The 57,577-nt window shown below is 46.3% G+C and carries 37 protein-coding genes and 1 tRNA gene; 21 read left to right on the forward strand and 17 right to left on the reverse strand.

The window, feature by feature from the left end; genetic code table 11:
- Positions 1 to 75 precede the first annotated feature (75 nt).
- Positions 76 to 462: a fluoride efflux transporter CrcB gene (crcB, locus tag ACKI3C_RS02055; protein ID WP_407401544.1), complete on the reverse strand. Its 387-nt coding sequence runs from the start codon at positions 460 to 462 to the stop codon at positions 76 to 78.
- 295 nt (positions 463 to 757) lie between these two features.
- Here crcB and dxs point away from each other — a divergent pair, with 295 nt between their 5' ends.
- Genes dxs through trxB form a run of 6 tightly spaced genes read left to right on the forward strand, consistent with a single transcriptional unit; the run spans position 758 to position 9,592 of the window.
- Positions 758 to 2,659, forward strand: a complete 1,902-nt coding sequence (gene dxs, locus ACKI3C_RS02060) for a 1-deoxy-D-xylulose-5-phosphate synthase (RefSeq protein ID WP_407401612.1) — start codon at positions 758 to 760, stop codon at positions 2,657 to 2,659.
- A gap of 13 nt (positions 2,660 to 2,672) precedes the next feature.
- On the forward strand, positions 2,673 to 4,004 hold the full coding sequence (gene trkA, locus ACKI3C_RS02065; RefSeq protein WP_407401546.1) for a Trk system potassium transporter TrkA: 1,332 nt from the start codon (positions 2,673 to 2,675) through the stop codon (positions 4,002 to 4,004).
- A 35-nt stretch (positions 4,005 to 4,039) separates the two neighbouring features.
- A complete protein-coding gene (locus ACKI3C_RS02070) occupies positions 4,040 to 5,497 on the forward strand; it encodes a TrkH family potassium uptake protein (protein ID WP_407401614.1) in 1,458 nt (485 codons plus the stop codon).
- Between the two features lie 35 nt (positions 5,498 to 5,532).
- Positions 5,533 to 8,022 carry a DNA translocase FtsK 4TM domain-containing protein gene (locus ACKI3C_RS02075; protein ID WP_407401548.1) on the forward strand — a complete coding sequence of 830 codons (2,490 nt, stop codon included), beginning with the start codon at positions 5,533 to 5,535 and terminating at the stop codon, positions 8,020 to 8,022.
- A 30-nt stretch (positions 8,023 to 8,052) separates the two neighbouring features.
- The gene (locus tag ACKI3C_RS02080; protein ID WP_407401550.1) at positions 8,053 to 8,652 is read left to right on the forward strand and encodes a LolA family protein; all 600 of its coding nucleotides are present in this window, start codon (positions 8,053 to 8,055) and stop codon (positions 8,650 to 8,652) included.
- 10 nt (positions 8,653 to 8,662) lie between these two features.
- Positions 8,663 to 9,592 carry a thioredoxin-disulfide reductase gene (gene trxB, locus ACKI3C_RS02085; protein WP_407401552.1) on the forward strand — a complete coding sequence of 310 codons (930 nt, stop codon included), beginning with the start codon at positions 8,663 to 8,665 and terminating at the stop codon, positions 9,590 to 9,592.
- 68 nt (positions 9,593 to 9,660) lie between these two features.
- On the opposite strand, the gene lpdA is transcribed toward trxB, so the two are convergent.
- The 11 genes from lpdA to uvrB all read right to left on the reverse strand — a co-directional run bounded on the left by lpdA (position 9,661) and on the right by uvrB (position 27,866).
- On the reverse strand, positions 9,661 to 11,004 hold the full coding sequence (gene lpdA / locus ACKI3C_RS02090) for a dihydrolipoyl dehydrogenase (protein ID WP_407401554.1): 1,344 nt from the start codon (positions 11,002 to 11,004) through the stop codon (positions 9,661 to 9,663).
- A gap of 61 nt (positions 11,005 to 11,065) precedes the next feature.
- Positions 11,066 to 12,544 carry an aminomethyl-transferring glycine dehydrogenase subunit GcvPB gene (gene gcvPB, locus ACKI3C_RS02095; protein ID WP_407401556.1) on the reverse strand — a complete coding sequence of 493 codons (1,479 nt, stop codon included), beginning with the start codon at positions 12,542 to 12,544 and terminating at the stop codon, positions 11,066 to 11,068.
- 19 nt (positions 12,545 to 12,563) lie between these two features.
- Entirely contained in the window at positions 12,564 to 13,907 is a 1,344-nt protein-coding gene (gene gcvPA, locus ACKI3C_RS02100; protein ID WP_407401558.1) for an aminomethyl-transferring glycine dehydrogenase subunit GcvPA, read from the reverse strand.
- Positions 13,908 to 13,942: 35 nt separating this feature from the next.
- Positions 13,943 to 14,323: a glycine cleavage system protein GcvH gene (gene gcvH, locus ACKI3C_RS02105; protein ID WP_407401560.1), complete on the reverse strand. Its 381-nt coding sequence runs from the start codon at positions 14,321 to 14,323 to the stop codon at positions 13,943 to 13,945.
- Positions 14,324 to 14,366: 43 nt separating this feature from the next.
- Entirely contained in the window at positions 14,367 to 15,458 is a 1,092-nt protein-coding gene (gene gcvT, locus ACKI3C_RS02110; protein ID WP_407401562.1) for a glycine cleavage system aminomethyltransferase GcvT, read from the reverse strand.
- A gap of 7 nt (positions 15,459 to 15,465) precedes the next feature.
- Positions 15,466 to 16,440, reverse strand: coding sequence for a lipoate--protein ligase (locus ACKI3C_RS02115; protein ID WP_407401564.1), 975 nt, complete (start codon positions 16,438 to 16,440; stop codon positions 15,466 to 15,468).
- Between the two features lie 127 nt (positions 16,441 to 16,567).
- Positions 16,568 to 18,574: a glycerophosphodiester phosphodiesterase family protein gene (locus ACKI3C_RS02120; RefSeq protein ID WP_407401566.1), complete on the reverse strand. Its 2,007-nt coding sequence runs from the start codon at positions 18,572 to 18,574 to the stop codon at positions 16,568 to 16,570.
- 78 nt (positions 18,575 to 18,652) lie between these two features.
- Complete coding sequence (locus ACKI3C_RS02125) at positions 18,653 to 20,797, reverse strand: S9 family peptidase (protein ID WP_407401568.1); 2,145 nt, start codon at positions 20,795 to 20,797, stop codon at positions 18,653 to 18,655.
- Positions 20,798 to 20,897: 100 nt separating this feature from the next.
- Positions 20,898 to 23,888 carry a WYL domain-containing protein gene (locus tag ACKI3C_RS02130; protein ID WP_407401570.1) on the reverse strand — a complete coding sequence of 997 codons (2,991 nt, stop codon included), beginning with the start codon at positions 23,886 to 23,888 and terminating at the stop codon, positions 20,898 to 20,900.
- 36 nt (positions 23,889 to 23,924) lie between these two features.
- Positions 23,925 to 25,784: a YgiQ family radical SAM protein gene (locus tag ACKI3C_RS02135; protein WP_407401572.1), complete on the reverse strand. Its 1,860-nt coding sequence runs from the start codon at positions 25,782 to 25,784 to the stop codon at positions 23,925 to 23,927.
- Between the two features lie 3 nt (positions 25,785 to 25,787).
- Positions 25,788 to 27,866 (reverse strand): excinuclease ABC subunit UvrB, encoded by a 2,079-nt coding sequence (uvrB, locus tag ACKI3C_RS02140; RefSeq protein ID WP_407401574.1) that lies wholly within the window; start codon positions 27,864 to 27,866, stop codon positions 25,788 to 25,790.
- A gap of 442 nt (positions 27,867 to 28,308) precedes the next feature.
- Between uvrB and spt the strand changes: the two genes are divergently transcribed.
- The 11 genes from spt (at position 28,309) to ACKI3C_RS02195 (ending at position 47,081) form a co-directional block, all read left to right on the forward strand.
- Positions 28,309 to 29,496, forward strand: a complete 1,188-nt coding sequence (spt, locus tag ACKI3C_RS02145; RefSeq protein WP_407401576.1) for a serine palmitoyltransferase — start codon at positions 28,309 to 28,311, stop codon at positions 29,494 to 29,496.
- Between the two features lie 257 nt (positions 29,497 to 29,753).
- Positions 29,754 to 30,296 (forward strand): IS1096 element passenger TnpR family protein, encoded by a 543-nt coding sequence (locus ACKI3C_RS02150; RefSeq protein ID WP_407401578.1) that lies wholly within the window; start codon positions 29,754 to 29,756, stop codon positions 30,294 to 30,296.
- A gap of 251 nt (positions 30,297 to 30,547) precedes the next feature.
- Entirely contained in the window at positions 30,548 to 32,287 is a 1,740-nt protein-coding gene (locus tag ACKI3C_RS02155) for a hypothetical protein (protein ID WP_407401580.1), read from the forward strand.
- Between the two features lie 272 nt (positions 32,288 to 32,559).
- Positions 32,560 to 33,312, forward strand: coding sequence for an AraC family transcriptional regulator (locus ACKI3C_RS02160; protein ID WP_407401582.1), 753 nt, complete (start codon positions 32,560 to 32,562; stop codon positions 33,310 to 33,312).
- 271 nt (positions 33,313 to 33,583) lie between these two features.
- Positions 33,584 to 34,963 carry a SusD/RagB family nutrient-binding outer membrane lipoprotein gene (locus tag ACKI3C_RS02165; protein ID WP_407401616.1) on the forward strand — a complete coding sequence of 460 codons (1,380 nt, stop codon included), beginning with the start codon at positions 33,584 to 33,586 and terminating at the stop codon, positions 34,961 to 34,963.
- A 32-nt stretch (positions 34,964 to 34,995) separates the two neighbouring features.
- Positions 34,996 to 36,339 carry an IPT/TIG domain-containing protein gene (locus ACKI3C_RS02170; RefSeq protein ID WP_407401584.1) on the forward strand — a complete coding sequence of 448 codons (1,344 nt, stop codon included), beginning with the start codon at positions 34,996 to 34,998 and terminating at the stop codon, positions 36,337 to 36,339.
- Positions 36,340 to 36,417: 78 nt separating this feature from the next.
- A complete protein-coding gene (locus ACKI3C_RS02175; RefSeq protein WP_407401586.1) occupies positions 36,418 to 37,761 on the forward strand; it encodes an MFS transporter in 1,344 nt (447 codons plus the stop codon).
- Positions 37,762 to 37,839: 78 nt separating this feature from the next.
- Entirely contained in the window at positions 37,840 to 40,122 is a 2,283-nt protein-coding gene (locus tag ACKI3C_RS02180; RefSeq protein WP_407401588.1) for a beta-glucosidase family protein, read from the forward strand.
- A 67-nt stretch (positions 40,123 to 40,189) separates the two neighbouring features.
- Positions 40,190 to 42,502 (forward strand): glycoside hydrolase family 3 N-terminal domain-containing protein, encoded by a 2,313-nt coding sequence (locus tag ACKI3C_RS02185; protein ID WP_407401590.1) that lies wholly within the window; start codon positions 40,190 to 40,192, stop codon positions 42,500 to 42,502.
- Positions 42,503 to 42,585: 83 nt separating this feature from the next.
- The gene (locus tag ACKI3C_RS02190; RefSeq protein ID WP_407401592.1) at positions 42,586 to 44,571 is read left to right on the forward strand and encodes an alpha-L-arabinofuranosidase C-terminal domain-containing protein; all 1,986 of its coding nucleotides are present in this window, start codon (positions 42,586 to 42,588) and stop codon (positions 44,569 to 44,571) included.
- A 50-nt stretch (positions 44,572 to 44,621) separates the two neighbouring features.
- Positions 44,622 to 47,081 (forward strand): glycoside hydrolase family 3 N-terminal domain-containing protein, encoded by a 2,460-nt coding sequence (locus ACKI3C_RS02195; RefSeq protein WP_407401594.1) that lies wholly within the window; start codon positions 44,622 to 44,624, stop codon positions 47,079 to 47,081.
- Positions 47,082 to 47,291: 210 nt separating this feature from the next.
- On the opposite strand, the gene ACKI3C_RS02200 is transcribed toward ACKI3C_RS02195, so the two are convergent.
- The 5 genes from ACKI3C_RS02200 to ACKI3C_RS02220 all read right to left on the reverse strand — a co-directional run bounded on the left by ACKI3C_RS02200 (position 47,292) and on the right by ACKI3C_RS02220 (position 52,786).
- Positions 47,292 to 47,363 (reverse strand) — tRNA-Cys (locus ACKI3C_RS02200).
- A gap of 72 nt (positions 47,364 to 47,435) precedes the next feature.
- The gene (locus ACKI3C_RS02205; RefSeq protein WP_407401596.1) at positions 47,436 to 47,984 is read right to left on the reverse strand and encodes an NUDIX hydrolase; all 549 of its coding nucleotides are present in this window, start codon (positions 47,982 to 47,984) and stop codon (positions 47,436 to 47,438) included.
- Between the two features lie 5 nt (positions 47,985 to 47,989).
- Positions 47,990 to 50,041 (reverse strand): DNA topoisomerase 3, encoded by a 2,052-nt coding sequence (locus ACKI3C_RS02210; RefSeq protein WP_407401598.1) that lies wholly within the window; start codon positions 50,039 to 50,041, stop codon positions 47,990 to 47,992.
- Positions 50,038 to 50,838 (reverse strand): nucleoside triphosphate pyrophosphohydrolase, encoded by an 801-nt coding sequence (gene mazG / locus ACKI3C_RS02215; RefSeq protein WP_407401600.1) that lies wholly within the window; start codon positions 50,836 to 50,838, stop codon positions 50,038 to 50,040. The genes ACKI3C_RS02210 and mazG overlap by 4 nt, the downstream gene beginning before the upstream one ends.
- Entirely contained in the window at positions 50,828 to 52,786 is a 1,959-nt protein-coding gene (locus tag ACKI3C_RS02220) for a cytochrome c biogenesis protein CcdA (protein WP_407401602.1), read from the reverse strand. The genes mazG and ACKI3C_RS02220 overlap by 11 nt, the downstream gene beginning before the upstream one ends.
- Positions 52,787 to 52,978: 192 nt before the next feature.
- Between ACKI3C_RS02220 and ACKI3C_RS02225 the strand changes: the two genes are divergently transcribed.
- The 4 genes from ACKI3C_RS02225 (at position 52,979) to ACKI3C_RS02240 (ending at position 57,416) form a co-directional block, all read left to right on the forward strand.
- Positions 52,979 to 53,998, forward strand: a complete 1,020-nt coding sequence (locus ACKI3C_RS02225) for a DHH family phosphoesterase (RefSeq protein ID WP_407401604.1) — start codon at positions 52,979 to 52,981, stop codon at positions 53,996 to 53,998.
- A gap of 3 nt (positions 53,999 to 54,001) precedes the next feature.
- Positions 54,002 to 54,589 (forward strand): DUF4827 family protein, encoded by a 588-nt coding sequence (locus tag ACKI3C_RS02230; protein ID WP_407401606.1) that lies wholly within the window; start codon positions 54,002 to 54,004, stop codon positions 54,587 to 54,589.
- A gap of 55 nt (positions 54,590 to 54,644) precedes the next feature.
- Complete coding sequence (gene glmM, locus ACKI3C_RS02235) at positions 54,645 to 56,030, forward strand: phosphoglucosamine mutase (RefSeq protein WP_407401608.1); 1,386 nt, start codon at positions 54,645 to 54,647, stop codon at positions 56,028 to 56,030.
- Between the two features lie 126 nt (positions 56,031 to 56,156).
- Positions 56,157 to 57,416 (forward strand): BPL-N domain-containing protein, encoded by a 1,260-nt coding sequence (locus tag ACKI3C_RS02240; RefSeq protein ID WP_407401610.1) that lies wholly within the window; start codon positions 56,157 to 56,159, stop codon positions 57,414 to 57,416.
- Positions 57,417 to 57,577: the final 161 nt, after the last annotated feature.

Genomic DNA, 57,577 nt, shown 5'->3' on the forward strand with positions numbered 1-57,577 from the left:
GGTACTTGGTAGCAAGAAACTTTTCGTATTCGCGTTTCTCGACAAACCGTTCGTTAAATTCTAAAATCTGGTCAATCATAATGATAAGTGTTTGCCTATGTATTGTCCTAGAACAAGAGCTAGAAAGCCAATAGTCACGCTAAATACAATATAACCAGCGGCCCATAAGAAGCCGTCGTTTTTCAATAGCATTCCGCTCTCGTTGATAAACGTGGAAAAAGTGGTGAAACCTCCGCAGAAGCCTGTGATGGCTAGGAGTTTGGTGCTGTCGTTCATGATTCCGTGCGTCCACTGCATGCTTGACAATATCCCTATGAGCAAGCATCCCACGATGTTGACCGTGAATGTGCCGTAGGGAAAAATTAACGAGGAAATGCATGACGCGGCAAGTTTAGAGACAAGGAACCGTAGCCCTCCTCCCATGAAACTTCCTGCACCGACTATTAAAAATTCCTTAAACATGAAAATAACTTTTTTGCAAAGTTACAAAAAAGAGCGAATGGTTAATAACTTTAATGAATAAATAGGCAAATAATTGCAAAAAAAATCGTAAATTTGCATATTATAGGGCACAAAAAGTCCGAGCGGTTTGAGACTGCATTGATTGGTGTTTTTAGCCTTTGCGTGATAGAAGCATTGTTTCATGTTGTCTTAATGGATAGGCGAGTTTAATAATCTGGTGAAATTCAGTTTGTTGCTTGCTTTTTGTTACCCTGTGTTTAAAAGTAAATGTAATAGTATGACCGAAAAGGATTATATAAAAAATAATTTCCCTTTGTTGTCGGGCATAGACAGCCCGGCCGACTTGAAGAAACTTCGTGTGGAACAGCTTCCTGCTGTGTGCAATGAGTTGCGCAATTTCATGATCCATGAGTTGTCGACCAACCCAGGCCACTTTGCTTCGAGTATGGGGGCTGTTGAGATTGTCGTTGCGCTGCATTATGTGCTTGACACGCCTAATGACCGCATTGTGTGGGACGTGGGACATCAGGCTTATGCTCACAAGATCATTACCGGACGGCGTGACATGTTTAGCCAAAACCGCACTATGGGCGGGCTGAGCGGGTTCCCCAATCCCAACGAAAGCGAATATGACACTTTCATTGCTGGACATGCATCTAATTCTATATCGGCAGGTTTGGGTATGTCTATTGCGAGCGAACTTTGCAAGGATGTTGACCGAAAAGTTGTGGCTGTGATAGGCGATGCTTCTATAAGCGGCGGTCTTGCTTTTGAGGGCCTAAACAATGCCGCGATGCAGGAGAATAACTTGCTTATTATCCTTAACGACAATGACATGTCCATTGATCGCCCTGTGGGTGCATTGAGCAACTACATCACCAACTTATCGACATCGAAGCGTTATAATAACCTGCGATATAAGATATATACATTCATGCGTCGTCATGGCATGATTGGGGATAGCGGCAAGGGGATAATGCTGAGGTTTAACAATGCAATGAAATCTATGCTCACAGGCCAACAAAATATTTTTGAGGGCTTGAATATTAGATACTTTGGTCCTTTTGACGGTCACGATGTGGTGAGAATGGTGAAGACATTGAAGGATGTCATAGAAATGAAAGGTCCTAAAATCCTTCACCTCCACACTATTAAAGGAAAGGGGTATAAAGCTGCTGAAAAAGACCCCACTACATGGCATGCCCCAGGTAAATTTGACAAACTTACGGGTGAACGTGTGAAATCATCGGGCGAAGGCAAACCATTGAAGTATCAAGATGTTTTCGGTCACACTCTTGTTGAACTGGCAAAAAAGAATGATAACATCGTGGGCATTACAGCCGCTATGCCTGGAGGAACGTCAATGTCAATGTTGCAAAAGGTTTACCCTAAACGCACCTTTGACGTGGGTATCAGCGAAGGACATGCTGTGACATTTGCTGGCGGACTGGCCAAGGAAGGGAAACGCCCGTTTGTAGCCATTTATAGTTCGTTCTTGCAACGAGGATATGATGAAATCATCCATGACGTGGCTATTGCAGGACTACCTGTCACGTTCTGCATTGACCGTGGAGGACTTGTGGGTGAGGACGGAGTGACTCACCATGGCATGTTTGACTTGGCTTATCTGCGTTGTATTCCTGGCATAGTGGTGTCGGCTCCTATAAACGAACATGACTTGCGCAACCTCATGTACACATCACAGCTCGACGGTAAGGGACCATTTGCTATCAGGTATCCGCGTGGTAATGGCGTGATGGTTGATTGGTGTAGCCCCATGAAAGAAATGACTGTGGGTAAAGGTAAGGTGCTGCGTCGCGGTGAGAAGGTAGCTGTTTTGAGTCTGGGGCATATAGGCAATAATGTGATTAAAGCTCTTGACCGATTGGAAACAGAGAAAAATGTTAAGGTGAGCCATTGCGACATGGTTTACCTTAAACCGCTTGACGTAGAACTCGTTAAAGAGATGATTGCGACACATCACCATATCATTACAGTGGAAGATGGCACTGTGATGGGTGGTTTGGGCAGTGCTGTTGCCGAGGTAATGGCACAAGGTAAAAACGACTGTGAGCTCACACGCCTCGGAATTAAAGATGAGTTCATAGATCAAGGCACAGTACCACAGCAACAGAAGATTTGTGGCATTGATGTCGAATCGATTTATAACTATATATTAACAATTTTAGAAAAATAGATATTAGCGACTGATGAAAATTGTTATTGCAGGAGCAGGTGAGGTGGGAACACACTTGGCTAAAATGTTAAGTGATGAGAACCAGGATATTATCATCATGGATAATGACGAACGCCGTCTTAATTCCTTGCTGGAATATAACCTCATGACTTACTACGGTAGTGCGACTTCGTTTGAAGATTTGAATAATGTGGGTGTTTCAAGGGCCGACCTGTTTATTGCTGTAACCCCCTATGAGGCTCGCAACATTCTTGCATGCTCTCTTGCCAAGAACGCGGGAGCAAAGAAGACCGTTGCAAGAATTGACAATTCAAGTTATCTTAATAAAGAAAACAAAGCATTTTTCGTGTCTCGTGGCATCGATCACTTGATTTACCCGGAATATCTTGCAGCACAGGAGATGACTAGTGCCTTGAAACGCACATGGGTGCGCAACTGGTTTGAACTGTTTGATGGCGAATTGATTGTCGTTGGTGTAAAGATTAGGGCAAATTCGTCGTTGGTGGGCAATCAACTCAAAGATTTGAGTGATGTGTCTCACATCATGCACATCTCTGCTATAAAGCGAAATCGCGAGACGATTATACCTAGTGGATCTGACTATATCAGGGAAAACGATATCGCTTACATTGCTACTACACATGAGCACATCATCGATGTGATGGAAGTGTGCGGAAAAACGCCAGTCGATGTCGATCGCATATTGGTGATGGGAGGCGGTGAGATAACAGAACAGCTAGTGAGCCAGGCTCCGTCGCGTTACAGGTTTAAGATACTTGAACCAGATGCAGAACGTTGTCAGCAACTTGCCGACCGCTATCCTAACTGCTCGATTGTGAATGGCGACCCCAGAGATTCTGATTTCCTTGAAGAAGAAGGTATTGCAAGTTATGATGTGTTTATTGCTCTCACCGAAACGTCGGAGGCAAACATCCTGGGTTGCATGATGGCCAAGGAACATGGAATCAAGAAAACAATAGCCCAGGTTGAGAATTTGAGATATTTCAATGAAGCTGAAGCTCTGAATATCGGATTGATTATCAACAAGAAATTGCTTGCGTCAAGTCGTATTTTCCAAATTATGCTGGATAGCGATGTGGATAATGCAAAGAGTCTTGCCCTTGCCGATGCAGAGGTTGCCGAACTAGTGGTGAAACCTGGATCAAAGGTCACTCGTGCCCAAGTGAAGGACTTGAAACTGGCACAGGGTATCACCATAGCCGGCCTGGTGCGTAATGGTGAGGGTTATCTTGTCACAGGTGACACGCAGTTTGAAGCCGGCGACCATGTGGTTGTGTTCTGTTTGCTTGGTGGTATTCATAAAATAGAAAAGATATTTGGATGAAAAAGAGCGGGATTGCATATAGCATAAACTACTTAATGATACTGAGGGTGCTGGGATGGCTTCTTCTGATAGAAAGCGTTTTCATAGCACTGCCTGCAATAGTGTCATTTATTTATAGTGAGACTGATGTTGCGCTCGCATTCTTGAAAACAGCAGCTTTGACACTTGTTTCCGGTCTTGCATTGACTTATGGTTTGCGTCGTAGCACTAGAAACATGGCCATGCGTAAGCGAGAGGGCATCCTTCTCACTTCAATGGTGTGGGTGGTATTCTCGTTTTTCGGTATGTTGCCGTTGCTTATAGCATCTACGCACACAACAATAACTGATGCGTTCTTTGAAACCATGTCGGGTTTTACAACAACCGGAGCATCGGTGGTGAAAGATATAGAAGCATTGCCAAAGGGCATATTGTTCTGGCGTTCGCTCAGTCAGTGGATAGGCGGTATGGGAATCATTCTCTTCACGCTTGCTGTGCTGCCCATGCTGAATTATCGTGGTGGTGTTACTTTGTTCAGCAGTGAGGTGACAGGCATAACCCATGAGCGTATCCGCCCTCGTGTGAACCAAACGGCCATGAGTTTATGGGTGATTTATATAGTTATGACATTAGTGATGTTTTTATTACTATTGTTTGGACCCATGGATTGGTTTGACTCATTGTGTCACACGTTGAGCACAGTTTCGACTGGCGGATTCTCTACAAAGAATGCCGGGTTGTTTTACTGGCATGACTATTATTCCGATATTGTCATCATTGTGTTTATGCTCTTGTGCGGCGTGAATTTCTCGATACTTTATGGCTTGTTTGTGGATCATACTTTCAAACCGATGTTGAGGAGTGTGATATTCAGGTGGTATATAGGTGTCATCTGCGTGGGTGCTATTGCTATCTTTGCGCGTGTGGAATATATGCACTTTTGCGACACCGGGTCCGACCGGGTTTTATATTCAGTGTTTGACACGATTTCGGCCATTACTTCTACCGGTTTTTCAACTATTGATTACGAGGAACATGGTCAGTTTATCTTTTTCTTGTTGCTCATATTGATGTTCTTCGGCGGCATGGCTGGTTCGACATCAGGCGGAGCAAAACTTGACCGTTTTGTAGTGTTGTTTAAGAACGTGCTTAATGAACTATATAAGGTAATTAATCCCAATGCAGTGACTTCGGTACGCATTGACAAAAAAGCGGTTCCTCGCAGTGTTGCCGACAAAGTGTTGGCATTCCTGGCATTATATGTGCTTATCATTGTGGCGGTTGCATTATTGCTGACTGTGCTGGGTATGCCTGCGTTTGACGCATTCTTTAATTCAATGTCGGCTATCAGCAACATTGGATTTGGATACGGTGAACTCACTGGTGGTGAAGATAAGTTTGCATGCTTGCCCGATCTTGCTAAATGGGTTCTGGCCTTTGAGATGATGATTGGACGCCTCGAGCTGTTCACTGTGCTTGTGGTGTTCTCTCGTAGTTTCTGGGTGAAAGACTAGAATAATAATTTGAATTTTATAAAATAATAACCAATATGAATAACGAAACCTACAATCCTAACATTACCAATGCAAAGAAAGGTAAAGGTGCGCCTAGTGGAAGTGGAAAGAACGACCAGGAAGGCAAATTGACTTTTATCAATCGCATCTCGGTTTTCTTTAGCAGTGCACGCACACGCATAGTACTTGGCATTATTCTAGCCTTGTTTGCTATTTACCTGTTGATTTCATTTGTGTCGTTCTTTGCCGGAGCAGGCATAGCCGACCAGAACATGGTGTCAAATTATGATATCGTAGAAAATGCCCAGCAACCCGACCAGATCAGCAATCTGGGTGCTGCTGTCGGAGCATGGGCAAGCGACCACATCATTGCTAATGGCGTGGGAGTGGCTGCTGTGATTCTTGTGATTTGGAGCATCGTGATAGCAGCAAGATTATTTCGCAATGAAAAAGTGCATTTTTTCTCATATACTCTGATGAGTATATTTAGCACCATCACATTCTCAATATTAATAGGAGCCTTGACCTATGGCATTGATTATTCATTCTTCCACCTGGGCGGTGCATTTGGATATTATACCAACAAGTGGCTCATTGGCGCTATCGGCTATATCGGTATGATCGCTGTTAATATTATTCTTTTAGTGATATGGGGAATGCTTTGTTACAAGACGATAATGCTGATATACACTAAAACCAAGGAAGTGATCAATCGCAAGAAATTTGACGGAGATGATGTGGACGAAAATGCAGCAGAGCAAAACGTTGAATCGCTTGATGAGGTTATTGGTCGTCGTCAATATGCCGTAGAATCACAACCTGAAAAAACTTCGAAACAGGAGGACGAAGAAAAAACTTCGTTCCCTTTTATGGGCAAGAAACCTGAAAAGAAAAAGGTTGAGAAGAAAAAACAAGAGCAACCACAAGTGCAGGCTTCATCGGAGCCTGCTGTCATGGCTGGTATTGAGTCGGGCGAGGTGAGTAACCCTAACGACCCAACGGGTGAGTATATACATTATAAATTCCCGTCACTCGACCTTCTTGAGAATCGCACGATGAGCGTTGACCGTGTCGATGTTGAGGAGCAAGAAAGCAATAAGAACCGCATTATTGAGACCCTGGGGCACTATGGTATCCAGATCAAGCATATTGATGTTCATGTGGGACCAACTGTCACACTATTCGAGATTATTCCTGAAGACGGTGTGAAGGTTTCTAAAATCAGGAACCTTGAGGACGACATTGCATTGAGTCTTGCCGCTCTGGGCATTCGCATTATTGCTCCCATGCCCGGACGTGGAACTATCGGCATCGAGGTTCCTAACCGTGATCCCCAGGTGGTGCCCATGCGTCAAGTTCTTGCCTCTAAAAAGTTCCAGGAAACTAAATGCAAACTGCCCATGTGCCTCGGTTGCACAGTGACCAACGAGGTGTTTGTTGCCGACTTGACAAAGATGCCGCACTTGCTCGTCGCAGGTGCCACTGGTAAGGGAAAGTCTGTGGGTTTGAATGCTATTATCACATCGCTTCTTTATAGTAAGGGACCCTCGGAGTTGAAGTTTGTTCTTGTTGACCCCAAGCGAGTCGAGTTCAGTGTATATGCTGATCTTGAAAAATACTTCTTCGCAAAACCCGAAGACGAGGACCGTGCTATCGTCACTCAAACTGATAAGGTGGTGAAAGTGCTTAACTGCCTTGTTCAAGAAATGGAAAATCGTTATGAGGTGTTAGAAGAAGTCAAGGTTCGCACCGTTGAAGACTACAATGCAAAGTGGCGCCAAGGATTGCGCAACGAGAGAGACGGACATGGCGATAAGAAATATCCTTACATGCCCTACATTGTTGCAATCATCGATGAGTTCAGCGACATGATGATGACTGCTGGCAAGGAGGTTGAGACTCCTATCATTCGCATTGCCCAGAAGGCTCGTGCAGTGGGTATTCACATGATTATTGCTACACAACGTCCGTCGGTGCAGGTTGTAACTGGTTTGATTAGGGCTAACTTCCCTGGCCGCGTTGCTTTTGCAGTTTCTAGCTCTACTGATAGCCGTATCATTCTTGATGCTCCTGGTGCACATCGTTTGATAGGACGTGGTGACATGCTGTTCTCGGTTAACGGTGAAACAACCCGTCTGCAATGCCCGTTCATTGACACAAAGGAAATCGTTGACATTTGCGATTTCATACGTGAACAAGAGGAAAACGACCGCAACATTGAGCATGAACACCCGTTCTACTTGCCCGAATATGTGGGTGAGACCGAGAACAACGGAGGTGGAGGCGATGCTTCTAGCTTGAAAGACCGTGATCCGCTCTTCGAGGAAGCTGTGAGATATATTGTGCAGGGTGATGTGGCATCTACCTCGTCACTGCAACGCCGTTATGAGATAGGTTACAACCGTGCCGGACGTATCATGGATCAGATGGAGGCCGCTGGTATTGTGGGACCTGCAACTGGCGGAAAACCACGCAAGGTGTTGATCTCGCCTGCTGATGCCGAGGGGTTGCTTTCTACTCTTTAAACTTTATCGCAATTATTTAGTCATAATGATATGAAGAAGATTTTATTTATATTGTTAGCATTTGTGTCAATGAGTGTATCGGCTCAAACTCCTCAACAGATGCTTGATAAGGCAGTGAACGCTTTAAAAGGCACTGTCACTGCTGATTATATGCTGAAATCGGATCAGGGTGCCATGAAAGGGACTGTCGTTGTGAATGGCAAAAAATTTAGAATGCTTTCAAAGGACGTGAAGACATGGTATGACGGCAATACCCAATGGATCTACTCGGTAGCAACTCATGAAGTGAATATTACCACGCCCACTCCACAAGAACTTCAAATGACTAATCCTGTTGCTGCTGCTCAAGGGTTCAAAAAGGGGTATAACATGTGGAAGGCGGCTGGTCAGGTTTCTGACAAGTATGCGATTATGCTTCAACCCAAGTCGAAAAGTGACATTAAGAAAGTTTACCTGTATATAAGCAATGGGTCAAACTTACTTCATTCTGCCAATTTTCAGATGAATGACGGTACATCGTTTACAATCACGATGAGTAACTATAAGACAAAAGTCAGTGTGCCGGAGTCAACATTCCAGTATGATGCATCGATGGTGCCTGCCGGAACGCAAGTTGTAGATTTAAGATAATTATGTGGTTATGAAAGTTAAGTGTTTGATAATAGGTTCAGGTCCTGCCGGATATACAGCTGCAATCTATGTGTCTCGTGCAGGTATCTCTAATCTGCTTGTCGAGGGACATCAACCCGGTGGACAGCTCACTACCACTACAATGATTGAAAATTTCCCGGGATTCCCTTCGGGAATTGACGGATTTGAGTTGATGCAAAACATGCGTCAGCAGGCAATTAATGTGGGTGCTGATGTTAAATCGGCATCAGTGAAGACAATAGATTTGGCAAAGCGTCCATTTGTCGCATTGCTAGACGACGAAACCAGTGTTGAGGCCGATAGCGTTATCATCGCAACTGGTGCATCGGCTAGATATTTGGGACTACCTGATGAGAATAAGTATGCAGGCCAGGGTGTCTCGGCATGTGCTACATGCGACGGTTTTTTCTATCGCAAGCGTGATGTTGCCGTAGTGGGCGGTGGCGACACTGCATGTGAAGAGGCTACATATTTGAGCAACTTGTGCCGTAAGGTATATATGATTGTGCGTAAAGACCACCTTCGCGCACAGTCGGCAATGCAGAAACGTGTAGCCGAGCGTGAGAACATTGAATTGATTTTCAATGCCAATACAACAGGACTATTTGGTGAGGACGGACTTGATGGCGCTCATCTCATTATTAATAAAGGAACTGAAAATGAGCAAGTGCGTGATATTGCTATCAATGGTTTCTTTCTTGCGATAGGCCATAAGCCCAATACTTCATTTCTTGCGGGACAATTAGAACTTGATGAGCAAGGATATATTGTCACTGATAAAGATTCAACTGCCACAAGTGTTAATGGCGTATTTGCCGCCGGTGATGTTGCCAATCCTCGTTATCGCCAGGCAATAGCTGCTGCTGGTACTGGATGCCGTGCCGCGCTTGATGTGGAGCACTTCTTGAATAATCAGTAACAGTTAGATTTGTAGGATAGAATAATCCCTTACATCCAATCAAAAGGAATGTAAGGGATTACTTTTTACTAGAATTGCTTTGCCGTTGCCATGATCACTTCGCTAAGGGTGGGGTGGCCGTGGATAGCGGTAGCAAGTGTGTCAACTGTCGCCTCACATTGCATTGCCGTGACGACTTCCTGAATCAAATCGGCAGCGTGTGGACCGCAAATGTGGCAGCCAACAACCTTGCGTGAGTCGGCTTCAACTATCATTTTCACTAAACCGTCGGTTTCTCCCATTGATACAGCTTTGCCATTGCTACGGAAAAATGATTTTTTTACCACTACATTCATTTCACGCTCGGTGCATTGGTCCTCGGTGAGTCCCACCATAGATAGTTCAGGAGTAGTGAATACGGCACTAGGCACTATATCAAGATTGATGTTTTCTTGCTTGCCCGTCATGTGATGCAATGCCTTAAATCCTTGTGCGGTTGCAGCATGAGCCAGCATGCACAGTCCATTGACATCGCCTATGGCATAGATGCCATTAACTGATGTCATCATGTGTGAATCGACTTCGATGCCACGGCGACCCACTTTTATGCCTGCCTCTTCTGCTCCGTTGGGAATTACGGGCTTGCGTCCAACCGACATCAGAACTTGCTCGGCAATGACTGATTTGGATTTTCCTTTCTGCTCAAATGTTATTTCGAGCAATCCTTCGTCGTTTTTGTGAATGCCATTAACTGCTGCCTGAGTCATGATGTTTATGCCACGTTTGGAGAGCACTGTCTTCAGTCGTTTTGCAATGTCTTTGTCAAATGGAGGAAGAATTTCTTTGCAGAATTCAATGACAGATACTTCAACACCAAAACTATTGAATATTGCAGCAAACTCCATGCCGATGACACCTCCGCCCACGATGCAAAGGCTCTTGGGTAATTCGCTCATTTCCAGCACATCGTCGCTTGTTATAGATAATTCGGCGCCTTCGATGGGCAAACCTCGTGGAGCTGAACCGGTTGCAATCACTATGTTATCGGCAATATACTTCTCGCCATTTGCTTCGACCGTGTGTGCATCAATGATAGTTGCTTCTCCGGTCACATAATTGATACCCGGTTGTTTCATGAGCATAGCTACGCCTTCGCGCAGCTGTGTGACTACTGTATCTTTCCTGGCGTGGGCGATGCTATAGTCAAGTGAAAGGTTGTCAACCTTTACTCCCCACTGTTCCGCTTCTTTGAGCAGGTTTACAACCTCGGCATTGCGGCATAATGCTTTGGTGGGAATGCAACCACGGTTAAGACATGTTCCGCCAGGGTGATTTTTTTCAATAATAGTGACCTGTAGTCCCTGTTGGGCTGCATCGGCGGCCATTTCATAACCGCCAGGTCCTGCACCTATGATGATAATATCACTTTTCATTTTCTAAAAAAAATTATGGGGCGAAACAATGATTTCCGCCCCAAGTAAATTTTATGCCATATTATTGGTTATCGGCAACCAATTCTGTATAAGTCACAACGGGATGTAGAGCTGCCAGAGTGTCGTCGAGACGGCGCACGGGAGTGTTGTGGGGTGCTGTCTTGACTAATTCGGGAGTTTCGCTTGCTTCACGAGCTATTGTTCTCATGACTTCAATGAACCCGTCGAGTGTTTCCTTGCTCTCATTCTCGGTGGGCTCAATCATGAGGGCCTGATGGAAAAGAAGCGGGAAATAAATTGTGGGTGCATGATAGCCATAGTCGAGCAGGCGTTTGGCTACGTCGAGTGTAGTGACTTCTGTGGATTTATCCTTCAGTCCGTCAAATACAAACTCGTGCTTGCACACGCCTTCTATGGGAAGTTCGTAGCAATCTTTGAGACATTCCTTGATATAATTAGCATTGAGTGTTGCGAGCGGTCCAACCATACGTAGGTTTTCTTTGCCAAGGGTAAGGATGTAAGCATAAGCACGCATGATTACTCCGAAGTTGCCAAGGAAACCTGAAACCGAACCAAGAGACTCGTCGTTGCTCACGACCTTGAACGACATTGTTTCTTCGTCGGCAACGACACGAGGATTGGGCAAGAATTGTTCAAGACCTTCACGCACGCCTACGGGACCTGAACCAGGGCCGCCTCCGCCATGGGGAGTAGAGAACGTCTTGTGGAGGTTGATGTGCATAATGTCAAATCCCAAATCACCGGGGCGACACATACCCAGCATGGGGTTGAGGTTTGCTCCGTCGTAGTACATTAGACCGCCTGCTTCGTGCACGAGTTGTGCAATTTCAGCGATGTTGTGCTCGAAAATACCAAGTGTGTTGGGATTAGTCATCATCATGCCGGCAATAGTGTCGTCAAGCAGAGGACGCAAGTCTTCCACATCGACTGTGCCGTCGGGACGGCTCTTAACGACAACAACATTAAACCCACACACGGCTGCGCTCGCGGGATTTGTGCCGTGGGCGCTGTCGGGGATAATAACCTTGGTGCGCTTTTCATCGCCACGGCTCAAGTGATAACTCTTCATCACCATGAGACCTGTGAGCTCGCCGTGAGCACCTGCGAACGGGGTGAGGGTGAATTCGCTCAATCCAGAGATTTCAGCAAGAGAGTATTGCAGGTTAGAGTAAACTTCAAGTGCACCTTGGACAGTGCTAGGATCTTGAAGAGGGTGCAGGCCAGTAAAAGCATGATGGTTGCACATCTCCTCGTTGATCTTGGGGTTGTACTTCATTGTGCAAGATCCCAAGGGGTAGAAACCTGTGTCAACGCCAAAGTTGTTGTTGCTCATGTTGGTGTAATGACGCACTACAGTGAGTTCGTCAACCTGGGGCAAGGCTGGTGCCTCGTCACGCATGAGATGTGCAGGCATATCCTCGAGTTTGTATTGACCCAATTCGTTTTTAGGAAGAGAATATCCACATCGTCCTTCCTTTGACAACTCAAATATGAGTTTTCCGTAATACACGTTGTTCATAGTCTATTATCCTCCTAAATTATTTGTCAATATTTTGAAATCCTTCACAAATGCATACTGCATCGTCGATGTCATCCTTGCTTAAAGTCTCTGTTGCGCAGAGAAGCAGAGTGTGGTCATCGATCTTGAGACCAAACTGGATGCCAGCATCAAGCATGGTGTCAAGTAACTCGTTGATGTTTTCGCCCTTGTATTTCACTGCAAATTCATGCAAGAACGGCTTGCCTGGATATGCAAGTTCGAAATCGTCGAGTTTACACAGCTCGTCGGCAAGATAGTGAGCGTTGCTATAACTCAAGGCATTTACTTCTTTAAGTCCTTGTTTGCCCATGAGAGCCATGTAGATGGTTACATAAAGTGCCATGAGACTCTGATTAGAGCAGATATTGCTAGTTGCTTTCTCACGACGTATGTGCTGCTCGCGGGCTTGCAATGTGAGCACGAAAGTGCGTTTGCCGTCCATATCCTTGGTAGCACCTACGATGCGACCTGGCATCTTGCGTATGAGTTTCTTGCTAGTGCACAGATAACCCACATAAGGACCGCCAAAGTTCATGGGGATGCCAAGGCTCTGGCCATCGCCCACTGCCACGTCAGCGCCCCATTCGCCCGGAGTCTTGATCACTCCCAGGGCACTGGCATTGCAGTTCATGATGAACAAAGCTTTGTTGTCGTGGCAAGTATCGGCCCAACCAGTGTAGTCTTCCACGATGCCGTAGAAATTGGGTGCAGCTACAATAACGCCAGCGACATCACCTTGTGAAACCTTGTTTTCAAAGTCCTCGCGAGAGGTGACACCATCGACAGCGGCAATGTGCTCTACGACGATGCCGTGGAATTTGGCATAGGTCTCGACAACGCGAGTGACGATGGGGTTCATCGTGTCGCTGATGAGCACCTTGTTGCGTTTCTTTGCATTGGCGACTGCCATCATCATGGCTTCGGCGGTAGCAGTAGTGCCGTCATACATTGACGCATTGCTCACTTCCATACCTGTAAGTGCTGCCATCATGCTCTGGTACTCAAAGATGTACTGGAGTGTACCTTGTGAGATTTCAGCCTGATAGGGGGTGTAAGAAGTGAGGAACTCGCTTCGGCTTAATATAGCGTTGATTACAGCAGGGCTGTAATGGTTGTAAACGCCAGCGCCGATGAAGCAGTTAAGCGTTTGGTTGTATTCGCCCAGTTCGTCAAACATCTTACGCACCTCAACTTCACTCATCTCCTCGGGCAACTCATAGTCGCGGTGCAGCACAAGTTCGCCAGGTATATCTTCATAGAGATCCTCAAGGCTCTTGAGACCACACTTGTCGAGCATTGATTTAATGTCCTCGTCGGTGTGCGGGAAATATTTGTAATTCATACTTAATTCAAGTTAAGCAATGTACAGGAATTAATTTATTCGCCGATGAATGCTTTGTAAGCCTCGGCAGTCATGAGGTTGTCAAGTTCGCCAAGGTCGCTGATCTCAACTTTGATAATCCAGTTTTCGAAAGCATCCTTGTTAACAAGGCCGGGCTCGTCCTCGAGTGCCTCGTTGACTTCGATAACAGTACCGCTCACGGGCGACATGAGGTCGCTTGCTGCCTTCACGCTTTCCACTGCTCCGAATTCCTCACCTGCAGTTACTTCGTCGTCAACTTCAGGAACATCTACATAGACAACGTTACCAAGTTCGTGCTGAGCATAGTCGGTGATGCCGATGAAACCAATGTTACCTTCAACTTTTACATACTCGTGTGACTCGCTGTAGTAGAGTCCTTCAAGAATCTTACTCATAATACTTATTTTTGTTTTGATGTTATTAATTCGTTATCTGTTATTATTTCTTATAACTTTTTTTGTAGAAACGTTTCTTTACGACCTCTGCGGGGAAAACTTTCTTGCGAATCTTCACATTGAGTTCGTTGCCCAGAGTGCCTGCCTCACGGTCAACCAGTGCAAAAGCAAGACTCTTTTCTACAGAGATGCCGCGATAACCTGTGGTGATATAGCCCACTACCTTGTCGCCTTGCATCACCTCATATCCATGGCGAGCGATAGCTTTGTCTTTAAGTTCAAGGCCTACAAGTTTCTTGGCACTGCCTTCTTCCTTCTGTTTAGCACAAGCCTCTTTGCCAATAAAGTCTTCCTTGTCGAGTTTCACAAAGATGCTCAAAGTAGCCATTATGGGAGAGATCTCGGCAGTGAGTTCGTCGCCATAAAGGGGCAGACCCACCTCAAAACGTAAAGTGTCGCGACAACCCAGTCCGCATGGCTGCACACCAGCTTCGACTAAAAGATCCCACATCTTGTTGATAGCAGTGTGGCTTGCATAAATTTCAAAGCCATCCTCGCCGGTGTAACCTGTGCGGCTTACGATGATTGTTTCACCGTCGTATTCCAACTTTTTGAAAGTATAAAACACGAGGTCGGTAGCATCAATCCTGAGAATGTCGAGAAGAGCCTTTTCACTCTCGGGACCTTGAACTGCGAGCTGTCCGTAGTAGTCGCTCTGGTGGTCAACTTTCACGTCAAACTGTGCTGCATGTTCATTGATCCATGCCACATCCTTGTCGATGTTACCAGCATTGATAACAAGGAAAAAGTCGTTTTCGGCAACCTTATAAACCAGCAAGTCATCCACAGTGCCTCCGTCGGGGTAAAGCATCATGCCATAGTAGATCTTGCCCAGAGGAGCATCCTTGATATCGTTTGTGAAAATATAGTTGACAAACTTCTCGGCCTCGGGACCGGTGATCTCAACTTCGCCCATGTGTGAAACGTCGAACACACCCACCTGGTTGCGAACAGCATTATGCTCTTCAACTATGCCTTTGTATTGAATGGGCATGTTAAATCCGGCGAAGGGACTCATTAATGCACCCAGAGCCACGTGCTTGTCATATAGACATGTTTTTTTCTCGTCTGCCATAAATCTTTTAGTTGTATAAAAGGTTAATAAATTGTTTATTAGTCAAGTTCATGATGATTTGCGACATGTCGATGTGCTTGATTGCATTCTCAATGGCTTGCCGTGTATAAGGAGTGCCATTGAGCCGGTCAACTACAAGGTGGTCGATGTCGCCAAGCAGGAAAAAGTCTCCTGTTATGTTCATGTTGTTGATGATGTTGTGAACAAGTTGAAATCTCACTTCAATTTCACCCACGCCACCGATGTGCTGCTTGCGGGTGGTGTTGCATCGCGGATTGTTACCTAAAATAAACTCTGGTGTGAGATAGCCTTGCATGATGTTGTCAATTTGTTGCACATCATTGTCGCTTATTTCAATCTCTCCATCACACATGGTGCTGCGCACATGCTTCTTGAAATCCTCTATGTTGAGGCCTATGTGTTGGGATAGGGTGGTGATGCGGCTTTCCACGCTTTTCACTCCTTTTGATTCCAATTTCTGTTTGGAAGGGGTAATGGCATTTGCCATGTGCTGGCGGTCGGTGTCGTAAAGCATGGTCCCGTGCACTATGCTGAATCCGGGCATGTGGTAGAATGCGTTGCCGCTTACCTTGCATCCGTCAATCATAATGTCGTTGCGAGAATTGTCACTGGCATTAAGTCCTAGTAGTTTGAGCATCTCAACGACCGCCGTAGTATAGCGGGAGAATGTCAGTGTGACATTATCGCTTCGAGTTATGTAACTGAACATGATGTTGTTCATGTCGGCAAACACGCAACCTCCTCCGCTCTTGCGGCGATAATATTCTATGCCGTTGGCATCGCAATAGTCAAGATTGACTTCGTTTTGTATTACCTGGTTTCTCCCGAAGATTACAGTGGGGTTGACTTGCCACATGAAGAAGAGATCGTCCTCACCTATAATGCAAGTCGCATATTCCTCCATTGCAAGATAGAATGGAAGAATATGCGACTGGTTATCGGGCAATCTCAAATATTTCATCAAGTTATTCTTTCAGTTTGTTAGTTTTGCGTATGACCTACAAAATTCAGGTCTCCTACACAATGCAAATTTACTGAAAATATCTTGAATTGAGAAATTTAATTGCTCCAAATTTTGAGAGTAATGATTATTTTATAATCACTTTGCGGCTAGCACCGTCAACATTGACAATGTAAATGCCATTAGCAAGATTACTGCTGTTGATAGTAACGTCGTTGTTTCCTGTTGCATTAGTTGTTGAAACCAGTTTGCCTGCAAGGTCAAAAACGTTAACCGTGTTGATACCCTTATCAGCTTTAATATTGATAGAGCCTACTGTTGTATTGACGTCAATGCTTGAAACTGTTGAGTTGAGGTCTTTCACTGCTGTGAAGTTCTCGGTGTGAATGCGGTAGCAAGCATATCCGTTACCCATTGTGTAGTCGTAAACGAGCACAGAACTATTGCCTTCGGGTACTACGCGGAAGAATGACCCGCAAGAAGGATTAGCGCTGTAACCACCAGAACCCAGCGGAGCGACATTAGCAATGGGTTCCGCATTAGCGCTCATGTCGCGCACAGAGAAACCGCCGTTGTAGTTTGTGCCGCTGGTGTAAAGGAACATTTCGTGGCCTTCGAGAGTAAAGTAAGCTCCACCTACCGAAGAGTTGCTGTTGGGCTGTGTTGTATTTAGAGAACCGGGGACATACTTGCCCTTGTCCTCGCCATTGAACAGGTTGTAGCCCTGGTTACGCACTTGGTAGATAAACTTGCTGGGTGTTCCGTCAATAGGGAATATCATGCCGGCAGTAGAACTTGCAAAAGACACTCCGCTAGTCTTTGTGACGTCAACTACTTTGCCCTCTGCGATATAGATTACAGTAACATAGGTGAGTGCATTCTGGAACAAATACACATAACCGCCCTCTGTTGACATGATGTCACCGCTTGCAGTGATGAAGTTGGTCTGTCCTTGCTCGGGAGTTGTGAATTTGATTTCGATAGGGGTAGAAGTGAGGTCACAACCAGGATATACAAGAAGAGTGCCGGGATTCTTTGTCACACCGTCGTTGCGCTGGATTAGGTTCTCGGCGTCGTCAAAGCAGATGCCGTGGCTTGTGGTGCCGGGGAGTTCTGCAATAGTGCCTTCGGGAGTGATAAGTATGAGTTGGCTAGTAGTGTAATTGTTGGCATAGCAAAGTCCGTCAGAGGTGATTGCTGCCTGTTGCGCCGATGCGTATTTTGAAGCACCAGCAACGCCTGACGGGAAATTAGCGGGAAGGTTGTTGTTTGCCATTGTGTATTCGAAAATAGGCTCAACTGTAACCTTGAGGGCATCGAGCGGTTCAACGATTGATTCCCAATCAATGTCTTTGAGGTCGGGCATATCGTTGGGGACTAGAGAATTGCATGTCATCATGTAAACACCCATTTCGCCGTAAGCTTGGTAGTTGGCTTTAGAATCAACGGTCCACATGGCAACAGGAAGTCCGGCGTCGTGGAATTTCTTTACTGTGTATTTGTCAAAACATCCAGCTTCAATGCTGGGGATGAGTTTCCACTTTACAATCCAGTCGAAGTTGCTTGCCCAGTTGGCATTACACAAGAATTGGCATTGCAATTTGGGGTAGTTGGTGCGCACATACTCAAGTGAGTTTTTCATTGAAGTGAGAATCACTGCTTTATCGGTGAGTCCTTTTTCCTCAATAAGTGCTGCAAGACCGGGGAATTTGCTCATGTCGTTATTGTTGATGCCAGTGGTCCATTTGAGTTCGATAACGGGGAATACGCCCTTTTCGTTGCACACGTCGAGATACTCGGCGATGGTGCACATTGTGCCAGAATATGTTACACCGCTGCGTGTTTGCGAGTAAGTCTCTGCTTTGAGTTGTTCCAATGTCGCATTTGCAACAGTGAGGTTTCCGCCCACACGGTTAGTTGTCTCGTCATGGCTGATCACATACTGGCCGTCGATAGTGACACGCACGTCACATTCAAGACCAGCATAATGGTAAACATCTACACCGTTGCGATAGGCTTCTACTGTGTTCTCTACACCCTTGTTGCAACCGCGGTGTCCCACAAAGATTGGTTTCCATGCACTTGCTTGGAAAGCAATGACTGCACTGAGCAGTAGTAAAGTAATCTTTTTCATTTTGTAGTAGTTAATTGGTTTATGAAAGGTTTATTGAAAAGAGTAGGGGATAGACGGTCTATCCCCTACAACTATTAGTTATTTTTCGGTTTTGTCTTCTTTAGTTTCCTTGTTTTCCTTCTTGTCAGGCATTAGCCATTTGTCCATCCACTTGAAGAACTCACGCTGCCATACGATTGAGTTTTGGGGTTTTGTAACCCAGTGGCATTCGTCGGGATAGAGCACCATGTGGGTGGGAACTCCCATGAGTTTTGCTGCATTGAATGCTTGCATGGTCTGCGTGTAAGCGATGCGGAAGTCGTTCTCGCCTGTTGTGACCATGATGGGGGTGTCCCAGTTCTGCACATAGTTCTTGGGGTCTGCTTGGCTGAATGATTTTTGAGCCACAGCATTATCTTTCTCCCAAGGCGCGCCGCCGAGGTCCCAGTTGACGAACCACATCTCTTCGGTTTCGAGATATTGTGCTCGCAAGTCGAAAATACCTGCGTGCGAAAGGAAGCAAGCATAGCGTTTGTTGTGATTGCCAGCAAGCCAGTAAACTGAATAGCCGCCGAAGCTTGCGCCGACGCAACCCATGTGGTCGCCGTCGATGTAGGGTTGCTCCTTCATATAGTCGGTAACGCTGAGGTAGTCCTTCATGCATTGTCCTGCGTAGTCGCCCGAAATCTGTGCATTCCACTCTGTGCCGAAACCGGGAAGACCGCGACGGTTGGGAGCAATGACTACATAACCGTGGTTTGCCATGATGCGGAGGTTCCAGCGATAACTCCAGAATTGGCTCACAGGTGACTGGGGACCGCCTTCGCAGAAGAAAATAGACGGATATTTCTTGTTCTTGTCAAATCCAGGAGGCAGGAGCACCCAAGTGGTGATGTCCTTGCCGTCGGTAGCCTTGACGATGACTTTCTCGCACTTAACCTCGTCGAGCGAAGCAAGCAGTTGGGTGTTGACATTGGTCAGCTGCTTGGGTTCTTGTCCCACCTGGAAAGCAAACACTTCGTTGGGAGCAAGGAACGAGTGACGCATGGTCACAAGCGTGTTGTTGTCGGCAAAGTTGATGCCGTCGTAGTCATATTGACCTGCTGCGATGGTGTCAACCTTCTGTGTTGCAACATCCATGCGGAAGATGGGGCATGTGCCCTGGAACGGACAGATGAAGTAGATGAATTTCTCGTCGGGCGACCAAGCGATTGCGTCAACAGAGTAATCCCAGTTAGCCGTGAGATCAACCTTTTCGCCTCCCAGTTTATCCATCATGAAAATGCGGTTCTTGTCGGCCTCATAACCATCATGTTCCATTGACAGCCAAGCAATCTTTCCGCTCTTGGAAACGACGGGATTGTTGTCGTAGCCCATCATTCCCTCGGTGAGGTTGTCGGTTGTCTTATTTGCCTCGGTATCATATACATAGAGGTCGCTATTAGTTGACAGTGCATATTCCTTGCCCACTTTCTTGCGGCACACATATATGAGTTTCTTGCTGTCGGGGGTCCAGGCAAGTTGTTCAACTCCGCCCCAGGGACGCATGGGTGACTCGAATTGTGTTCCTTCAAGTACATCCTTTACATCGCTTACTTTGGAACCGTCGAAAGTGCCGACGAAGGGGTGAGGAATCTCGGCTGTCCACTCATTCCAGTGACGATACATCAGGTCGTCAATGATGCGTGCATTGCTCTTGTCCATGTCGGGATGATGATCGGTGATGTCTTTACCATACTTAACGGTTGAAACAATCACAATCTTCTTTTCGTCAGGAGAGAAAGTGAAACCTTCAACATCTTTTTCCATTGACGAAACGCACTTGCGTCCGCTGCCGTCGGCATTCATCACCCACACTTGTGTCACTGCGCCTTCCTTGTCTTCGCAGTAAGTGAATGCGATTTTATTGCCTCCGTCAATCCACACTGCGTTACCCTCGCTGCGGGGAGTTTCGGTGATTTGCTTGGCGTTCTGGCCATCAATGTCCATCACCCACAGGTCGTTGTTTCCTTTGTTGGCTTCAATGTCAATTTGGTTTACGGCGAAGAGAACCTTCTTTCCGTCGGGCGATACTTGCGCACCGCTTACTCTGCCGAATTGATTGAGTACTTCGGGCGTAAACTCTTGTTTTTGAACATTCTCGCCGCTAGCTTGATTGCCAGCGTCGTTGTTTTCGTTACATCCTGCCGATGACAGCAATGCTACTACTGATGCCATAACAGTTGCTTTAATTAATGAATTCATATTCTATTATTATTTTATTACTTTACAAAATTAATTCTTTTACTTGAATTACAAAAGAAATTTATAATATAATTGAGGTGCAGGGAATAAACCTGTGTTTTTAGATGTCGGTAAGATTAGAGTTCACGTAATCTTTTATATATTCTTTCAGTTTGTCACCTTTGACAATTCTGATATGTTCGGCAAGGCCAATGAAGAATTGCGCCGGACCTGCAAGGTTGAACACTGTGACGCTCAATGTGCACGGAAAATCGGTTGCATTTTTATCCCTTTTTATGCATTCATATTGTTCCATTGTGAGATATTTCTCTTTCAACAGGTTAGCGGCATAGTCCGTCATTTTCATTTCAATATCAAAAGTCTTGTCGCTGGTGTTGGCATCGGCCAAGAATCCGAATATGTCTATTTCAAGATTATGTTTGTGCTTCTTAACATTAGTCCACTTGTTATTTTGGACAATTATTTCGCTGCATCGCGAGATCAAAAATTCCTTTACCTTTGCCTTTTTGGCTTCGGTTACATCAACACATATCACAGCATTCCTGTTAAGTCTCAATTCATAAGGCTCAACCCTGCGGTCTCGTGTTCCTCTCGACGAGCTATATTGTTTCAGAATCACGGTTTTACTCTCCTTGATTGCCTGTTGGAGTCGGATAATTTTTTCGTTCTCGGTGCCATTGGGGGTGTTCACCTTTTTCTCAAAAATCTCACGCTTTATTTCGTCGGACATTTTGATCGTTGATCCGCTTTTTCTCACATAACTGCGAGCGACAAACTGTGGTCGGTCTATAAACTTGACTGTACCGTATTCATAGGGCTTTACTTGAACACGCAAGATGCTTATGCCATCATCATTGTTCTCTATCAGATAATTGATGCGAGTAGCAGTGATGTCATTTCCTTTGATAGAACCAGTGTCATCGCAGAATGCTTTGTCAAGTTTATACATCAGGTAGAGGCGAAGTTTGTCCATCGTCTTTTCGCTGATAAGATGTTGTGAGAAAAGATAATCAAGGTCGTCATTTAATGATTTTGGATATCCGTCATCGGTCACTCCTATGAGCAGTTCGCCACCAGAGGTTGAGTTCAGGAAACCGCAAATGGGCTTCAATATCTCCCATATTTGCACATCGTGAGGTTGGAAACCCTCGGGTATTGCTATGTTCTTTGGCGGGAACACTATTGATGACTTGAACTCGAGAGTGTCGCTCTCTTCACCGTAATAAGTGTGCTTGTCGTTGGGTGTGACAAACATGTCATCTACCTTGAGTTTAGTAGCAATCGTTTTCTTAATGCGATTCAGTTCATGTATGCTTATATTCTTGGACTGCAAGGTATTGGACGCGTCAACCAAATCAGATACCACATCTAGGTCATTTTCAAATGACATTGCGAGCATAGTCTCGGGTGTTGATTGCTTGTATTGGGTGAGTTTATCGATAATTGATTCTTTTTGTGTCACAAATCCAAGTCCGTCCAACTCGGCGGGATGTGTGAGCGAGAGGAATCCGTTGTCTTCGTTTTGAGCGAATTTTATTAAGTTTTCTAAATACGACGCTTCATGCTCAATAACTAATTTGTCAAAAGTATTGTTTGCCATAGTGGCAAGCATTTGCGCTGCAGTGATATGTGCATATCGTTCTAGCGTTGTAGTTGCATGAGCTGACGAATAATATATAGCATGCGACAGCATTGTGATATATTGCGCGTCAATAGCCATGTCTTTTTTTATGTCAGATTGTTTTACCTCAATGGTTTCTGTTTGATTCACGAAATCCCTTATCAGGCTTTTATGGGCTTTCTCGACAAAATTGGGGTCAAATTGTTTCACTTCGCTATCATATTCTTGCAGGAAATGCCCGTTAGTGACAAATTTGTCGTTAGACATGCGTGATTCTGCCACTTCAATTTTTAAGGGCAGATGATTGTCGATTGCGTTTTGCGCATCATCGGTTATAGGATCCTTGATGCTCACTATGATTCCTTTTTCAGTAATCCATCGAGTGCCCACAAAGCCGTTGCCCACGGCATAATTGCTATCATACACAGCATAAGTGCGGGTTTGCAGGCTGTCTTCGGCTAAGTCTTGGTAGTTTTGGGCAAAGCTGCCATCAAGATCAAAAGGATCTTCCTGATTACCTGTATATAAAACAGTTATCTGCTCTCCTTTTTCAAAAGCATTGAAAAAGAAATCTCTGGTAAATTTGTATTGCTGATGGTCAAAACCAATGGTGCATCTTATCTTTTCATATTCGGGTTGAATGGTTTCTAACGTCATGTTGAATGATGTTTTGTCAACAATCTGTACGGTTATCCAACTATCGGGCTGATATTCTTTGATAACAGTCTTGGGCGACGGAGAGAAATTAGAGCATGCGCTTGCCAGGAACTTTCGAGATTCGATGGCGTCTTTGATATTATCATAGTCAGCGGATATATGCTTCTTGTCGCCAGTTATCTGTATCGTCGGGCAAACGGACCATTTGTTTTGCTGGTTTTGTTTCTGGTATTGTGATTTGTTGATGTGTGAGAGATTGAGTTTGTTGCAGTCATAAATTACTAGTCCGTTTTTCTCATAGAAATAAATATTATTATCAGCATCATTTTCAAATGTGGTTCCACATAGCATTTGTACAAATTGTTGTCTATACCACGTCTCTGGCTCCAGATTAGTCCATGTAAAATTATAGTCGCCAATTCGTTTGTTAACCATGCAGTTGACAATAATTTCTTGAAGTCTTACTACAACCTTGTCATTGTGTTCTATTAGTATCAAAACATGAGCCAATCTCGCTAATGTATTAGTGTCATTAATGCCTCTTTTGTGCGATGTGAGAAGGTGTGCCGCGATCATGCGTATCACTTTATCGGGGTCTTCCCACATTTGTAGCACATCGACACAGATGTTTCCCTTGTCGATGAGGCTTAAATATTTGTCGGCTACATTATGCAGCGCTTCACTTGAAGTCTTAAAGCTCAAATCGTCAGGGCTTAAATTCAAGTTGAAGTAATGCAGATAATGTAGTAGTTGTTCAAAATTCTCTTCTACATATTCATTTTTTACTTGAAGCCAGAAATCGGGTTGTACCATAATGTAATCTCGGTTAATTGTTTTGATTAATAATGTTTATCCTTTGGGATAAAGTCGCTTGATGAGGTCTTGGCGGCGCATGCGGCGTAGTGCTTGCAGTATTTCACGCTTGTATTTGCTATCATACCAGAAGAAGTAACGGCGTTGCGCCAGTTTCTCTTCTTTATTACGGGCTGAAAAAATGGGTTGAAGCGTGTAAGGGTGCAGGCCGGTGTAGAACGCTTCGGTTGAGACTGTCATGGGAGTGGGGGTGAAGTCTTGAACTTGCTCTAAATGGAAATCAAGTTCGCGCGTGAGCACGGCAAGTTCGGCCATGTCGCATTCTTGGCATCCGGGATGTGACGAGATGAAATAGGGTATAAGCTGTTGTTTCAGCCCGTACTTGCCGTTCACCTTGTCAAATATCGCTTTGAACCTGCGGAACAGTTCAAATGAAGGCTTACGCATCACATTCAGCACTTCGTCGCTGGTGTGCTCTGGGGCAACTTTGAGTCGTCCTGACACATGGAAGCGTATTAGCTCTTCGTTGTATTGTGCATTGATCTTATCTACCTCGGGGTTTCCGCTCTTGTGCATAGACAAGTCATACCTAACGCCACTGCCTATGAATGACTTCTTCACTTGCGGCAAGGCGTCAACGCTGTGATAGATGTCGAGCAACTTGCTGTGGTCGTTATTGAGGTTACTGCAAGGCTTGGGGTGGAGGCATGACGGACGTGTGCATTTAGAGCACCGTTCCAAATCATGCCCATGCATGCCGTACATGTTAGCGCTAGGGCCTCCCAAGTCGCTTATATACCCCTTGAAGTCTTCCATTTGCGTCACCTTCTTGACTTCGGCCATGATTGATTTCTTGCTGCGTGAGGCAATGAACTTGCCTTGGTGCGCGCTGATGGTGCAGAATGCACATCCGCCGAAGCAACCGCGGTGCAAGTTCACCGAGTGCCTAATCATTTCATAGGCAGGTATTCGCTTGCCTTTGTAACGAGGGTGTGGCAGGCGTGTGTAAGGAAGGTCAAACGAGGCGTCAATCTGCTCGCTTGTCATGGGTGGATTCATGGGGTTGACTTTTATTGCCATGTTTCCTGTTTTTTGCCACATGGTGCGTCCGTGCCACTTGTTGCTTTCGATTTCAATGTTTTTGAAGTTTTCGGCGTGATCGCGTTTCGAGGCAAGGCAATCTTCGAATGAATGCATCACGACATTATTGTCATCGGTCTTGCCTGGTATTTCCTTCACTGGCCTGCGAACAACTGTTTGTGGCACATCGGTCAAACTCTCGATGCTTGCTCCGTCACGCAAGGCATCAGCAATAGTGATGGTTGCCAGTTCGCCCATGCCATAAGTGATGATATCGACAGGCGCGTCGGCCATGATAGAAGGGCGCAGTGCATCTTGCCAGTAGTCGTAGTGGGCAAGGCGCCTCAATGAAGCTTCGATGCCGCCAGCCACAATGGGAACACCGGACCATATCTCTTTGAGTATTTTGCTATATACAATAGTAGGGTAGTCGGGACGTGCACCGGCTCGCGCGTCGGGGGTGTAGGCATCGTCGCTGCGCCTGCGACGGTTGGCTGTGTAGTGATTTACCATTGAATCCATTGCGCCGGCGCTCACACCGAAGAACAAGCGAGGCTTGCCTAGTTTCTTGAAATCACGCAGGTCGTCGCGCCAGTTGGGCTGTGGCACGATGGCCACGTTGTAGCCATGCGCTTCGAGCGTGCGTCCTATCACTGCCGCACCCATAGAGGGATGGTCGATATAAGCATCGCCTGTAAACAGAATCACATCAATGTGGTCCCATCCCAGGTGCTCTATTTCTTTTTTTGTCGTAGGAAGCCATTGTCCCTCGACGCGGTTGCTTCGTTTAGGTGGTTGCTTGTCTTGTTTGGCCATATGTCAAGATTCTATTTTCTCGGTTAGTTTTATGATTTCATCACGATATTGTGCTGCTTCGAGGAAGTCCATGCGCTTGGCTGCATCCACCATTTTCTGTTTGAGCACTTCAATGGTTTTCTCGATGTCGCCTTTATTCATGTAGGCGACGACGGGATCAGCCACAATTCCGCTCGTTGTGTCAAACTCGGCAGCCATGTGTTGCTGCAATAATGATGAGTCGATGACGTTGTTTTCATACTTGCGAGCATGCTGCTTGCCGTCTTTCTCGGGCGCGACCATATCGGTATCTACCCCGATGATTGCATTGCGCGCCTTGATGATCGCTTGTGGAGTAATGCCGTTTTCCTCGTTATATTTCAACTGCAACATGCGGCGGCGCTCGGTCTCGTCGATTGTTTGCTGCATAGATTGGGTTATGTTGTCGGCATACATGATGACAAGTCCGTTGAGATTGCGGGCAGCACGTCCAGCTGTCTGTGTGAGCGAGCGTCGGCTACGCAGGAAACCCTCTTTGTCGGCATCCAGTATTGCAACTAGCGACACTTCCGGCAGGTCAAGTCCCTCTCTCAACAAGTTCACGCCCACTAGCACGTCGATTGCGCCAGCACGCAGGTCATCGAGAATCTGAATGCGGTCCATCGTTTCAACATCGCTGTGCATATAGGCGCAACGGATATCGTAGGAAGCTAGGTAATCAGTGAGTTCCTCGGCCATTCGCTTGGTCAGAGTCGTCACGAGGGTGCGTTCGCCATGTTCTACGCGCACTTGTATCTCTTCGAGCAGGTCATCAATTTGGCCTTGCGAGGGACGCACTATGATTTTCGGGTCGAGCAAACCGGTGGGACGTATAATTTGTTCGGTGACAACACCTTCGCACTGCGTCAGCTCGTAGTCGGCTGGTGTGGCGCTGACGTATATGGTTTGCTTGGTCATTGCCTCAAATTCCTCAAACCTCAATGGACGGTTGTCGAGAGCTGCCTCAAGACGGAAGCCATAGTGCACGAGGTTAGTTTTACGTGCTTGGTCGCCGCCATACATTGCCCTGATTTGCGGTATGGTCACATGACTTTCGTCTATAATTGTGAGGAAATCATCGGGGAAGCAATCAAGCAAGCAGAAAGGCCTCATGCCAGGCTTGCGTCCGTCAAAGTATCTGGAATAATTCTCGATTCCAGAGCAGTATCCCACCTCCCTTATCATTTCCAGGTCATAGGTCACGCGTTCATAAAGGCGTTTTGCCTCAACATGTCGTTCCTCTCGCCTGAATGCTTCAACCTGGGTGCCCAGGTCCACATCGATGGCGCCGAGAGCACCCGCAAGACGTTCTTTGGTCGTGGCAAATAGGGTAGCGGGGAAGATGCGGAACGACTGCACGGTTTCCTTGACGAGCATCGATAGCGGGTCAAGGATTTCAAGGCTTTCAACCTCGTTGCCCCAGAATATCACACGTAGCATGAAATCTTCATTGCTCAAATAGATATCAACCGTGTCGCCCTTGACGCGGAAATTACCCATTTTCATGTCGATATCGTTGCGGGAATACAATGCGTTGACAAGGTTTCGCAGCAATTCGTCACGTCCCAGGTTGTCGCCCACCGATATTGTCATCGCATTGGCATTAAGATCCTCTGGGTTGCCCATACCGTAGAGGCATGAAACGCTGGATACAACCACAATGTCGCGTCGCCCCGAGAGCAGTGATGTCACGGTAGCAAGTCGCAAGCGCTCTATCTCATCGTTGATTGCCAGGTCTTTCTCTATATATTTGTCGGTCGAGGGGATATATGCCTCGGGCTGATAATAGTCATAATAAGAAACAAAGTAATGCACCGAGTTTTCAGGAAAGAAAGACTTGAACTCGGCATAGAGTTGTGCTGCCAGCGTCTTGTTGTGCGACAAGATGAGTGTGGGCCGCCCGGTGCGTGCAATGACATTGGCCATAGTAAAGGTCTTGCCCGATCCTGTTACACCAAGCAAGGTTTGGAACTGGGTGCCGTCGTTCACTCCGTCGCTCAATTCGGCGATAGCCTGCGGCTGGTCACCTGTGGGGGAATATGGGGAATGTAATTTGAATTCCATTTGTTTTTTGTTTAATTTACAAAATTACAAAATTTAAATGACTTTGTGCCCAAATAAATCCAATTTGTTTTCACTTAATATTATATAATCCGTTTGGTGATATAATAATACATTGGGCAACAAAGGGTTGCCGTGACGTATAGCATAAGAAATTGATAAATTAAGTAAAATTTATTTTACCTTTGCGAGATTCGCGGGAAGTTATATTGCCGAATAGCTACTACAAGCATTATGTTTTCTTAATAAATCTTAACAAGGCACATTTTGGCATTGTTAAGGCAAAAAAAGTAACTAAAAGCATAAATATCATCGAAAATGGTATCATTTTAATCCTAAAATTATTCTTTATTGAAATTAATTTATTAAATTTGCAGTCTATAATGAAGGGCAATGATGCCTAATTCAAGATATAGATAGTTTAAAACTATTGTTAAAATTAAAAATGAAACCATTACAAGAAAAATTATCTAGGTATTTAGAGCCTCAAAAAGCAAAAGAGGCAGGTATATATCCTTATTTCCGTGCTATTGCCAGCGAGCAGGACACCGAAGTTATGATCAACGGCAAGAAGGTGCTGATGTTTGGTTCTAACTGTTACACTGGATTAGTAAATCATCCCAAGATAAAGCAAGCTGCTATCGATGCAGTGAAGAAATATGGTACTGGTTGTGCTGGTTCACCTTTCTTGAACGGTACACTTGACATCCACAAGCAGCTGGAGCGTCGTCTTGCTGACTATATCGGTAAAGAGGACGCTATGGTTTATTCAACCGGTTTCGGTGTGAACTTGGGTGTCGTGTCATCGCTCACAGGCCGTGAAGATTATATCCTGTGGGACGAGCAAGACCATGCTTCGATTATCGAGGGTCGTCGCTTGTCGTTCTCTAATTCGTTGAAGTACAAGCACAACGACATGGCTTCGCTCGAAGCACAGCTCAAGAAGTGCGAGCCTGACCGCGTTAAACTCATCGTGACCGACGGTGTGTTCTCGATGGAAGGCGACGTGTGTAAATTGCCCGATATCGTGGATCTTGCTCACAAGTACAATGCAAGCATCATGGTGGATGAGGCTCATGGCATAGGCGTATTCGGAAATGGCGGACGCGGCGTGTGTGACCACTTCGGCCTTACCGACGAGGTTGACCTCATCATGGGCACATTCAGCAAGTCGTTTGCATCACTGGGCGGATTTATCGCAACCGATGAAGTGATAACTAACTTCTTGCGTCATCACTCTCGTTCTTACATCTTCACAGCTAGCATCACACCCGCATCGACAGCGGCAGTAAATGCAGCGCTTGACATCATGGTTGAGGAACCTGAACGTCAGCAGCACTTGTGGGATATTACTAATTACGCTCTTGAAGGCTTCAAGTCTATGGGGTGTGAAGTTGGTAATACCGAGACTCCCATTATCCCGCTTTACATTCGCGACAACAACCTCACATTCCTCATCACGACCGAGTTGTTCAATGAGGGTATCTTTGTCAACCCCGTTGTTTCGCCTGCTGTTGCTCCTAACGACACGCTCATTCGTTTCAGCCTCATGGCAACTCACACCAAGGATCAGGTGACAGAGGCTCTTGAGAAGATTCAGAAGATATTCCGCAGCCATAATCTCATTCCTTGATAGACCTGCGGGTGATTTTGAAAACAATAAAATGGTCGGGGCTTCCCATTGGAGGCCTCGGCTTTATTTTCGAGTGATAGCGTTTTATTATATTAATGTGTAAATTTTAGTTTTTTGTTGAAAATTTCAACCTAAAAATTTGCGTAAAAATTTTATTTTGCATTGCTGAAAAAAAATCGCCAAAAATGTATTGATATATATTTTTTTTAGTAATTTCGCACTGTAAAACAGAACAACAAAATTTTATCACAAAAGATATGATATACAAATTTCTTATTGGTTCAGAAGAGTCAAGTAATTTCAAGTTGGAAATAGCGATTGATTCAGAAGACACTTTCTTAAGGTTAAGAAACGCAATTCTCGATGCCGCTGGTTATGACATGGAACAGGTGGATTCATTCTACATCTGCGACGACGAGTGGAATCGCGAGAAAGAGGTGACTTATGTTGACATGGACGTTGACACAGATGAGGACATCTGGATTATGGAAGACACCCGTCTTGATGAACTCGTTGAGGACGAAGGTCAGAAGTTAAAATTTGTCTTTGACTATATGACCGAGCGTTATTTCTACATGAAACTAAAAGAAGTCGTGCCCGGAAAGAGTTTAAGAGATCCCTTGTGCCAGCGCAAGGAAGGCAGGGCACCCAAGGAAAATGTAGAACCCACTTTCGCTCCCGCACCTGCCAAGGTAGAAACACCTTCACTCGAAGATATAGGCGAGGAGTTCTATGGCGATGCCGAGTTTAACGAGGAGGAACTTGGAGACTTCGGCGAATTGAGCGATGAAGCTTTGTAAAGAAACAAGAAAGGATAATTAATTCTGATTCGTGCCTGGTGATAAGTCTATTGCCAGGCATTTTTTTTGTTATTCTAGGGGTCGTTTCACTTGCCTCGTGGCATGAAATGAGCATAAAATGAGAATTTAATTTTGCAACTACAATAATATCAATTAATTAACTTTTGAAAAATGAGGCGCGATTATACTCGTTTTTCTTGATATATTAAAATATTTAGACTAATTTTGCAGTTAATAAAATTGTATTTTTCATGATAAGGAGATTGATATATTCACTAGTGGGAGCACTTGCATTCTCGACATTGCTGGTAGCTTGTTCGGGGCACAGTAATGACCCTAGGCTGGTGCAAGCCGATTCGTTGCTCTCACAGCACAAGGATAAAGAGGTGTTGTCGCTTCTATCTTCTATTGACAAAACTTCATTTAACAAGGCAGATAATGCCTATTATTGCTTGTTGCTCACCAAGGCTCAATATCGCAACCATGTGCATGTGCCAGGGGATTCTGTGATAGATATTGCAGTGGAGTATTTCCGAGAGAATAGTGATAGCGTGAGATACACCAGAGCACTTATTGCAAAAGGAGAAATGAATGACGCCCTAGGCAATCAAGACATAGCAGTGGATTGCTTCCACATGGCCGAAGATGTTGCAGCCTCAACTGACTATAATAATTTAGGTTATGCCAAGTTGAGACTAGGTTTTGTTTACCAGAACGAATACCTAGGCGTGAAGTCGATTGCAATGGAGAAGTTTCGTGAGGCATTGCCTCTGTTCAGGAAGGCACGAAACAAGCACAACGAGATGCTGTGCCTCTCGCACATGGGACATCTAATGCGCGCAATTGATGACAAGGGCGATAGTGCGGTGATGTGCTTGAACGAAGCCATTAAAATCGCTCAGGACCTGAATGAGAAAAGCGTAGCCAGCGAGTGCAAATATTCGCTTGCCGAATATTACTGCTTGATGACCAACGACTACGGCAAGGCAAAAGCCATAGGGATAGAAGCCATTAACAGCAAGGATTTTGACCTAGAACATCCCAGGTTGCACTATTGCATTGCTCAAATTTATGCTCATGAGGGACAAGTTGATTCTGCTTGGCATTATGTCAACACGGCCCCCAAGATGGTGGAGTCGGTAGATACGATGTGGTATTACAAAACACTTGCCGATATTGCCAAGTATTCCAAACAAATAGATTTGTCTCAACGTTACCTTAACGAGAGTAATAAGATAAGCGCTTCTATGCTCATCAGCGGGTTAAATTACAAGTTGTTGAGTGTTGAGAAAAAATATGATACCCAAAAAGTTGAACTGAAAAACCAAGCGTTGCAATCCAAGTTTCAAAATTCATTGTTGATTATTGCGTTGTGCGTGATCATTGTATTGGTGTTGATTGTCTTTGTAATAAGGTATCGCAGCAGGTATCGCCTCAAACAGAGCGAATTTGAATCGATGACAGCCGACCTGAATGCCTCGCTTCGCAGCTTGGAGGACCTGAAAAACACGATTAAGGAACATGAAGAAAAGAAGCAACTGACGTCGAGCATGGGCAGCGATGATAACAATGCAGTAAACGGCATGAAGTCCATCATTGATGATCAAATCAAAATTGTTCACCAGCTCATATTATGGTCCTATGAATATGACGAGAAAAAGTTTGCCGAGAAATTCCAGTCAATCATGTCATTGAGCGAGGACGGAAACAGTTCGTCATACTGGCGCAACATCCAGACTATTGCAAACGACTTGCACGATAATATCTTGGTCAAGGCACAGGAACTGGCCTCTGGCAAACTCAATGAGAGCGAGATTAATTTCCTGGCACTGTATAGTTGTGGTATTTCACGCACCGTTATCATGCTGTGCATGAAATACAAGAGCCTAGGAACTATCTACAACAAGAAGATACAGATAGCCAAGAAGTTAAAGGTTAACAACCTGGATGAATTTATCACAGGATTCACTCATATCAGCGAAGGTCAATAATCATTTTCTCAGAACTGCGATATTTTTGTATAAAACCCAGTTCAAACATTTGCGTTTTTGGATAGAAAACAGTAACTTTGTTGTTGAGTTATGCTATATTGACTTAATCGATTAAGTTGCTGTTTTTATCATATGCTTTTATGCAGACATCCGGAAAATTGATCATTGAGATCCCTCCCATCAGTGAAAGGGATTGTTATTATCTACAAGAACGGTATAAACCGAGCTTTAACTATCCGTTGCACAAGCATAATGCGTTTGAGCTAAACTTTGTGGAGCATTGTGCTGGCGCACGCCGCATTGTGGGCGACAACATCGAGGTGCTGGGCGAGTATGACCTGGCACTGGTGGGGTGTAATCTTGAACACGTGTGGGAGCAGTCAAACTGCCAGTCAGAGTCGATACATGAAATTACCATCCAGATGCCGCCCGATTTGTTTTCCGACTCCTGGATGAACCGACGTGTGATGCAGCCCGTGAAGGAAATGTTTGATAACACGCAGGTGGGCATCGCATTCGGAATGAAAGCCATTATGACAGTGTATGAGCGTCTTAACTCGCTGGTTAACAGCGAGCCGTCATTCTTGTCGATGCAGACACTGTTGAGCATTATATATGATCTTGCCACCTCGGGCGACTATCATTGCCTGGCATCATCGCACTATTCTCACGCCGATGTGCCGGTTACAAGCCGACGCATCCAGGTGATCAAAGATTATATAGACTCCCACTATCAAGAGGAGATAAGAATGGAAACTCTTTCGGGCATGGTAAACATGACGCCAAATGCGTTGAGCCGTTTCTTCAAGCAGCGCACTAATCGGTCAATCTCTAATTATATAAACGATGTGCGCATCGGGCAGGCTGCGCTGTTGCTTGTCGATAGCACGATGACGGTGATGGAGATTAGTTTCAAGTGCGGTTTTAATTCTATTTCTAACTTTAACCGCACGTTTAAGAGCGTGAAAGGCGTAACGCCAACCGAATTTCGCGAAAGTTACAAAAAGAATGCTTATTTGATGTAGATAAAACACAGATAGCGCATCGTTGCACTTACACAATTCTATCCAAAATTTGCACAATAAATGCCACAAGGTTGATAGTAGTCAACTTTGTGGCATTTATTGATAGAATACAGTAAGATAAGATTATTAAATCTTAATACTTTTGTATCGTTAATTACAACCTTACCACAAGAAACTAATATAAGCTACTTATGGCTATTACTGAATATGGTTATTTTGATGACGTTTTGGGAGAATATGTCATCACTAATCCTGCCCCAACCTGAACGCTATCCTGCGCATCCACCGCGTATATCTTATGGCGGTTCTTACCGATACTTATGGCGATGTTCCCTACTTCGAGGCTGGCAAGGCCCTCTATGGTGGCAGCGCTACTCCCGCCTATGACAGCCAGGAAGACATCTACAATGACTTCTTCAAGGAGCTCGGCGAGTGCATCGGCATCCTCATGAAGGGTAACAACGATGCTGTTACCGGCGACGTTACCGCATATGGTGGCGATGCTAAGGCTTGGGCTAAGTATGCCAACTCACTGCGCATGCGTTATGCAATGCGCATCAGCGATGTAGCTCCCGAGAAGGCAAAGGCCGAGTTTGAGAAGGCTGTTGCCGATACTTGTGGCTACATTAGCAGCAATGCCGAGAACGCAACTATCACTTACATCGACGGCCCCTTTACCCTCTATGATGGTGCACGCGACCTCGATTTCCGTGTAAATGCACTCGGTGAGATGCTCTATGGTCAGGACTCTGACTCTCCCACATTTGTGAGCGCTACACTCTTCAACCGACTCAATGACAGAAAAGACCCCCGTCTGTATCGTATCTGCCGTCACTATCTCAACCCCAAGCGCAGCGCTGTTAAGGCCGACGACGCATGGAACGTTGACGTGACCGAGGAGGTTGTTGCTTACCAGAACAGTGACAAGGGCGACGGTCCTCACCCCTGTGACATCGGCGCCGCTTGGTGGCACAACTGGGTTAACGCTCCCGCCAACGAGGACATCCCCACACTGGCTCGTCTCGTGAACATGTATCCTGAGGTTGGTTTCGACCAGTCTAACTACAATGCCCGCATGATGCGTCCCTTCCTCTCAATCCAGCTCGAGAAGGCTGAGTGCCCTGGTATCCTCATGACAAGCACCGAGGTTAAGTTCCTCCTTGCTGAGGCTATCACTAAGGGTTGGAATGTCGATGGCTCAATCGAATTCTACTACAAGGCTGGTATCCGCGATGCAATGGAGATGCTCAACCAGTACTACAAGATTAAGGCTATCACCGAGGAAGAAATCCAAGATTATCTCAACAGCACTACTACTGAGGGTGTAAGTCCTGAGAGCATTAAGGAGATGATTAACTATGAGGCATGGATTCTCCACCTCATGAACCCCGCCGAGGGTTGGGCTAACCTGCGCCGCAGTGGCTATCCCACTCTTGAGAACCGCTACAACTATCCACGCTGGACAAGCGACTTCACTTACGACGACGATGATCTCACAACTCCCGTCCGCCTGAAGTACCCCAACCTCGAGGCTAAGTATAACAAGGCTAACTACGAGAAGGCTCTCCAAAAACTTGGTGGCACCGACGACTGGCACCACCGCGTATGGTGGGATACTGAGCCCGATCACGTAACTCCTCTGAATCCGTAATCATCCTTGTATAATTTTAAAATCAAGAAAAAATGAAAAAGTTATATACGATGCTGACCGCTCTTGTGGCAGCAGTAGCATTCAATAGCTGTTCGGTGGACAACACTCCGTTCATCACAGCAGGTGAGGATGACTACCCCCGCATCCTTAACACCGAACTTGAGGAAACTTCTGGCGGTAAGCCTTCAAAGCTTCCTACAATTGACCGCACACAGAATTTCACATTCGAGGCTATCGTGACCCCCACACAGTTCACTACTGTTAGTTGGTATATCGATGGAGAGAAGGTTCACGAGGGTAATAAGATTGACATGCCCATGCTGGCTGGTGACTACGATGTTAAGATTGTGGCAACAACTACTAAGGGCCTTTCAACCTACCGTAACTGTACACTCAAGGTTATTCCTCTCGAGGGTGACCCCACTCTTGCAGCTGGTGCTAAGAACCTGTGGTGCCAGACAAGCACAGTAAAGACAATTGCCGGTACCAACATGAATGGTATTACTGAGGTTTACATCAAAGGCGTTAAGTGCGACGGCGTGGTTGCCGACGATGGCACTATCACATTTGTTGTTCCCGCTCTGCCCGATGGAGATTACCAGATGGTCGTTGTTAAGGACGGCGTTAAGTATGGTATGGGCAAGGTTACTGTGAACGCTGAACCCTTCAAGGAAGCAAAAGGCGAGAAGACTCTGTGGGAAGGTGACTGGCAGGTAACTTGGGATACTCCCTTCGCTCAACTCCAGCAGCTGTCTATCGCTTGGTTTGCCGACGGTACTTGGAAGGAAGGTACAACAATCCGCGTTTATGTAAGCGGTGAAGGCCAGGGTACAGTTGCTACCGCATGGTGGAACAACCCCTTCACTGGTATTGACGGTGAGGCAAACCGTGGTGACCTTCCTATCAGTAGTGATACTAAATATCTTGAGTTTACTTTCACCGACAAGTCAGAAGCTATGTTCAACAACCAGGACGGTATGTTCATCGTGGGTAACGGCTACACTATCACTAAGATCACTATGATGGTATCTGAGGTTGTACTGTGGGAAGGCGAGCATGTAGTGACATGGGACACTCCCTTCAATGGTCTGCAAGAGCAGTCTAAGGAGCTCTTTGACAACGGCACTCTTGCTCCCGGCAAGACTATCGCTGTAACCGTTAGCGGTAACGGCCAGTGTGCTCTCACAAGCGCATGGTGGAACAACATCATAACAGGCCTTGACGGCGACGCTAACCGTGGCGACATCACTGTGGACGGCGACAATCAGGTTATCGAGTGGGTTCTCACCGATGTTTCTGGCCCCAAGGTAAAGGCTGAAGACGGTATGTTCCTCGTGGGTAACGGCTACACCCTCACCAAGGTTGCTGTTAAGTAAATTTATCTCACTATAAAGGTTCTGGAAACCACTGCAACGGTGGTTTCTGGAACCTTTTTAACTTTCAAACTAAGAAAAGTGGCTAAATTAAGTGAAAAAATAGGATACGCCCTGGACGATGCCGCTGCCGGCGGTATTACCTGGAAGGTGATGTCTATTGTATTTCCTTTCTTCTTCACTAACGTGTTCGGCCTCTCGCTTGCCGACACGGCAGCGCTGATGCTCATCGCGCGTATGTTTGACGTGGTGACCGATCCCATCATGGGTTCGCTTGCCGACCGCACCCAGTCGCGCTGGGGCACTTACCGTCCCTGGCTCATCATCGGTGCGATTCCCTTCGGCCTCATCTTCGCCATGCTGCTCTATACTCCCGAGCTGGGTCCCGTGGGCAAGCGCATCTGGGCTTACACCCTGTATCTGCTCATGATGGCAATCTACACCGCAGTTAACGTACCCTACGGCTCGCTGCTGGGCGTGATGACCGAGGACGACAACGAGAAGAACCAGTTCTCATCGTTCCGCATGGTGGGAGCTTATGCCATGGGCTTCGTCACCCTGCTCTCGTTCCCCTATATCCAGAAGGGTATAGGCGGCACTGACCAGCATCAGTATGCAGTAATTGGCGCTTTATTTGGAGGTCTGGCGGCTGTGATGACGCTTGCATGTGGCCTCCTTACTCGTGAGCGTGTAAAGATGGTTCGTGCCGATAAGTTCTCGTTCAAGCAGTTCGCTGATTTGTTCAAGAACAAGCCTTGGCTCATCCTAACTTCCATAGGTATTTGCACCAACTTCTTCAACGGATTCCGTTATGCCGTTGCTGCTTATATCTTCCAGTATTGCATGGGTGGTGACATTACTGTTATGGGACTTATCATCAACTACACCGTGTTCATGGCATTTGGTGAAGTAACCTGTATGATCTTTGGAGGTGTTTCACCCAAGTTCACCGAGTGGATGGGTTCGAAGCGCAAGGCATTCCTTGTAGCTGCAATCATCTGTCTTGTTCTGTCGGTGGCATTCTTCTTCATCCCCATGGAGAAGTCGTCTATATGGCTCATGGTTGCACTTGTAGTACTCACATCGGTGGGCGTAGGTCTCTACTCTCCGTTGCTGTGGTCGATGTATGCCGATGTTGCTGACTATGCTACTGAAAAGTTCGGTACATCATCAACTGGTCTTATCTTCTCGTCAGGTACTATGGCACAGAAGTTTGGCGGCGCAGTATCGGGCTCGCTCATCGCGTTGGTGCTGGGACTTGCCGGCGCCACAATGGTTGCCGATGCCATGGGTAACGAGAGTATTGACCCTGCTTCTGTCACCGAGAGCGTTAAAACCATGATTTGGGCTATCTTCTCACTGTTCCCCGCTGTGATTGCCCTCGTCATGTGTGGACTGGTGTATATTTTCCCCATTAAGAAATAATGGAAATTTCTTCACAAGGGTACAAAGACTGCCGTGAAAGTGTTATCTTTGTACTCTTGTTTTTTAATGTAATTAACTATGAAAAAAGTTTACTTCCTCACTTTATTTATGGCAAGTTTGTTTACCGTAGCACATGCGGACGATGACATGGAGTCACGCATTGAAGAACTACTCTCGCAGATGACACTCGAAGAGAAAGTGCGTCTGTGCTATGCCCAGAGCAAGTTCACCAGTCCTGGCGTACCTCGTCTAGGTGTGCCCGAGGTTTATACCAGCGACGGTCCTCATGGAGTGCGTATGGAGATTAACTGGAACGACTGGAACCATGCCGGCTGGACCAACGACTACTGCACTGCATTCCCTGCACTTACTTGCTTGGCGGCAACATGGCAGCCCGAACTGGCTCGCCTGTATGGTCGCTCGGTGGGCGAAGAAGCACGATATCGCAAAAAGACCGTCTTGCTGGGACCCGGTGTGAACCTGTATCGCACTCCGCTCAACGGTCGTAACTTTGAATACATGGGCGAGGACCCCCTGCTGGCCTCGACCATGTGCGTGCCCTATATCCAGGGTCTGCAAAGCAATGGAGTTGCTTGCTGCGTCAAGCACTTTGCCCTTAACGAGCAGGAGACATTGCGCGGCCACGTGGATGTGCGTGTGAGCGATCGTGCCCTCTATGAGTTGTACCTGCGTCCTTTCCACGCTGCCGTTACCGAGGGCGGTGCATGGAGCCTCATGGGCAGTTACAACCAGTACCTCGACCAGCATGCGTCGCACAATGCACGCCTGCTTAACGATATTCTCAAGGGTGAGTGGAAATGGGACGGCGCGGTCATCAGTGACTGGGGCGCTACCCACAACACACAGGAGGCTATCTTCAACGGCCTTGACCTTGAAATGGGAAGCTACACCGACGGGTTGTCGAGCGAGGCTCCTATCAACACTTACGACGACTATTACTTGGGAAGCGCTTATTTGGAAAAATGCAAACGAGGCGAAGTCCCAGACTCTATAATTAATGACAAAGCACGACGCATGCTGCGTCTTCTCATGCGCACCGAGATGAGTGACCGCAAAGGCTATGGTTCAATCAATTCGCCTGAACATGTGGCTGCGGCACGCTCTATTGCCCAGGAAGGTATCGTGCTCTTGAAGAACAATGGCATTCTGCCCCTTACTTCCGTAGCAGGCAAGAAAATCCTTGTAGTGGGCGAGAATGCTACTCGCAGCCTGTGTGCCGGCGGTGGCTCGAGTGAACTCAAGCCACGTGATGAGGTGTCACCCCTGCGAGGCATCAAGGAACGCTTCGGCGACTGCGAGATTGAGTATGCACAGGGCTATGTATCTGGCCGCGCCATGTTTGGCAACACCGACAAGATGCAGCAAACCGTCCTCGACTCGCTACGTGATGAAGCTGTGGAGAAAGCACACCGTGCCGATGTGGTGATATATGTGGGCGGTCTCAACAAGAACCACCAGCAAGACTGTGAGGGGGGTGATCGTCTCCATTACAATCTGTCTTTCGGTCAGGACTTGCTTATCAGCGAATTAGCAAAGGCCAATCCCAACATCGTTGTGGTGATGGCAAGCGGTAACGCTTACGCCATGCCGTGGCTTGACGAGGTGTCTGCATTGGTGCAGTCATGGTACTTGGGCAGCGAGGCTGGCCACGCCATTGCCGATGTGCTCTCGGGCGACGTTACCCCTTCGGGTAAATTGCCATTCACTATTGCAAAACAACTCATTGACTATCCAGCTCATAAGATGGGTAGCATTGGTTACCCTGGCGTGACTCCCGAATTGCTGCCGCAACCCTTTGGCGGAGAAGCTGGCAAACCAATGAATAGCAAGGCTCTGCTGGATTCTGCTGTTAAGGGGTGGAAGGGCATTTCTTTCAGCACCGTTCGTTGCGACGGCATGAAGAAGAACGAAACCGAGGTTTATGGTGAGGATATTCTGCTAGGTTACCGCTGGTTGGACTATTTCAAGACTCAAGTACAGTTCCCCTTCGGTTATGGCTTGAGTTACACCATATTTGAGTATGGAAAGCCCGTGATTGACGACCGCAAGGTATCGGTTAACGTGACCAATACTGGCAAGGTTGCCGGCAAGGAAGTCGTTCAATTCTACGTGGGCGACGACAAGGCCAGCGTGCTGCGTCCCGTCAAGGAGCTCAAGCACTTTGAGAAAGTTACGCTTGCCCCCGGCGAGTCCAAGACCGTGACATATACCGTTAAAGACGACGACCTCAAGTTCTTTGACGAGAACAATCACGAGTGGGTTGGCGAGCCCGGCACGTTCACAATTTATGTTGGGGCTTCGTCACGCGACATCAAGGGCAAGGTGGTTATAAAGCTTTAACCGTATAATCGAAATATCGAGTTATCAAAAAAAGAATATGATGAAAATTGGGATTAATAAAAGCATTATGATTGCAGGAATAGGTATCGCGATGGCTTCGTGCGGCTCGCAATCAATCGAAACTCGCGTGGACAAACTCTACAACAACATGAGCCAGCAAGAACGTGTGGCACAGTTGCAGAGCATCTACCTGGGACAGTTTTTTGACCAGAACGGCAAACTTAACGAGGCTAAATGCCGTGAACTCATTCCCAACGGAGTGGGGCACTTCTCTCAGTTTGCAATGGATCTGGGCAAGACCCCAGAGCAACAACGTGACATGGTAGCACAGATGCAACAATGGCTCATGAACAACACTCCTAACGCTGTTCCTGCACTTTTCCATGAGGAAGCTCTCACTGGTGTCAACTCAAAGGATGCCACAGTATATCCCCAGCAGATAGGTCTGGCTTGCTCATTCAATCCCGAATTGGCTCAGGTCAAGACTTGGCAAACTGGTACCGCCTTGCGCAAGATGGGCGGTTTGTTGGCACTTTCGCCCATGGTCGATGTTGTGCGTAATCCGTCATTCAATCGTCTTGAGGAGTCCTACGGCGAGGATGGTTACCTCACAACTGCTATGGGACTTGCATTTGTCAACGGTTTGCAACACAACGGTAACTTGCGTGAGGGCATCGGAGCCTGCACCAAACATTTCCTGGGCTATGGAGGTAGCGGTGCCAGCAGCAATAAGAAAGAGGTGATGGAAGAAATTCTAATGCCTCACGAGGCTATCATGCGCCTTGCCGGGAGCCAGGCACTCATGACAGGATATCACGAGATTGACGGCACCAAGTGCGTGGCTAACAAATGGTTGCAACAGGATGTTTTACGCAGTTATGTTGGCTATAATGGTATCACCGTGAGCGATTACGGCTCAATCAATCAGGTGGGCAGTGACTCTTACACTGCTTTGCAGCGTTGTGTGGCAGCGTTCAATGCTGGCAACGAGGTAGATTTCCCCCACGGCGACAATTATGCACATTTGCTTGATGCTCTTGACCAGGGTCTTGTGAAACAAGAAGATATTGAGAAGGCTGTGAAGCACGTGCTCATGCTCAAGGCCCGCTTGGGTATGCTTGATAAATCCCCCGTGCTCTATTCTCAAGGTCACCTTAACTTTGACTCTAAACAAGAGCGTGAGACTTCTTACAAACTTGCTACTCAGTCAATCGTTATGCTAAAGAACGATGGCACATTGCCTCTCAAAACCAGCAAGAAAGTGTTCCTCACCGGTCCCAATGCCAACACCATGTGGGCTATGGCTGGCGACTACACATTCCAGTCGATGCACTACTTCTGGCATCGCAAGGTGGAGAGCGAGTTCCACCCTCGCTATGTTTTCCTTAAGGAAGGTATGGAAAATCGTTGTCCTGACGGCACTACCGTGAGCTATTCACGTGGCTGTGACTGGACTGATGTCCCCGAGACCGTGATGGAAGTGGGTGGCGATCCGCGTGTTGCTGCACAGAAGAAGATTGACGACCGCATGGTCAAGCACCATGAGGCTGCCAACTGGGATGAAGCCCTTGCTATGGCTGCCCAAAGCGATGTTATCGTTGCTGCTATGGGTGAGAACGTGATGCTCAGCGGCGAGAACCGTGACCGTACTCACGGACGTATGCCTGGCCGTCAGGAAGAGTATGTAAATGCACTCATTGCTACTGGCAAGCCAGTTGTGCTTATTCTCTTCGGCGGACGTGCGCAAGTTATCAGTAACGTGGCAGACAAGTGTGCTGCTGTTATCCAGGCTTGGTATCCGGGCGAGGAAGGCGGTAATGCCGTTGCCGACCTTCTCTATGGCAACGTCAACCCTTCGGGCAAACTCTGCGTTTCATATCCCGCTGTCGAACTCAATGAGCCCATTTGCTATAACTATGGACTTGATGGAGATAATCGCATTGCTTATCCATTTGGCTATGGATTGAGTTACACTACATTTGAGTACAGCAATCTCATGATAAATAATGAAGTGGCAACCAGTGCCGAGGAGTTCACCGCAAGCGTTGAGGTTAAGAATACCGGCAAGGTTGCTGGTGATGAAATTGTGCAGCTCTATGTATCGCCTCTTGATCGCTCAGCAAAGCTTAAACCTATTCAACTTCAAGGCTTTGCACGCGTGACTCTTAAACCGGGCGAGAGTAAGACGGTGACATTTACTTTGTATCCAGAACAATTAGGCTACTATATCGATGGCCATTGGTCAATAGATCCTGGACGTTACATGATCAAGGTGGGTGCTTCGTCACAAGACATCCGCCTCGAGCAGGAAATCAACCTCACTGGCAACCAGCACGAGAAACCTCTGCGCGAGCACTATTTGAGTAAAGTAAAGGTTTAAAAGTTTAAATAATTTTATCGTCAATATCGATAATAACGTCAATATCGTTATTAACGACATATACGTAAATAACGACTAAAATAATGATAAAAATACTTCTTTCGGCATTCATGATGGCCTCGTTGATGACTGGGGCACAGACTACAATAGAGGTTAATACAAAGAAACCAGGTAGCGATATTGCTCCCACTATGTATGGCGTCTTTTTTGAAGACATCAACTATGGTGCCGACGGCGGCCTATATGCCGAACTGATAAAGAACCGTTCTTTTGAATATCCGCAGGCACTCATGGGGTGGAACACCATTGGCTGCGTTGAAGTGAAGGACGACGGACCCTTTGAGCGTTGCCCGCACTATGTGCGCCTGTCATTCAGCGGCAAGCGTGATATGGCTACAGGACTTGAAAACCGTGGCCATCTGGGCATGTCGTTACATGGCAAGGAGAAATATCGCTTCTCACTGTGGGCGCGCGAACCGCAGGGTGGGGAAGGACACCTCTCTGTTGTGCTTCGCAACTTGAACAGTCAAGAAGAAAATTTCGCTGTTACCGAGAAAAAAATCAACGTTACTAGCAATGAATGGAAGAAATACACAGTTGAACTGACTGCTCCTGACAATGATGTAGAGAAAGCATCGCTAGCATTGTGGCTTGACGGTGTCAATGCCGTTGATGTAGAGCACGTAAGTCTTTTCCCCGTTAACACTTGGAAGAGTCATGAGAATGGACTTCGCAAAGATCTTGCCCAGGCTCTTGCCGACTTGAAGCCTGGTGTGATGCGTTTCCCTGGTGGTTGTATTGTCGAGGGTGCTACACTTGACACCCGATACAACTGGAAAAACAGCGTTGGACCCGTTGAGAATCGTCCATTGAACGAAACTCGCTGGAACTATGGTCGCGAACGCTCACACATGGACTATTACCAGAGCTACGGACTTGGATTCTATGAGTTCTTCCAGTTCTGCGAGGAGATAGGCGCCCAGCCACTTCCTGTTTTAAGCTGCGGCATGGCTTGCCAGTTCAATAACGACATAACCAAGGCTGGTGATTGGTTGGCACAGGGCGATAGCCTGTGTGAGTTCATTCAGGATGCTATCGACCTCATTGAATTCTGCAACGGTGACCCAGCAACGAGCAAGTGGGCACATGTGCGTGCCCAGATGGGACATCCTGCCCCTTTCGGACTCAAATATTTAGGTATTGGCAACGAGCAGTGGGGCGAGTATTATGCTCCCATGCTCATGGCGTTCATGGAGCCCATTCGAAAGCAGTATCCCGAGATTCAGATTATCGGTTCAGCAGGTCCCTGGCCCGACGGCAAAGAGTATGACGAAATGTGGCCGCTCATGCGCGAAGCCAAAGTTGACCTCGTTGACGAGCACTTTTATAAGAACGAGGAATTTTTCCTCTCGCAAGCACATCGCTACGACAAGTTCCCTCGTAAAGGTCCCAAGGTGTTTGCTGGCGAATATGCTTGTCATGGAACAGGGAAAAAATGGAATCGCTTCTATTCATCGATATGCGAGGCAGCTCTCATGACAGGTCTCGAACGTAATGCCGACGTGGTGCGCATGGCAACCTATGCACCGCTATTTGCTCACATCGATGGCTGGCAGTGGCGCCCTGACATGATTTGGTTTGATAACCTACGCTCTGTGCGCACTTCTTCTTACCTCGTTCAGCAGCTTTTTGCCACTAACCGTGGCACCCACGTGTTGCCCACCACATGCCCCGATGGCGATATATATGCAAGTGCAGTACTCGACAAGGACGACAGCAGTGCAATCATTATCAAGGTAGTTAACGCTGGTTCAAACGACGTCCCAGTGACCATTAAACTCAATGGTATCAAAGGCGAACACAAGATGACTAGCACAACACTTGCCGCTTGCAATATCACAAGTATGGAAAATGTTAACTACACCAGGGTGGCCGATGTGCTCGATTGCGACAATTCGCTCACTCACCCAGACAATGTGGTGCCAGTAGTAGAAAGCACTACAATCTCAACTCCGTCGTTTACAATAAACACCCCCGCACGCTCGTTAACAGTTTATAGAATCAAATAACTTGTAACGGTTTTCTAGGCTATATCGAACATAAAAATAACTAAAATAATATGAAGAAATTACTCTTTATCTCATTGCTGGCGTTTTCATTCACAGGCGCTAGTGCACAGGCTATCAAGCAAGACCCGCAGGTCGAAGCTCAAGTCGAGGCCCTGTTGTCTAAAATGACACTTGAAGACAAAGTGGGCCAGATGTGCGAGCTTGCTATCGATAAGGTAGCCCAGAAGTCAAGTGATGACCACGTCATCAGTAACAAATCAATGCAGAGCCTTGCAGGCGGAATGCTCTCGGCCGAGAAAGTCAACGAGGCGTTCAGCACTTATCGTGTGGGTTCTATCCTTAATGTGCCCGAAGGCATAGCACAAAAACCCAAGGTGTGGGCCGACGTTATACGCACGCTCAACAGCGCCAGTGAATTCCAGTGCGGCGTGCCGGAACTATATGGCGTGGACGAGATTCATGGTGCTAGCTATGTTTGGGGTGCTACTCTGTTCCCCCAGGAAGTGAGTCAGGGCGCATCTTTCAACAAAAATATCCCTTACCGCATCGGTCAGATTACTGCATATGAGAGCCGTGCAAGTCTCATTCCCTGGGTTTACTCACCAGTTATGGATGTGGCTCGATCACCGCTTTGGTCGCGCATGTGGGAAAGCTTTGGCGAAGACTGGCATGTTAATGCTGTCATGGCAAGCCAGCTCACACGTGGACTTCAAGGCGACGATCCCAACCACTTGGGCATGAACAATGTGGCTGCTTGCCTCAAACACTATCTTGCTTATGGCGCTGTTATCAGTGGTAAGGACCGCACACCCTCGAGTGTGACCTACCGCGAGATGATGGAAAAGTATTTCCAACCTTTCCGCACTTGCATTGAAGCTGGTGCATTGAGTTTCATGGTTAACTCGGGCAACAATAGCGGCATGCCTTTCCATGCCAACCACAAACTGCTTACCGAGTGGGCCAAGGAAGGTCTCAACTGGGACGGCATGATTGTTACCGACTGGGCCGACATTGACAACTTGTGGAAGCGTGACCATGTGGCAGCCAACAAGAAAGATGCTATCTGCATGGCCATCAACGCTGGTATTGACATGACAATGGATCCTTATTCAACCGACTTCTGCACATTACTAGCTGAACTTGTGAACGAAGGTCGCGTGCCCATGTCACGCATCGATGATGCTGTGCGTCGCATCTTGCGCCTCAAAATTCGCATAGGCCTGATGGACCGTAGCACCTGGGACATTCCCTACGAACGCGTCAAGGGCATGAAAAAGAAAGATAAAACATTAGTTGAGATGTATCCCGATTTTGGCAGCGAGAAGTTTGCACAGGAAGCCATCAGCATGGCCGAGGAATGCATGGTATTGCTCAAAAACAAGGATAATGTCTTGCCTTTGAAACAGGGAAGCAAGTTGTTTGTGTGCGGTCCCAATGCCGATAACTTTCGTCCTATGAACGGTGGATGGTCTTACACCTGGCAAGGCCACATGGCCGACAGCGTGTGTCGCGCAATAGGTAAATACCACACATTCTACACCGCGTTGGCCAATAAGTTTGGTAAGGATAACGTTGAGTTCAGTGAGATGGTGAAGTATGACATGACTCCCGAGATGTGGCGCAACGATATGCAGGTGCCCGAAATCCTTATTGAGGACGGTAACCGCACTATCGACAAGATAAACCGTGCTGATGTTATAGTGGCATGCATCGGTGAGAATTCTTACTGTGAAACTGTGGGAAACATCGACGACCTCACTCTGTCGCAGAATCAGCTTGACATGGTAAAAGCACTGGCACAGTTTGGCAAACCCATTATACTGGTGCTCAACGAGGGTCGTCCCCGTATCATTGCCGACATTGAGCCCTTGGCAAACGCTGTGGTTCATACATTCCTCCCAAGTAACTATGGCGGTGACGCATTGGCTAATCTGCTCGCTGGCGATGCCAACTTCTCGGGCCGTCTGCCTTACACTTACCCCAAGTACCACGGTTCATTTATCACCTACGACTGCAAGCCTGCTGAATTTGTTGAGACAATGGAAGGTGCCTACAACTACGAAGCACACACCGTTGTGCAATGGCCTTTTGGTCACGGTTTGAGTTATAGTGACGTGAAATACACTAATTTCAAGCTAACACATCAGCCCACAACCATTGGTACTGCCGTTGCAACTTGCGGGTTTAGCCCAGCCACAGCAGGCGGTCCGCAGTTTGCCGAGGGCGACATGCTTACATTCACGGTTGATGTCACAAACAGTAGCAACCGTGCAGTCAAAGAACCCGTATTGCTCTTTGTAAGCGACCTTGTGGCAACCCTCACGCCCGACGTGAAGCGCCTGCGTGCATTTGACAAGGTAGAGCTCGCTCCAGGTGAGACCAAGACTGTTACCTTCAAGGTTGCTCCCAGCGACTTGTCATACGTCAACGAAGACATACAGTGGATCCTCGAACCCGGTCAGTTCCGCGCCACCTGCGGCAACGAGTCGGTAACCTTCGAGATAAAATAACGAATTATTTGATAATCACAGCAAAGAGGACGTATCATATTGGCACGTCTTCTTTGCTGTGATCAAAGTAATTTCACCTACTCTCCATATTTATTTCTTGTCTTACCAACCAGGAAAATCCGCTGTTCCGTGATTTTGACCTATGCGGTAAATTGAAAAAAAAGATTCCCCTAAATCGTGATGAATTAGGGGAATCTTTTGATTTGAAAGAGGTCTCTAGCGGATTCGAACCGCTGTACCCGGTTTTGCAGACCGATGACTAAACCACTCATCCAAGAGACCATTTCTCATTTGCGTGTGCAAAGTTAATACTTTTATTTATTCTGTGCAACAAAAATAGTGTTTTTTTTATTCTTATGCGTTAAAAAGTTGGGGAAACACGTTTGGAAGAGCTTTCATTAAAAGCTTGAATTCGTCTTCAAAATTAGGAGTAAGCATTCCAGACCCGAGAGCATCAGTGATTTCCTGTATTGACCAGAATTTGCCTTCGATTACTTCGGCTGGGTCGCATGTAAATGACTCCTGGTCGGTTATTGTGCAATATGTATCTACTAGTTCGCTTTCTTTGTCGCTATTGTAAACGTAGTGAAACAGCTTAACAGGAACAAAATCAATTATTCCTATTTCTTCACGAGCTTCGCGTGCTAGTGCTTGCTCCACAGTTTCGCCATAGTCACGATGTCCGCCTACTGCGGTATCCCACTTTCCTGGCTGGATATACTTTGTGAGCGCCCTTCGTTGCAAGAATAGTTTGCCCTGCTTGTTAAATACATGAAGGTGGACAACAGGGTGTAACAATTTGCTCCCCGAATGACATTCCTTACGGGTTGCTTTGCCTATGACATTACCTTCAGGATCAACTATCGGGAATATCTCAATTTCGCTTAGGTCTTGGTTATGCATGAGATTCATTTGTTTTTGTATTGTTTGGTTATCGCCTGACGCAACTTTGCAGGAGTCAGGTCGGCGGGAAATTGTGCGAAAGGAAACAGTGTGTTACACCCATTACGAAACTCGCTGCATCCATAAGCACTTTTACCCTTAACCAAATGCCCCTTGCCGCACACAGGACAAGCAATTTCTTCAATAGACTTGATGCGTGGTGCACGTGTTTTTTTCTCTCCTGACGAGGGTGTTTTAGGCTTTTTGGGAGAATCTTGCTCCACAATGATGCTTCCGCCTGAGTTGTCGCGCATCACATTGAGCACAACCTCGTTGACCATTGCTTTTAGTTCGTCGATGAACTGCTGTGCACTGAATTCGCCTCGCTCGATATGACGAAGTTTGTTCTCCCACAAGCCTGTCAGCTTTGCGCTCTTGAGCAGTTCTTCCTTTATCGTGTCAATTAGTTGCACGCCAGCAAGTGTAGCCGAGAGGCTTTTTCTTTCCTTGCGTATGTATTTGCGTTTGAACAATGTCTCAATTATTGCAGCCCTAGTCGAAGGACGGCCTATGCCGTTTTCCTTCATAGCTTCACGCAGCTCTTCGTCATCTACTGTTTTTCCAGCAGTTTCCATTGCACGAAGCAAGGTACCCTCGGTATATGGTTTGGGGGGTTGCGTCGCTTTTTTGAGCAAAGACGGTGTGTGAGGTCCGCTTTCGCCTTTCACAAACTCTGGCATGATTCCGTTGTCATCGTCCTTGGCATTGGCGTCGGTGTCCTTTTCTTTATTGAATATAACACGCCAACCTTCTTTCATAATCACTTTGCCAGTTGCTTTGAACTCGGTAGTGTTAGCTGTTGCCATCACAGTTGTCGTAGCAAATTCGCAGTCGGGATAAAATGCAGCTATAAATCGCTTTGCAATAAGGTTGTAAACCAGTTTCTCATCATGTGACAAGAAAACCTTGCTAGGATCCATGTTGGTGGGTATAATAGCATGGTGGTCGGTAACCTTGCTGTTGTCAAACACCTTTTTGCTCTTGGGCAGTTTGGGTAACTGAAGCACTGGAGCTGTGAGAGGCGCGTATGGTGTCATGGCCTGCATGATGCCGGGAATCTTTTCATAAATATCCTCGCTCAAGTAGGTGGTATCTACACGCGGGTAGGTAGTCACTTTTTTCTCATAGAGTGATTGAATGAGTTTCAGCGTCTCGTCGGCAGTGAACGAAAATTTCTTGTTACACTCAACTTGCAGTGTTGTCAAGTCAAACAGGCGGGGTGGTGCTTCTTTGCCGTTTTTTTTCTCGATGCTGTTAATTACCAACGGATATTGCTTAATGCTTTCAATTACAGCATTAGCTTCGTCAACGCTCTTGTATCGGCCTTTTGTGGAGTTGAATGTAACATCACGATACACGGTCTTGATTTCCCAATAATCCTCAGGGACGAAGTTCTCTATTTCTCGTTGACGATTTACTATAAGAGCTAGCGTGGGCGTCTGCACACGTCCTATTGAAAGCACATTGCGCGACTGTGAATATTTTAAAGTGTAAAGCCGGGTTGCATTCATGCCTAGCATCCAGTCTCCAATGGCACGTGAAAGACCTGCGAAGTAAAGGTTGTCAAATTCGCTTGCTGGTTTTAGTTGTTTAAATCCTTCACGAATACTTTCGTCGGTAAGAGAAGAAATCCACAGGCGTTTCACGGGTTTGTTGCATTGCGCCTTTTGATATACCCATCGCTGGATAAGTTCTCCTTCCTGGCCGGCATCACCGCAGTTCACGACTTCGTCGGCCGATGCAATGAGGGATTCGATGACATGAAATTGTTTCTTGATGCCTTCGTCGTCAATTAACTTGATGCCAAATCGCTGGGGCATCATGGGCAACACCCCTAGGCTCCAGCGGTTCCACAGAGGAGAGTAGTCGGCTGGTTCCTTGAGTGTGCACAGGTGACCGAATGTCCATGTCACACAGTATCCATTTCCTTCGAAAAAGCCGTCACGACGTGAGTTTGCCCCTAAAATTGTGGCAATGTCTCGTGCAACGCTGGGTTTCTCGGTAACACAAACTATCATATCTCGCCTAAATGTAATGATTTAGCCTCGTCCCAGAATTTATCCATCTGTGCAAGGGTCATTTCGTTGAGTTTTAATCCTTCTTGTGCAGCACGTTTCTCGATGTGGTTGAACCTCGCAATGAATTTGCGGTTGGTTTTTTCAAGCGCATTGTCGGGACGCACACCATAAAGACGGGCGGCATTTACTAGTGCAAAGAACAGGTCGCCAAACTCTTTTTCAGTATTCACTTCGTTGCCGGCTTTTATCTCTTGCTCGACTTCGTTGATTTCCTCTTTCACCTTGTCCCACACGTCCTCGCGATTTTCCCAGTCAAACCCCACGTTGGCAGCTTTCTCTTGCACACGTTCGGCTTTAATGAGCGAGGGCAGGGTAGAGGGCACTCCGCTCAAAACAGACTTGTTGCCGTCCTTTTCTTTCATTTTGATGACTTCCCAGTTTTCACGCACTTGCTGCGCGTTATCGGCCTGTGTGTCTCCAAAGATGTGAGGGTGGCGGAAAATCAATTTCTCGCGAAGCGAATTACACACATCGGCAATGTCAAAATGGCTCTGCTCGTTGGCAATCATTGAATAAAACAGAATGTGAAGCAACACGTCGCCCAATTCCTTGCGCATCTTGTCGTTGTCACATTCGATAATAGCCTCGGCAAGCTCCATTGTTTCCTCAATGGTGTTAGGACGCAGGCTTTCATTAGTCTGCACTGAATCCCAGGGGCATTTTGCCCGTAATATATCGAGTACATCCAGCAGTTCGCCGAATGCTTTCAGTTTAGTGTCTTTACTGTTATTTGGCATTGTTTAATCCTTTGTTTAAGAAATCTTTAAATGCTGCAACATTCTCGTCGTAGGTAAAGGGGCCAGAGAGTAATTCGCCCTTGCTGTTCAGCACCACATAGTATGGTTGCGAGTTAGCATTGAATTTGTGGCGTTGCAGGTAGCTCCACAGGTCACCTTTTGTAGTCAGCTCGCGACTCTTTCCATTTTCTTCCACGGTTATGACTTTTTCTAGTGGAGCTTTATCGTCAACCATGAGTTTCACGGTGACAAATTCTTTGGATATCAAAGTCTTCACCTCATCTACATCAAGCACGGCTCCGTCCATCTTGCGGCAATTCACACAGCCGTAACCAGAAAAATCAACGAATACAGGTTTGCCGCTACGTTCTGCTGCTTCAAGACCCTTGTCAAAATCGTCCCACTCAACAAGTTCTTCGCCATAAAGGTTGAAGTCTTGGGTGTACAATGGCGGTACAAATGCGCTCGTTGCTCTCAATGGAGCGCCCCACAGGCCAGGAATGAGATAGGCGGTGAACGCCAGTGCAACCAGCCCCAGCATAGCACGGGTGACACCTACACCTGGCTGCGAACTCTCGCCGTCGCTGCTGAAACGGAATATGCCGAGTAAATAAAGACCCAACATCAGGAATATTGCTATCCACAGCGCCAGGAACACTTCGCGGTCAAGTATGTGCCAGCCATAAGCCAGGTCGGCAACAGACAGGAACTTGAGCGATAATGCCAACTCAATGAAACCTAATAGCACCTTGACGGTGTTCATCCATCCGCCCGACTTGGGCATCTTCTTGAGCATAGAGGGGAATAGCGCAAAGATTGTAAATGGAATAGCAAGCGCTATTGCAAATCCAAGCATTCCCACTGCGGGAGCAATGCCGCTACCCTGGCTTGCTGCCTCAACGAGCAATGTGCCGATGATAGGGCCTGTGCAAGAAAATGACACAATGGCAAGTGTGAAGGCCATGAAGAATATGCTCAGAAGGCCTGTGGTTTGTTCTGCTTTAGAGTCGATCTTATTGGACCATGATTCGGGTAGTTTGATCTCAAATGCACCGAAGAATGATAATGCAAACACAACGAGCAATGCAAAGAAAATAATGTTGCACACAGCGTTTGTGGCAATGGCATTGAGCATACTGGGACCAAATATCGCAGTCACGACTAGTCCTAACGATACATAAATTATTATAATAGAAAGTCCATAGATGACAGCATTCTTTATTGACTTGGCCCTTGAGCCGCTCTTCTTGAGGAAGAAGCTCACTGTCATGGGGATAATGGGCCACACGCATGGGGTGAGCAGTGCGAGAAGCCCTCCTCCAAAGCATGCGATGAAAATCAGCCATAACGACGATGACCCGGTTTGTCCTGTTACAACACCGTTGTCAACTTTGACTGGAGCCCAAGTGTCGCCAGCAGGATTTGTGGTTTGAGTGGTGCCTAAAGCAACAGTTGCTGAATCGAGCGCGGTGTTTGCAGTGTCAGCGGGAGCGTCGGGTTTGCCTTTGAAACTCATCTGTTCGGTTTCGGGAGCCGAGCACTGCTGGTCGTCACAAGCCATGTAACGGATAGTGCCCTTTATCTCGTATTCTTCTCCGGTCACAACGAAAGCTTGTGAGAGAGTAACCTTCTTTTCCCACCACTTGAGGGTCATGTCGAATGATTTGTCGTGTTTCTCAACAGGTTTGTTGTCCCACGTTAATTTACCGTCGAGTTTCACTCCGTTGAGGGTTGACCATTCAACCGAAGTTGCTACTGGACCACCATCAGGCAACTCGGTGGCATACATGTGCCACCCGTTGTCAATTTTCGCTTGCATGACTACAACTCCGTGTTTGTCGTCGTTCATCTTGACTGATGTTTTCCATTTCACAGGAGTTACTATCTGTGCGCTCAACGAAAATGTTGCCAGCAGCAGAATTAAGAGAATTGAGTACTGTCGTTTCATCTGATTTGATTTTTTCTTTGTGCAAAGTTAATCACAAACATTGATATATTAAGGAAAAAATACTTAAAAACATACTAAAAATATTTATTCTGACAGATTTCTTGCAATTAATACTAAAAAAACCATTAACTTTGTAATTCGATTTCAATGCATGCTTTATAATTGAAGCATCGTGTGTAGGTAAAAAAGATTATGAGAACAACATTACTTGACATTCAAACGACATACGACTTGCGCAGGTTTGTGACTAATGCACGCAATATCGTCATCACATGCCACTTGTCGCCCGATGGAGATGCCGTTGGATCTACTCTTGCCTTGTGCCGTGTGTTGCGCAATATGGGCAAGAGGGTCGATGTTGTTACTCCCGACATGGTGCCTCGTTCTCTGCACTTCGTGCCAGGGGTACGTGACATCACTGCATTCACGATCAACGAGTCCAGGGCAAGGTTTCTTGTGTCACGAGCCGATTTGTTTTTCTGCCTAGACTTTAATTCACTGCATCGCATTGACAAGTTAGGCGAATTGCTTGACAAGTCGCATGCGCCTCGTGTGCTGCTAGATCATCATTTGCAACCCGAACCCATTTTTGACTTGTTCGTGTCATACCCCGAACTTTCATCAACATGCGAAATTGTGTATCGCGTTATTCAGGAAATGGGGTGGAGAAATTATGTGGACAAGATGGTTGCACAGTATATCTATCTGGGCATGATGACTGATACGGGCAACTTTACTTATAGCAGTGATTATCCTGATGTGTATGAAGTGCTTGCCGACTTGGTAACATATAACATCGAAAAACAGAAGATATATAATCTGGCAATGAACACTTTCAGTGCCGATTGCTTGCGACTGCAAGGCTATGCATTAAGTGAAAAGATGCAACTTTTCCCCGACAAGCATGCCGCTTTGATTACATTGGATAAGAACAATCTAGAACGATTCAACTACAAGCGTGGCGATAGCGAGGGACTTGTCAACAAACCGCTTGCTATCCCTGGCATTGATTGGGTTGTTTTCTTGCGTGAAGATCCCGATAACATTAAGGTGTCATGTCGTTCAGTAGGTGATTTTTCAGTAAGTGAGATTTGCAAGCAACATTTCGGTGGCGGCGGGCACATTAACGCTGCTGGGGGTGATTTCCATGGCACAATGGACGAGGCTATCGAGAAAGTAAAGACGATAATTAACAGTATAAATGATTTTTAGTATATGAAAATGGTCAATAAATATATCATAAATTTATTAGCGGTGACAGCATGCTTGTTTATCGCATCGTCATGCAGCAACGACGTTAGTTACAGTGACCGATTGAATGCAGAGCGTCACGCAACTAATGCTTTTCTTGCTAATTGCAAAGTAGAAAATGAAATCCCAAAAGATTCAGTCTTTAAGGTAGGACATGATGCACCATATTATCGCATCGATCCTGATGGTAATGTCTATATGCAGGTGATTAATCCCGGTGACCGCAAGAATGACGCAGCCAAGGATGCTGAACCCATGTATTTCAGATATACTCGTTATAACCTGGAAGACTGGTATTCTAATGGTAATAAGCTTGTCATATATGAATCTAACGAGACCGACATGTCTTCAAGTCCTGCCACATTCAAGTATAAGGACTATTCTCTGCCCACATCGGCGGCATGGGGATATGGCTTGCAGTTGCCTCTCAACTATCTGGGAGCAGAATGTGAGGTGAACCTGATCATCAAGTCGCAGTATGGCATTACCAGTGAAATAGCCTACGTTATACCTTTCTTGTATCACGTGCGTTATTTCCACAGTAGTATTTAAATAATTGGGAAAATAATGACAATAACCTCAAACAAATCTTTTCATTTTAATTATTATGTCACTAATTAAATCCATTTCGGGTATTCGTGGAACAATAGGCGGAAACCCCGGAGAAGGTCTTTCGCCTTTAGACATCGTTAAATTCACATCGGCTTATGCTACCTTTATGCGTCGCAGTTCCGAGGTGAAATCTAACGTTATAGTAGTGGGCCGTGATGCTCGTTTGTCGGGCCGCATGGTGCTCAATGTCGTTGTAGGCACGCTCACTGGCATGGGCTTTGATGTTGTTAATATAGGTCTTGCAACTACTCCTACCACTGAACTTGCAGTGATTGAAGAAGGTGCGTGTGGCGGTATCATCATCACCGCTTCACACAATCCCAAGCAGTGGAATGCACTTAAATTGCTTAATGATAAGGGTGAATTCCTTACCGACGCGCAAGGCAAAGAAGTGTTGCGCATAGCCGAAGCCGAGGATTTTGATTATGCCGACGTTGACCACTTGGGACGTGAACAAAAGAACTATACATACCTGCGTCGTCACATCGACCAAGTCCTGGCATTGAAACTAGTCGATGTCGAGGCGATAAAGAAAGCTAATTTCACCGTTGCTGTTGATGCTGTGAACTCGGTGGGTGGCGTAGCAATACCCAAACTTCTTGAAGCACTGGGTGTAAACAAGGTTGAGAAATTATATTGTGACCCCACTGGCAATTTCGGTCACACTCCTGAACCCATTCCCGAAAACCTTACTGGCATTGCTGACTTCATGAAACAAGGCAAAGCCGATGTTGGCTTCGTTGTTGATCCTGATGTTGACCGTTTGGCAATCATTATGGAAAACGGAGAGTTCTTCGTTGAGGAATATACACTTGTTGCAGTTGCCGACTATGTGCTCCAGCACACTCCTGGTGGCACAGTAAGCAATCTCTCGTCGTCACGTGCATTGCGCGATGTGACAGAAGGACATGGATGCAAATACACGGCAGCCGCAGTGGGCGAAGTTAATGTGACAACCGAAATGCGTCGCACTGGTGCGGTCATCGGCGGTGAAGGCAACGGTGGAGTCATTTATCCCGAGTTGCACTATGGCCGTGATGCTCTTGTTGGTGTTGCTTTGTTCTTGTCATTGCTTGCCAAGAGCGGAAAGAAAGTTTCGGAGTTAAAGAAAACCTATCCTCAATACAGTATCGCAAAGACTAAAATAGAACTCACTCCCGATACTGATGTTGATGGTATTCTCGCCGCTACAAAAGAACATTTTGCCAACGAGAAAATGACAACTATCGATGGTGTGAAAATTGATTTTGAAGATAGCTGGGTTCACCTGCGCAAGAGTAACACAGAACCCATCATTCGCATATACAGCGAGGCTCACAGCATGGAAAAGGCTGAGCAACTTGGCGAAGATATCAAGAAAATCATCGCTTCTCTGAAATAACAGATAATTATCATAAAACACAACGGAGTGTATAAATAAAATTTTGCACTCCGTTATTTTTCGAATATAGTGGCAAATATGGAATTTAGTTACTAAATTTGCATACGATAATTTACTACTAAAAAAATGAAATTCAAATTCACTTATTTATTTGCAACAGTACTTTCTTTGACATCAGTATCTAGCATGCTTGCTGTCGATAATGTGCGCACTGATGTGCTAAATCGCAGTTATTATAATGACATTTTTTTGGATTGTGGTATTGGCCTTACTACGCTTGATTCCCTGCCAGCAGCCAGCATGTTAAATTTAAAGTTGGAGAAAGTGGGGTATAGTAGTGATGCCGAAAGGCAAAACCAAATTATTGCAGGAGATTCAACCGACTGGAACGGTCATTTGCTATATCCCGACGGAGCACCTCGATTCAAAGTGTTTTTCATGAACGGAGGTTCTTCGCTTGAACATGCAAGCTCACTCGGCGAGGCTTCTCGCCGTCGCATAAAGGAATTTGTCAATGCTGGAGGTTCTTATGTCGGCACATGTGCAGGAGCCATTATCACATCTCAAGGATATGATGAAACAAAATGCCCCACATATTTAAGTCTTTGGCCGGGTATGTTTGGACGCACTGGAAAGGCTAAAGTATATACAGGAGTAACAATCGAGAAAAATTCGCCTCTATTGAAGTATTATGACTTCGGTGGCGATAAGTATATAAAAGAACTTCGGCATAATCATGGGAATTATCCGCTTGACTTGCCTAAAGGAGCGGAGATTCTTGCCCGATATGATTTCAAAGAAGGTGGTAAAATGCATGGCCAGCCAGTTGTTTCGGCCTACAAAAAAGATGCTAATACAGGTAGATTGGTTTTGTGCGGTTCTCATCCTGAAGAGATAGTTGATGGCGAACGACGCGACCTGTGTGCGGCTATGATTAAGTATGCGATTGATGGCCGAGGTATTACAAAGATAAAAGGATATCTTAAAAATGGTGAAGTGCGTAAAATGGATCGTCATACTTATGAACGCAATCCTGATTTTACTCGCATTGGCGACATGCAGAGCCATCATTTTGCAGTTGAAATCCCCAAAGGTGCGCGTGACGTTACCTTTAAACTCGTAGGAGCCGAAGGCAGTCACATGACATTAGCCGTATGTAAAGACACTTATGCCTACGATGATGTTGCTGACTTCAGGTCAATCATGGATGGCAACGTCCAGCAGTTCAGCATGGCTCGTCCTGCGCCGGGTTTGTGGTATGTATGTGTTAAGTGTCTAGATCAACCAGTAAGCACTAATGCTGGACAAGCCCACATCTACACAAAACTGCCTGTAAATGATCTCCTCAACGGTGTGCCTTATACAATAGAAGTATCCTGGAAATAAATACTCAACTTTAGCATGTGAAACCATTTGAGCCTCACCTATTTGCTCCGATTAGCGTCCTGCTGGACGCAGTGCGTGTTGCATTTCTTCCCCCACCGCCACTTCGTTCGGCGGTGGGGGTTATTTAGGTATTGTCCTGCCGGACAACAAATTAGCAATAT

It is taken from the genome of Sodaliphilus sp. (assembly GCF_045598405.1).
Classification (GTDB): Bacteria; Bacteroidota; Bacteroidia; order Bacteroidales; family Muribaculaceae; genus Sodaliphilus; species Sodaliphilus limicaballi.

Bases quoted from the DNA above. Each gene is read 5' to 3' on its own strand.
- crcB (WP_407401544.1), bottom strand. From the start codon at position 462: ATGTTTAAGGAATTTTTAATAGTCGGTGCAGGAAGTTTCATGGGAGGA.
- trkA (WP_407401546.1), top strand. From the start codon at position 2,673: ATGAAAATTGTTATTGCAGGAGCAGGTGAGGTGGGAACACACTTGGCT.
- ACKI3C_RS02070 (WP_407401614.1), top strand. From the start codon at position 4,040: ATGATACTGAGGGTGCTGGGATGGCTTCTTCTGATAGAAAGCGTTTTC.
- ACKI3C_RS02075 (WP_407401548.1), top strand. From the start codon at position 5,533: ATGAATAACGAAACCTACAATCCTAACATTACCAATGCAAAGAAAGGT.
- ACKI3C_RS02080 (WP_407401550.1), top strand. From the start codon at position 8,053: ATGAAGAAGATTTTATTTATATTGTTAGCATTTGTGTCAATGAGTGTA.
- trxB (WP_407401552.1), top strand. From the start codon at position 8,663: ATGAAAGTTAAGTGTTTGATAATAGGTTCAGGTCCTGCCGGATATACA.
- lpdA (WP_407401554.1), bottom strand. From the start codon at position 11,004: ATGAAAAGTGATATTATCATCATAGGTGCAGGACCTGGCGGTTATGAA.
- gcvPB (WP_407401556.1), bottom strand. From the start codon at position 12,544: ATGAACAACGTGTATTACGGAAAACTCATATTTGAGTTGTCAAAGGAA.
- gcvPA (WP_407401558.1), bottom strand. From the start codon at position 13,907: ATGAATTACAAATATTTCCCGCACACCGACGAGGACATTAAATCAATG.
- gcvH (WP_407401560.1), bottom strand. From the start codon at position 14,323: ATGAGTAAGATTCTTGAAGGACTCTACTACAGCGAGTCACACGAGTAT.
- gcvT (WP_407401562.1), bottom strand. From the start codon at position 15,458: ATGGCAGACGAGAAAAAAACATGTCTATATGACAAGCACGTGGCTCTG.
- ACKI3C_RS02115 (WP_407401564.1), bottom strand. From the start codon at position 16,440: ATGAAATATTTGAGATTGCCCGATAACCAGTCGCATATTCTTCCATTC.
- ACKI3C_RS02120 (WP_407401566.1), bottom strand. From the start codon at position 18,574: ATGAAAAAGATTACTTTACTACTGCTCAGTGCAGTCATTGCTTTCCAA.
- ACKI3C_RS02125 (WP_407401568.1), bottom strand. From the start codon at position 20,797: ATGAATTCATTAATTAAAGCAACTGTTATGGCATCAGTAGTAGCATTG.
- ACKI3C_RS02130 (WP_407401570.1), bottom strand. From the start codon at position 23,888: ATGGTACAACCCGATTTCTGGCTTCAAGTAAAAAATGAATATGTAGAA.
- ACKI3C_RS02135 (WP_407401572.1), bottom strand. From the start codon at position 25,784: ATGGCCAAACAAGACAAGCAACCACCTAAACGAAGCAACCGCGTCGAG.
- uvrB (WP_407401574.1), bottom strand. From the start codon at position 27,866: ATGGAATTCAAATTACATTCCCCATATTCCCCCACAGGTGACCAGCCG.
- spt (WP_407401576.1), top strand. From the start codon at position 28,309: ATGAAACCATTACAAGAAAAATTATCTAGGTATTTAGAGCCTCAAAAA.
- ACKI3C_RS02150 (WP_407401578.1), top strand. From the start codon at position 29,754: ATGATATACAAATTTCTTATTGGTTCAGAAGAGTCAAGTAATTTCAAG.
- ACKI3C_RS02155 (WP_407401580.1), top strand. From the start codon at position 30,548: ATGATAAGGAGATTGATATATTCACTAGTGGGAGCACTTGCATTCTCG.
- ACKI3C_RS02170 (WP_407401584.1), top strand. From the start codon at position 34,996: ATGAAAAAGTTATATACGATGCTGACCGCTCTTGTGGCAGCAGTAGCA.
- ACKI3C_RS02180 (WP_407401588.1), top strand. From the start codon at position 37,840: ATGAAAAAAGTTTACTTCCTCACTTTATTTATGGCAAGTTTGTTTACC.
- ACKI3C_RS02185 (WP_407401590.1), top strand. From the start codon at position 40,190: ATGATTGCAGGAATAGGTATCGCGATGGCTTCGTGCGGCTCGCAATCA.
- ACKI3C_RS02190 (WP_407401592.1), top strand. From the start codon at position 42,586: ATGATAAAAATACTTCTTTCGGCATTCATGATGGCCTCGTTGATGACT.
- ACKI3C_RS02195 (WP_407401594.1), top strand. From the start codon at position 44,622: ATGAAGAAATTACTCTTTATCTCATTGCTGGCGTTTTCATTCACAGGC.
- ACKI3C_RS02205 (WP_407401596.1), bottom strand. From the start codon at position 47,984: ATGCATAACCAAGACCTAAGCGAAATTGAGATATTCCCGATAGTTGAT.
- ACKI3C_RS02210 (WP_407401598.1), bottom strand. From the start codon at position 50,041: ATGATAGTTTGTGTTACCGAGAAACCCAGCGTTGCACGAGACATTGCC.
- mazG (WP_407401600.1), bottom strand. From the start codon at position 50,838: ATGCCAAATAACAGTAAAGACACTAAACTGAAAGCATTCGGCGAACTG.
- ACKI3C_RS02220 (WP_407401602.1), bottom strand. From the start codon at position 52,786: ATGAAACGACAGTACTCAATTCTCTTAATTCTGCTGCTGGCAACATTT.
- ACKI3C_RS02225 (WP_407401604.1), top strand. From the start codon at position 52,979: ATGAGAACAACATTACTTGACATTCAAACGACATACGACTTGCGCAGG.
- ACKI3C_RS02230 (WP_407401606.1), top strand. From the start codon at position 54,002: ATGAAAATGGTCAATAAATATATCATAAATTTATTAGCGGTGACAGCA.
- glmM (WP_407401608.1), top strand. From the start codon at position 54,645: ATGTCACTAATTAAATCCATTTCGGGTATTCGTGGAACAATAGGCGGA.
- ACKI3C_RS02240 (WP_407401610.1), top strand. From the start codon at position 56,157: ATGAAATTCAAATTCACTTATTTATTTGCAACAGTACTTTCTTTGACA.